At 66.3% G+C, this 56905-nt stretch carries 49 protein-coding genes (1 of these 49 cut by a window edge); 23 read left to right on the forward strand and 26 right to left on the reverse strand.

The genetic code is table 11. From position 1 onward, the window contains the following. From ACTJI2_RS14900 to ACTJI2_RS14955, 12 genes are all read right to left on the reverse strand, one after another. On the reverse strand, window positions 1–1623 hold a 1623-nt coding region (locus ACTJI2_RS14900; protein ID WP_440841607.1), incomplete at its 3' end, for a putative porin. 64 nt (window positions 1624–1687) lie between these two features. Continuing rightward, entirely contained in the window at window positions 1688–2377 is a 690-nt protein-coding gene (locus ACTJI2_RS14905) for a TonB C-terminal domain-containing protein (RefSeq protein WP_203323832.1), read from the reverse strand. A gap of 4 nt (window positions 2378–2381) precedes the next feature. Continuing rightward, window positions 2382–2792, reverse strand: coding sequence for an ExbD/TolR family protein (locus ACTJI2_RS14910; protein ID WP_183645121.1), 411 nt, complete (start codon window positions 2790–2792; stop codon window positions 2382–2384). Window positions 2793–2802: 10 nt separating this feature from the next. Continuing rightward, entirely contained in the window at window positions 2803–4611 is a 1809-nt protein-coding gene (locus ACTJI2_RS14915) for a DUF2341 domain-containing protein (RefSeq protein ID WP_440841225.1), read from the reverse strand. A 29-nt stretch (window positions 4612–4640) separates the two neighbouring features. Continuing rightward, complete coding sequence (locus ACTJI2_RS14920) at window positions 4641–6212, reverse strand: ShlB/FhaC/HecB family hemolysin secretion/activation protein (RefSeq protein ID WP_440842648.1); 1572 nt, start codon at window positions 6210–6212, stop codon at window positions 4641–4643. A gap of 360 nt (window positions 6213–6572) precedes the next feature. Further along, window positions 6573–7082, reverse strand: a complete 510-nt coding sequence (locus ACTJI2_RS14925; RefSeq protein WP_192199648.1) for a hypothetical protein — start codon at window positions 7080–7082, stop codon at window positions 6573–6575. A 104-nt stretch (window positions 7083–7186) separates the two neighbouring features. Continuing rightward, entirely contained in the window at window positions 7187–8482 is a 1296-nt protein-coding gene (locus tag ACTJI2_RS14930) for a PstS family phosphate ABC transporter substrate-binding protein (protein ID WP_183645090.1), read from the reverse strand. A gap of 167 nt (window positions 8483–8649) precedes the next feature. Then, window positions 8650–8985 carry a hypothetical protein gene (locus ACTJI2_RS14935; RefSeq protein ID WP_183645087.1) on the reverse strand — a complete coding sequence of 112 codons (336 nt, stop codon included), beginning with the start codon at window positions 8983–8985 and terminating at the stop codon, window positions 8650–8652. A gap of 186 nt (window positions 8986–9171) precedes the next feature. After that, window positions 9172–21453, reverse strand: coding sequence for a filamentous haemagglutinin family protein (locus tag ACTJI2_RS14940; protein WP_440842580.1), 12282 nt, complete (start codon window positions 21451–21453; stop codon window positions 9172–9174). A 155-nt stretch (window positions 21454–21608) separates the two neighbouring features. After that, complete coding sequence (locus tag ACTJI2_RS14945) at window positions 21609–22595, reverse strand: FecR family protein (protein ID WP_440842581.1); 987 nt, start codon at window positions 22593–22595, stop codon at window positions 21609–21611. A 139-nt stretch (window positions 22596–22734) separates the two neighbouring features. Continuing rightward, window positions 22735–23241 (reverse strand): RNA polymerase sigma factor, encoded by a 507-nt coding sequence (locus ACTJI2_RS14950; RefSeq protein WP_440842582.1) that lies wholly within the window; start codon window positions 23239–23241, stop codon window positions 22735–22737. After that, a complete protein-coding gene (locus tag ACTJI2_RS14955) occupies window positions 23238–23903 on the reverse strand; it encodes a secretin and TonB N-terminal domain-containing protein (RefSeq protein ID WP_440842583.1) in 666 nt (221 codons plus the stop codon). Before ACTJI2_RS14955 ends, ACTJI2_RS14950 begins: the two co-directional genes overlap by 4 nt. Window positions 23904–24167: 264 nt before the next feature. On the opposite strand from ACTJI2_RS14955, the gene ACTJI2_RS14960 reads away from it, so the two are divergent. Together ACTJI2_RS14960 and ACTJI2_RS14965 are read left to right on the forward strand one after the other, a co-directional pair. Beyond that, window positions 24168–24299, forward strand: a complete 132-nt coding sequence (locus ACTJI2_RS14960; protein ID WP_440842584.1) for a hypothetical protein — start codon at window positions 24168–24170, stop codon at window positions 24297–24299. Between the two features lie 19 nt (window positions 24300–24318). After that, a complete protein-coding gene (locus ACTJI2_RS14965; protein WP_440842585.1) occupies window positions 24319–24720 on the forward strand; it encodes a hypothetical protein in 402 nt (133 codons plus the stop codon). Window positions 24721–24754: 34 nt separating this feature from the next. Here ACTJI2_RS14965 and ACTJI2_RS14970 read toward each other — a convergent pair whose 3' ends face one another. From ACTJI2_RS14970 to ACTJI2_RS14985, 4 genes are all read right to left on the reverse strand, one after another. After that, on the reverse strand, window positions 24755–25165 hold the full coding sequence (locus ACTJI2_RS14970) for a CBS domain-containing protein (RefSeq protein ID WP_183645069.1): 411 nt from the start codon (window positions 25163–25165) through the stop codon (window positions 24755–24757). A gap of 288 nt (window positions 25166–25453) precedes the next feature. Further along, the gene (locus ACTJI2_RS14975; protein WP_440842586.1) at window positions 25454–26083 is read right to left on the reverse strand and encodes an FMN-dependent NADH-azoreductase; all 630 of its coding nucleotides are present in this window, start codon (window positions 26081–26083) and stop codon (window positions 25454–25456) included. 505 nt (window positions 26084–26588) lie between these two features. After that, on the reverse strand, window positions 26589–27329 hold the full coding sequence (locus tag ACTJI2_RS14980) for an anti-sigma factor family protein (protein ID WP_440842587.1): 741 nt from the start codon (window positions 27327–27329) through the stop codon (window positions 26589–26591). After that, window positions 27326–27835: an RNA polymerase sigma factor gene (locus ACTJI2_RS14985; RefSeq protein ID WP_183645060.1), complete on the reverse strand. Its 510-nt coding sequence runs from the start codon at window positions 27833–27835 to the stop codon at window positions 27326–27328. The genes ACTJI2_RS14980 and ACTJI2_RS14985 overlap by 4 nt, the downstream gene beginning before the upstream one ends. A 137-nt stretch (window positions 27836–27972) precedes the next feature. On the opposite strand from ACTJI2_RS14985, the gene ACTJI2_RS14990 reads away from it, so the two are divergent. Further along, window positions 27973–29070: a catalase family peroxidase gene (locus ACTJI2_RS14990; RefSeq protein ID WP_440842588.1), complete on the forward strand. Its 1098-nt coding sequence runs from the start codon at window positions 27973–27975 to the stop codon at window positions 29068–29070. Continuing rightward, complete coding sequence (locus ACTJI2_RS14995) at window positions 29067–29630, forward strand: cytochrome b (protein ID WP_440842589.1); 564 nt, start codon at window positions 29067–29069, stop codon at window positions 29628–29630. Before ACTJI2_RS14990 ends, ACTJI2_RS14995 begins: the two co-directional genes overlap by 4 nt. A gap of 36 nt (window positions 29631–29666) precedes the next feature. On the opposite strand, the gene ACTJI2_RS15000 is transcribed toward ACTJI2_RS14995, so the two are convergent. Continuing rightward, on the reverse strand, window positions 29667–30077 hold the full coding sequence (locus ACTJI2_RS15000; protein WP_440842590.1) for a hypothetical protein: 411 nt from the start codon (window positions 30075–30077) through the stop codon (window positions 29667–29669). Between the two features lie 111 nt (window positions 30078–30188). Continuing rightward, a complete protein-coding gene (locus ACTJI2_RS15005; RefSeq protein ID WP_440842591.1) occupies window positions 30189–31031 on the reverse strand; it encodes an N-acyl homoserine lactonase family protein in 843 nt (280 codons plus the stop codon). A 273-nt stretch (window positions 31032–31304) separates the two neighbouring features. Between ACTJI2_RS15005 and ACTJI2_RS15010 the strand changes: the two genes are divergently transcribed. The 4 genes from ACTJI2_RS15010 (at window position 31305) to ACTJI2_RS15025 (ending at window position 33209) form a co-directional block, all read left to right on the forward strand. Further along, on the forward strand, window positions 31305–32045 hold the full coding sequence (locus ACTJI2_RS15010; RefSeq protein WP_440842592.1) for an RNA polymerase sigma factor: 741 nt from the start codon (window positions 31305–31307) through the stop codon (window positions 32043–32045). A gap of 12 nt (window positions 32046–32057) precedes the next feature. Continuing rightward, on the forward strand, window positions 32058–32402 hold the full coding sequence (locus ACTJI2_RS15015) for a hypothetical protein (protein WP_440842593.1): 345 nt from the start codon (window positions 32058–32060) through the stop codon (window positions 32400–32402). Further along, window positions 32399–32872, forward strand: coding sequence for a DUF2231 domain-containing protein (locus ACTJI2_RS15020; RefSeq protein WP_440842594.1), 474 nt, complete (start codon window positions 32399–32401; stop codon window positions 32870–32872). The genes ACTJI2_RS15015 and ACTJI2_RS15020 overlap by 4 nt, the downstream gene beginning before the upstream one ends. 73 nt (window positions 32873–32945) lie before the next feature. After that, a complete protein-coding gene (locus ACTJI2_RS15025; protein ID WP_440842595.1) occupies window positions 32946–33209 on the forward strand; it encodes a DUF6522 family protein in 264 nt (87 codons plus the stop codon). A gap of 45 nt (window positions 33210–33254) precedes the next feature. Here the strand turns inward: ACTJI2_RS15025 and ACTJI2_RS15030 are convergent, their stop codons facing one another. Next, window positions 33255–36359, reverse strand: coding sequence for a TonB-dependent receptor (locus ACTJI2_RS15030; RefSeq protein ID WP_440842596.1), 3105 nt, complete (start codon window positions 36357–36359; stop codon window positions 33255–33257). A gap of 478 nt (window positions 36360–36837) precedes the next feature. Here ACTJI2_RS15030 and ACTJI2_RS15035 point away from each other — a divergent pair, with 478 nt between their 5' ends. Then, window positions 36838–37707, forward strand: a complete 870-nt coding sequence (locus ACTJI2_RS15035; protein ID WP_192199201.1) for a helix-turn-helix transcriptional regulator — start codon at window positions 36838–36840, stop codon at window positions 37705–37707. Between the two features lie 43 nt (window positions 37708–37750). Continuing rightward, on the forward strand, window positions 37751–38254 hold the full coding sequence (locus tag ACTJI2_RS15040; protein WP_440842597.1) for a hypothetical protein: 504 nt from the start codon (window positions 37751–37753) through the stop codon (window positions 38252–38254). A 24-nt stretch (window positions 38255–38278) separates the two neighbouring features. Here ACTJI2_RS15040 and ACTJI2_RS15045 read toward each other — a convergent pair whose 3' ends face one another. Continuing rightward, a complete protein-coding gene (locus ACTJI2_RS15045) occupies window positions 38279–38770 on the reverse strand; it encodes a hypothetical protein (protein WP_192199199.1) in 492 nt (163 codons plus the stop codon). 102 nt (window positions 38771–38872) lie between these two features. Here ACTJI2_RS15045 and pdxR point away from each other — a divergent pair, with 102 nt between their 5' ends. Then, window positions 38873–40324, forward strand: coding sequence for a MocR-like pyridoxine biosynthesis transcription factor PdxR (gene pdxR / locus ACTJI2_RS15050; RefSeq protein WP_440842598.1), 1452 nt, complete (start codon window positions 38873–38875; stop codon window positions 40322–40324). Between the two features lie 24 nt (window positions 40325–40348). Here the strand turns inward: pdxR and ACTJI2_RS15055 are convergent, their stop codons facing one another. Further along, a complete protein-coding gene (locus ACTJI2_RS15055; RefSeq protein WP_440842599.1) occupies window positions 40349–41014 on the reverse strand; it encodes a CPBP family intramembrane glutamic endopeptidase in 666 nt (221 codons plus the stop codon). 548 nt (window positions 41015–41562) lie between these two features. Here ACTJI2_RS15055 and ACTJI2_RS15060 point away from each other — a divergent pair. The 6 genes from ACTJI2_RS15060 (at window position 41563) to ACTJI2_RS15085 (ending at window position 49414) form a co-directional block, all read left to right on the forward strand. After that, window positions 41563–42678: a fimbrial protein gene (locus ACTJI2_RS15060; RefSeq protein ID WP_318288458.1), complete on the forward strand. Its 1116-nt coding sequence runs from the start codon at window positions 41563–41565 to the stop codon at window positions 42676–42678. Between the two features lie 386 nt (window positions 42679–43064). Continuing rightward, on the forward strand, window positions 43065–44237 hold the full coding sequence (locus ACTJI2_RS15065) for an MFS transporter (RefSeq protein ID WP_440842600.1): 1173 nt from the start codon (window positions 43065–43067) through the stop codon (window positions 44235–44237). 148 nt (window positions 44238–44385) lie between these two features. After that, window positions 44386–45642 carry an HlyD family secretion protein gene (locus ACTJI2_RS15070; protein WP_440842601.1) on the forward strand — a complete coding sequence of 419 codons (1257 nt, stop codon included), beginning with the start codon at window positions 44386–44388 and terminating at the stop codon, window positions 45640–45642. Window positions 45643–45732: 90 nt separating this feature from the next. Beyond that, on the forward strand, window positions 45733–46071 hold the full coding sequence (locus ACTJI2_RS15075; protein ID WP_440842602.1) for a hypothetical protein: 339 nt from the start codon (window positions 45733–45735) through the stop codon (window positions 46069–46071). 71 nt (window positions 46072–46142) lie between these two features. Continuing rightward, the gene (locus ACTJI2_RS15080; protein ID WP_440842603.1) at window positions 46143–47297 is read left to right on the forward strand and encodes a hypothetical protein; all 1155 of its coding nucleotides are present in this window, start codon (window positions 46143–46145) and stop codon (window positions 47295–47297) included. Between the two features lie 50 nt (window positions 47298–47347). Then, window positions 47348–49414 (forward strand): peptidase domain-containing ABC transporter, encoded by a 2067-nt coding sequence (locus tag ACTJI2_RS15085; protein WP_440842604.1) that lies wholly within the window; start codon window positions 47348–47350, stop codon window positions 49412–49414. Between the two features lie 317 nt (window positions 49415–49731). Here ACTJI2_RS15085 and ACTJI2_RS15090 read toward each other — a convergent pair whose 3' ends face one another. After that, window positions 49732–49869 (reverse strand): class IIb bacteriocin, lactobin A/cerein 7B family, encoded by a 138-nt coding sequence (locus tag ACTJI2_RS15090; protein ID WP_440842605.1) that lies wholly within the window; start codon window positions 49867–49869, stop codon window positions 49732–49734. 14 nt (window positions 49870–49883) lie between these two features. Continuing rightward, complete coding sequence (locus ACTJI2_RS15095; RefSeq protein ID WP_440842606.1) at window positions 49884–50048, reverse strand: hypothetical protein; 165 nt, start codon at window positions 50046–50048, stop codon at window positions 49884–49886. 372 nt (window positions 50049–50420) lie between these two features. On the opposite strand from ACTJI2_RS15095, the gene ACTJI2_RS15100 reads away from it, so the two are divergent. Next, window positions 50421–50597 (forward strand): hypothetical protein, encoded by a 177-nt coding sequence (locus ACTJI2_RS15100; protein ID WP_440842607.1) that lies wholly within the window; start codon window positions 50421–50423, stop codon window positions 50595–50597. A 55-nt stretch (window positions 50598–50652) separates the two neighbouring features. Beyond that, window positions 50653–51087: a hypothetical protein gene (locus ACTJI2_RS15105; RefSeq protein WP_440842608.1), complete on the forward strand. Its 435-nt coding sequence runs from the start codon at window positions 50653–50655 to the stop codon at window positions 51085–51087. Between the two features lie 266 nt (window positions 51088–51353). Here the strand turns inward: ACTJI2_RS15105 and ACTJI2_RS15110 are convergent, their stop codons facing one another. After that, a complete protein-coding gene (locus ACTJI2_RS15110) occupies window positions 51354–51902 on the reverse strand; it encodes a hypothetical protein (protein WP_440842609.1) in 549 nt (182 codons plus the stop codon). A 92-nt stretch (window positions 51903–51994) separates the two neighbouring features. Then, window positions 51995–52921, reverse strand: coding sequence for a hypothetical protein (locus ACTJI2_RS15115; protein WP_440842610.1), 927 nt, complete (start codon window positions 52919–52921; stop codon window positions 51995–51997). 451 nt (window positions 52922–53372) lie between these two features. Here ACTJI2_RS15115 and ACTJI2_RS15120 point away from each other — a divergent pair, with 451 nt between their 5' ends. Together ACTJI2_RS15120 and ACTJI2_RS15125 are read left to right on the forward strand one after the other, a co-directional pair. Continuing rightward, a complete protein-coding gene (locus ACTJI2_RS15120) occupies window positions 53373–53636 on the forward strand; it encodes an XAC0095 family protein (RefSeq protein ID WP_249889596.1) in 264 nt (87 codons plus the stop codon). Between the two features lie 130 nt (window positions 53637–53766). Then, window positions 53767–54189, forward strand: a complete 423-nt coding sequence (locus ACTJI2_RS15125) for a VOC family protein (protein ID WP_440842611.1) — start codon at window positions 53767–53769, stop codon at window positions 54187–54189. A 136-nt stretch (window positions 54190–54325) separates the two neighbouring features. Here ACTJI2_RS15125 and ACTJI2_RS15130 read toward each other — a convergent pair whose 3' ends face one another. After that, window positions 54326–55171, reverse strand: coding sequence for an amidohydrolase family protein (locus tag ACTJI2_RS15130; protein ID WP_440842612.1), 846 nt, complete (start codon window positions 55169–55171; stop codon window positions 54326–54328). A 293-nt stretch (window positions 55172–55464) separates the two neighbouring features. Here ACTJI2_RS15130 and ACTJI2_RS15135 point away from each other — a divergent pair, with 293 nt between their 5' ends. Then, entirely contained in the window at window positions 55465–55899 is a 435-nt protein-coding gene (locus ACTJI2_RS15135) for a GNAT family N-acetyltransferase (protein ID WP_440842613.1), read from the forward strand. A gap of 566 nt (window positions 55900–56465) precedes the next feature. After that, window positions 56466–56905, forward strand: the start of a protein-coding gene (locus tag ACTJI2_RS15140; protein WP_440842614.1) for a ParB N-terminal domain-containing protein. Its footprint extends 673 nt past the window's final position; only the first 440 of its 1113 coding nucleotides appear in the window; its start codon is at window positions 56466–56468; its stop codon lies off the right edge, out of view.

Consider the following 56905-nt stretch of genomic DNA (forward strand, 5'->3'; position numbering starts at 1 on the left):
CCAGACCTTGCGGTCGAAGGCGTAGGAGGCGCCCAGGTAGTAGCCCTTGGCGTTGGTGCCGCCGAGATGGAAATTGGAGTCGTTGAACCCGTCCGGCAGCGCGTCCGGGTCGATGCGCTTGTAGCCCAGCCAGGCGTTCCAGTCGCCGGCCTGGGCCAGGGCCAGGTCGCCGAAGGTGGCCTGGACCAGGTAGGCGGTGTCGCCGCTGTCCAGGTCGGCCACGGTGGGGGTGGCCCCGGCCGGGGTGGCCAGGTTGGTGACCAGCCCGCCGTGGGCGCGGGTCCACATCCGCTGCGGGTCATAGGCGGTGTTCTTGACCCCGTGGGCCTCCAGGCGCAGGCGGGTGCCGGCCAGGGCCGGGGTCTCCCAACTCAGGTTCACGTCCACCAACCTGAAATTGGCCGCCAGGCCCACGTACTGCGGCAGCGGGGTGTTGGCCGGGTCCAGCGGGTCCAGGGCGATGTTGCGCAGGAGCATGAGGGTGTTGCCCTTCTGCATGAACGCCGGGCGGGTGCCGTCGGTGCTGCAGACCTGGGCGCCGGCGTACAGCGCGCAGGGGGCCGAGTACTCGCCGGAGATGTTGCGGAACTGGTAGTAGGCCAGCGCCGCGCGCAGGGTCTGGTCCTCCCCGAAACGCCAGTTGGCGCCCACCTGCAGGCCGTTGAGCCACTTGTCGCGGCTGGCCTGCTTGTCCTGACTGGTGGCCGGGAAGTTGTCGGCCGAGTATTCCAGCGGGCTCAGGCCCAGGGTGGCGAACAGGTCCAGGCCCTGGCCCACGGCCCGTTCGTACTTGACCGCCAGGCCGTCGAAGTTGAGGTCGTTGGAGAACAGGATGTCGGTGGACCAGTAGGGGTTGGCGAAGCGTCCGCCGGTGAACTCCAGGCCCGGCAGCGGCGACCAGGCCAGCCAGGCCTGGTCCAGCCAGGCGTCCTTCTTGGCCAGGCCGCCGCCCAGGGTCTGGGTGGTGGAGACCGGGCCGTCGTCGTTGCCGGTGGCCAGGCGCACGCCGGCGCGGGTGTGTTCGCCCAGTTGGGCCAGCACGCCCAGGCGGGCGCGGATGCGCCAGGAGTTGTTGCGGTCCTGGCGGGTGTTGCGCAGCGGCGGCAGGTCCAGGTGGGTGTTGGGGTTGATGTCGTAGCCATCGCCGGCGTTGATGCGGGCCCAGTCGGTCTCGATGGTGCTGTTGCGTTCGGAGAACAGGCGCGACTCGTTGCGCACGCGCACATCGCCGGTGACCTGCACGCGCTGGGTCCACTCCGGCACCGCGTCCGGGGCGGCCCAGCGTTCGGCCTTGGCCTGGGCCAGCACTTCGGCCTTGACCTCCTCGCGGATGCCTTCGCGCACGGACTCGGGGATGTAGGGCACGCGCACCTCGCCCGGTTCCAGGGCCGGGCCGGCGGCGCTGGCGGCCGGGCGGGCGGCGGCCTCGCGGCGGGCTTCCTCCAGCAGGGCCTGGCCCACCTGGGGGGTGAGCGCGCCGCTGTCGATGAGGCCGCGGATGAGCTTGACCAGGGTGCTCTCGGCAGCCGGGGCCTCCTGGGCCTGGGCGGCGGTGGACAGGACCAGGGCCAGGCCGATGCCGGCGGCCAGGTGGCGCAGGCGGGAAAGGGGAAGACGGGTCATGGGCAACTCACAAGGCAGGAAAAAGGGGCGGGAAAAGGGGGCAGTGGTCGGGATGGGGGGCGGGTCAGCCGGCGGGCCGGCGGCCCTGCACCAGCACCCGGGCCGGGAAGGTCAGCGAGGCCGGCGGGCGTTCGTCCACCCGGCCCAGGGCGCGCACGGCCTCCAGCACGGCCTGGTCGGCGTCGGGGTTGCCGCTGCCGCGGGCCAGTTCGACCCGGCTCAGTTCCCCGCCGGGGCCGAGCCAGACGTGCAGGGTCAGCTGGAAGGCCAGCGGGCGCAGGCGTTCGTCGCGGGCGATGGCCTGCTGCAGGACGTAGCCCAGGTAGCGGCCGTAGGAGGCGTTGCCGGCGCCGCCGGCGCCGACCCCGCTCATGCCGCCGCCGCGACCGGACTGGATGCCGAAATTGTCGGTGCCGGCCTGGGCGTCGGCGTTCATGGTCACCGGGTCGGCGGTGTCCGGGGTGGGCGCCTCCTCGGCCGGCTTGGGCACGTCCTCCAGCGGCTCGGGCTCGGGCATGACCTCTTCCGGTTCCACTTCCGGTTCGGGTTCGGGCTCGGGTTCGGGCGGCGGCGGGGGCGGCGGCGGCAGGGTCAGCACCGGCACGGCGGCCACCGGCCGGCGGGTGCTGGCCGGGTCCTTGAGCAGCAGGTAGCCGACCAGGCCCACCAGCAGCGCGGCCAGCAGCAGCGCCCCGAGCAGGGCCGGCCAGCCCGCGCGCAGGCCGCGGCCGGGACGGGGGTCGGGCGCAGTCATGGCCTCACCCCTGCGCCTTGCCGGTGACCAGGCCGACCTGGGTCAGCTCGATGCGCCGCAGCAGGTCCAGCACTTCCACCACCCGGGCGTACTGCACCTGGGCATCGCCGCGCACGATGACCGGGAAGTCCGGGGTGATGGCCTGTTCGGTGCGCAGGCGCTGTTCCAGCTCGGCCAGGCTCACCGGGTAGGCGTCCAGGAAAATCTGCCCGGCGTTGTCGACCGTGATGGCCTTGGTCTGCGGCTTCTCCAGGGCCTGGCTGCTGCTGGCCTTGGGCAGGTTGACTTCAATGCCGGGGATGGTGGCGTTGCTGGTCAAAATGAAAATGACCAGCACCACCAGCAGCACGTCCACGAAGGGGGTGACGTTGATGCCCTTCTCGCGTTTTTTGACACCCAATCGCTTGGCGGCCATGGCGCGGTCCTCAGGCCCGCACCGAGTGCAGCACCGACGGCACCGGACCGGCGGCGTCGAACTCCTCGGCCAGGCGGGCGCTGAACTCGTCCACGAACACGGCCATGTCCGCGCCGATGGCCTCGGCGCGGGCGGCCAGCCAGTTGTAGCCAAACAGGGCCGGGATGGCCACGCCCAGGCCGGCGGCCGTGCACAGCAGCGCCGCGGCCATGCCCGGGGCCACCGAGTTGATGTCCACCGCCCCGGCCATGGCCGCCACCGCGAACACCAGCATGATGCCGATGACGGTGCCGAACAGGCCCACGTAGGGGGCGCCTTCAATGGTGGTGGACAGCCAGTTCATGCGCCGGCTCATGCGCTCGCCTTCGCGGATGACCTCGGCGTCCATGGCCGCGCGGATGGCCGCCAGCGCGGCCGCGCTCAGGCCGTGGGCGTGGGCCTGGCGGCCCTTGAGTTCGTCCATGGCGATGGCGTACAGCCGCCACAGGCTGGCGTGCTCGCGGATATCCGCGTCCAGGGTGCCCTGGCGGGCGCGTTCCTGCAGGCTGGCCGCCGGCAGGCCGGCCACCTGCTGGTACTGCACGGCGAAGGCCGCGTTGGCCCGGCTGACCCGCCCGAAATACCGCCCCTTGGCCAGCATGATGGCCCAGGACAGCAGCAGCATCAGCCCCAACACGATGACCACCACCCAGGCGTCCACCGGCATGGACTTCAAAATGAACCCGAAATGGCTCACCCCGGCGTTCTGTTCGTCCTCGCCCAGGCGCACCAGCCGCGCGGCCGGGCCCTGCGAGGCCACCTCGGCCAGCAGCGCGGCCGCCGGCCGGGCCACCTTGGACAGGCGCACCTCGTCCAGCGCGCCGGTGAACGGCGCGGCGGCCACCGCCCCGGCCGGGGCCGGGGTGCCTTCGCCGCCGACCCAGGCCGGACCGGCCAGCGCCGGCAGTGGGGTCTCCACCCGCGCCACTTCCCGCCCGCCCACGTACAGCACCACCGCCCCGGCGTCGGCGGTGAAGGCCAGATGGCTCCACTGCCCGCTCGGCAATGCGGCCACCGGCGCGCTGCGCGCCTGGTCCACCTGCACGAACGGCACCCCGTTGTCCACGCCCAGCCACAGCAGGTGCTCCCCGTCCCGGCGCAGGTACACGCTCTGGCCCGGACCGGCCGCCTCGGGCTTGACCCAGGCCGAGAAGCTCATCGTCCCGCCGGCCGGCACTGCCAGCGAGGCCGAGGCCGGCAGCTGGAAGGGCGCGGTGCCCAGTTGCGCGCCGCGGCCGATGAGGGCCGCCTCCAGCGCGGTCAACGGGCCGCTGGCGTGGTTGCCGTAGGCGGTGGTGTCCTGGACCTGGGCGGTGGTGCCGGCGAAGTGGTAGACGGCGGTGTAGTCCGGGTCGAACACCAGCTGGCCGTTGCCCGCGGCCGGGGCCTGCGGGTTGCCGTAGTACATCCACAGGGTCTGCGCCGCGCCCGGGGTCACCGCCGGCACGTCGACCCAGACCAGGGCCATGGCCGCGGCCGCGTCGTAGCGCTCGACCTGGTGGTTGAGCACGGTGTGCCCGTCGGCGGCGATGAAGCGCAGGTCCTGGCCGCCCTCGCCCACCCCGTCGAAGGCGAAGTTGCCCGCGTGCAGGCGCACCAGCACCGGCAGCCGGCCCGGGCCGGTGGCCAGGCCCGCGCCCTGCGGGCCGGCGTCCACCGTCAGCGGCTTGCGGTACTTCCAGTCGGCCTGCCACCAGGCCGGACCGGGTTCCTGGGCCCGGGCGCTGGCCTGCAGCGACAGGCCCAGCAGCATCAACAACAGGAGAAGGACGCGTTGCATGGAAAAATCTCCAGAAAAAGAAATGAGGGTCAGTAGCTGGCGCCGACGCTGACGTGCAGCCGGTCCGCGCCGCGGGTGGTGGTGGGCCCGTCCAGCAGGCTGTGGCCGTAGTCCAGGCGCACGTCGAAGTGCTCGCCCACCCGGAAGCTGGTGCCGACCCCCAGCGACGCCAGCGAGGCCTCGGCCTCCTGTTCGGGCAGTGGCCGGCGCAGGCCCAGCCAGGCCCCGTCCAGGTAGCCGTGGAAGCGCCACTCGCGCAGGCCCCAGCGGGTCAGCGGCGCGCTGCGCCACTCCAGGGTGAACATCGCCCCGTAGTCGCCGATGGCCTCGGCCGAGCGGTAGCCGCGGGTGGTGTACATGCCGCCGGCGGCGAACTGCTCGCCGGACACCAGCGGCTGGTCGGTCAGCTGCGCCGACACCCGCGCGTACCACTGCGCCCCGCTGGCGAGGCTGTAGGTGTCGCTGACATCGGCCTTGAGCACGAAGAAGCTGGCATCGGCATAGGCGCGCTTCCAGTCGAACGCGTCCGCCCCGCTGCCGTAGCCCAGCACGCTGCGCGCGCCGAACACCGCCTGCAGGCCCAGCGCGAACTGGTGCCGCTCGCCCTGGCGGAACCCGCTGTAGGCCAGGGTCACCGGCGCGTACTTCAGCGGCGCGAAGTCGCTGGCCATCCCGGTCAGGGCCACCGCCTCGTCCATGTCCTTGAAGTCCACCCCCAGCGTCCACTGGTGCCACCAGGCCCCGGCCTGCGGCAGGGTGTGGCTGAGCTTGAGGCCCACCGCGTGGCCCTTGCCGGTGACCTGGGTGGTGCCGCTGGAGACCACGTTGCTGTCGGAGCGGTAGCCGGCCACTTCCAGCTGCCAGTCCGGCCCGCCCAGCGGCAGCCGGTAGGACCCGGACCACACGCTGGCCTCGTCCACGTCCTCCGGGGCGGCGAACCAGGTCAGCGAGGCGCTGTGCTCGCGCTGCCACAAATTGTCGTGGCCCACGCTCAGGATGCTGCGCAGCGGGGTGGTGTCCACGCTGTGGTCGTTGTTGACCGTCAGGCTGGCCCGCCACGGCGCGGTGTCTTCCACCTTCAGGTCCACGTCCATGGTCCCCTCCGTGGCGCCGGGCTTGACCAGCGGCACCACCTGCCGGCGCGCGGTGCGGTTGAGCGCGGCCAGCTGGTCCTGGGCGCGGGTGAAGTCCGGCACCTGCCCGGTGGCCAGCGCCGGCACCGCCGCGCGCAACCGTGCCGGGTCGTGGTGCCGGGCCCCGACCACGTTCACCGTCCCGACCCGGGTCTGGGTCACCTGCAGCACCACCACCCCGCCGCTGACCTGCTGCTCGGGCAGGTCCACGTACACGGACTGGTAGCCGCGCTGCTGGTAGGCCGCCTGCAGCGCATCGCGCGCGGCCTCCACGTCGGCCAGCGTCCGCCCCGGGCCCAGGTACGGCATCACCGCCTGCTCAATCTCCCGCGCCGCCAGCACGCTGTTGCCGCGCACCCGGTACTCCTGGATGCTCACCCGCTGAACCGCTCCGCCCGGCGCGCTCGGCGCCTCCGGTGCCTCGGCTGCGGGCGGGGCGTCCTGCGCCTGCGCGGTGGTGCCCACCATCAGCACGCATACGATCCGCGCGAGCGCGGATGCTGCTCTTGATCCATCCATCGATTTGTTCACCCGAAGCGAAATGGCCTTGGTGGATGCGACGACGCGCATTCCACTCGTCTCTGTTTTCTAGACGCATGCAGCCGTGGGGATCCGCAAACATTTTTATGACAGTGCTGTCATATTCGGCCGCGATCGCGCGAGGGCGTCAGCCGTGCGAAAACCCGCCATGCGCGCTCCCGCGAGAAGCACGCAAAAAAGCCCCGGGCGGCGGATACCGGCCGGGGCCACACGGACATGTTTCATCCCGATGCGCGCGCCGGGATCCCGATTGCCTCCCGTACGCCGCACGAATCCCTGTTTTCCGTATCAGCCTTCGCAGAAGCAGGTGGCGGAGGCAGCGGTCCATCCCTTGGCCGGAGCACCCACCGCCACGGTGCAGCTCGCCTGCTCGGCGACCGACGTCGGCAGCTGGAAGCTCTGCTTCTGCGCCATGCAGGAACGCACCTTGCCCGGATCCTTGCTGATCGCCTCGCAGCTGGCGAGGATCGCTTCGGTACCGTCGCTGGCGGCGGCATAGTTCTCCGTGGCGATCACGCCCTCGGCATGACTGCTGTAGCCGACGCCGAACACTTCGGCCGACTTGGCGTTGGCACCACACTGATAAGTGGTGCTGCAGATGCGGAAGTCGCCCTGGGTGGCGTTGCCCCACGCCTTGCCCACCACGGTGACCGCGCCCGGGTAGTGGGTGATGGTGCCGCAATGTTCCGGATCATCACTCTGCTGCGCGAACACCTGTCCTGCGACCAGGCAGGCGGCCAGCGCCAACAACACCATCGTGGCTCTCCGGATCGCACTCTTTACGCTGTTGGTATGCATGTGTTGGTTCCTCGATGCTGTTCCGCTCATGGAAGCGGCGGGGATATTTCCCCGCCGCCGGTGTGGAAGGACGCCGGCGTACCAGCGTCTTTCGATTGCGTGGATCAGAGGACGCAGGTGGTGATCGTGTTCTGGACCGAGCTGCGGTAGGTGGCGCTGCCATCCAGGTAGGCGAAACCGGCCGGCGGAGCGGGACGGTTGGCCTGGGTCGCCAGGAAGTAGCCCAGCAGATCGCGCAGCGCGGTGGTGCTGGTGCCGTTGGTGTTGCGATAGCCGGCCAGGTAGGTGTACGCCAGGATCGGATAGGTCACGCCGGCCGGGATCGTGCTCGGGCTGATCAGGCGCAGGCAGGCCGGGTTCGCCATGCCGGTCACCGCGACCGGCGCGTTGCTGGCATTGAGCACCTGGCCGGACAGCGGCGCCGAGATGCTGATGGACGCCGGCAGCGCGGCCGGGCTGGCGCTGTTGACGGTCGGGAACTCGGCGCCCTGCGCATCCACTTCCGGATAATCGGCGTAACCGATCGACGCGGCGGTGGAAACGACGGAGGTCACCACGCCCGGGTTGCCGGACACGGCCGCCGAGGCGGCATACAACGGCGCCGCCGAACCAGCCGCCGGAACCGCCGCGGCAAAGCTCTGGTTGGGCTTGAAGTAACCGGCGGGGATGCTGAACTTGCCATTGCAGGCGGTCGCCAGATAGCTGGTGAAGGCGAAGCTGGTGCCGCTGCCGTCCGCGCGGTACACGACGCGGATCGCCGCGGTGGAACCAGAGCCCGGGATGCTCGACCAGTTGGTCACGCGCGCCGAGAAGATCTGGCACACCTGCTCGGTGGTGAGGTTGGTGAAGCCCAGGGCCGAGTGGTTCGGCAGCGCGATGGCGCCGGCCAGCGTCGGGATCTGCCACAGCTCGCGCGCCGCGCGCGGGCCGCCGTTGAAGCTGGTCACGTCAGCCTGGCTGATCGGCGAATCGGTACCGATGTAGTTCGGCGCGGCGGCGGTGCCGCTGAAACCGGCCGGGCTGGTGCCGGACTGGTAGTTGCCGCACTCGCCGTTGGCGTTGATCACCGAACCCACGCCAATCAGCACGGTCTTGCCGGTGCCGCTACCGGTCTGGCAGTAGGAAATCTTGTTGCCGGTACCCGAGGCGAAACGGGCGAACAGGGTGTCCGGCGGCGTCAGGGTGGCGATCGGCGTGGTGGCCACCGTGTTGGTGGTGTTGCGCGACAGGCGCGCGCGAACCGGGACGGTGGTCAGGAAGTTGTCACCCACATAGGACTGCACCGGGAAGGTGGCGCCGCCGCCAAACAGATCGGCAGCACCGGCGGAGCCGGCAACGGTCATCGCGGCGAAGGCGACGACGGCCAGCGGACGCACACGCAGGAACTTGGAACGACGCATAACGAGAACTCCTTTTGAGAAGGATCACCATGGCGAGGAAGGAAACAACCGCGCATCGAATCGTGCGCGGTTGCCTGTCCGCCCGTGACCACGGGCGGCAGGTTCAAGCCTGCGCCCGCATTGTTCCCGCGCGAAGAAACTACGGTGTCGTTCCGGTGAACCCACCGTCACCGTTTCGCAATGTTTCCCGTCTTCTGCATCGCTTCCGGATGCACGCGCGCCAGATGGCGCAGCATCCGCTCGCGGGTGATCTCCGCGTTGGCCGACGTGTACGACTCGATCGCCTCCTTGACGTCCGCTTCGTCGTATCCGCTCATCTCCAGGATCGCGGAGATGAGCTCATTGAATACCTCGACCGTGGCACGGTCGTGCCAGACCTTGGCGGGAATGAAGTAACCAATCGGCATGCCGCCGTGCGATACCACCATGGGCTGCCTGGCGTGGAGCATGTGCTGCTCGAGCCGCTTGCGGAACTCGTAAACGCTCACGAATGCGTCACTCATGATTCCCCCTGTGCGTGCCTGTCCATCTGCATGTGCCTCCTCTGCCATGAAGTCCGATGCACCGCGTCTCGCTGCGATGCGCCCGCGGACACCGGGTGGTGTTGTCCGCATCTTGTCCGCGTTCCGGCGGATTTCCCCTGCACGGTCCGGCGGGCATCGTCCCTGACGCCCATGCAGGACTGATCGCTAGGGCTGATCCAGCCGGCTGCGCTCGGCGGTGTTCAGGCGTGCGCGCTGCGCCTCGCCCAGCGCGCCGTTGCCGAGCACCTGGAACGCATTGCCGGGGTCGTAGCCGGTTTGCGTCACCGCGCCGGGAGAAACCCGGGGCGACGGTGCGCTGCTGCCGGGACTGTCGCCGAAGCCGAGCACCTGCACGCTGATGATCGAGGGACGCGACTGCTGCGCCTGCCGGCGCACGGTGTCCTGCGCGGCCTGCACCGCATTGGTCGCCGCCGCGCTGGCGGTGCTGAGCGCCGCCACGTTCACCGCCGCGGCGGTCTGCAATCCGGTCGCCTTGCCCTGCACCTGGATGTTGTCGGCGTTCACCACCCGCAGCGCGGCCAGGTTGACGTTGCCGGACACGCGGATGCCGGCTTCACCCGCGTCGATGGTACCCAGCGGCGCGATCAGATCGATGTCGCCCGGCGCCACTTCCGGAATCGGATTCAGGGTCGCGATGCCCGCGCCGGAACTGGGCACCTGCGGCGACAGGCTGACGTTGCCGAGGTCGTCGTAAACCACGCGGGGTGGCGTGTACACCACGGTGGTCTTGGCGCCGCGACCGGCGTTGATGTCGCCGCGCGCCGACCACAGGGTGATGCCGCCGCCGAAGGTGGTGAACACGCGTGACAGGCCCAGCAGCACGCTGTCGCGGGTGAACGCCTCGATGTCGCCGTTGCCCTGGGTCAACAGGCCGGTGGTGGGCGGCGGCGCGACGCCGTCCACGCCCAGGGTCAACCCGCCTCCGGGCGCCAGTACCTGGATGCCACCACCGAAATCGGTATGCGCGCCGGCGCCTTCGCTGAAAACGATCGAGCCCTGGTAGCTGCCCGGATCATCCCCTTCGGCCATGCCCGGCAGGAAGCTGGCAATCGCATCACGGCCACGCAGGTAGCTCTGGAAACGACGGCTGTCAGGGTTGTTGTATTCACGTCCGGCCAGGCGCAGTTCCTCGAAGTAGACCTGGCGCAGGAAGATGCCACGCTGCTCCACCGGCAGTGCCTGGAACCAGGCCAGCGCGGCGCCGGTGTCGCCCTCGTAGGCAAAGCGCTCGCGCAGCCACTCGACCAGTTCGCGTTCGTAGGTGCGGACCACCTTGTCAGGCTGGTCCGCCAACGGCCGTGCCGGGTCGGCCAGGTTGGCCGGATCCAGATAGCGCGCGGCGAAGCCTTCGAGGTCCGGACCCTTCGCCCCCATTCCCGCCGACAGCACGATGCCCGCGCCCGGCCGATCGTCACCGGCGACCACCGGGCCCAGGCTGCGGAACACGCCGAGATTCAGATCCGGCAGATTGGAGACGGGATCGTCGACGGACGTCTGATAGATATTGCGTCCAGCCGCGACGTCCAGCAGGCCCGGTCCGGCGATGCGGAAACTGGTGTTGAGGATGTCGCGTCCCGCGCGCACCAGCGACACGTCGTTGGCATCGTTGTTGAGCAGCACATGGCTGCCGGCCAGGATGTCCCGCCCGGCCTGCAGTTGCACGGGCCCGGCCGCAAGGTAGTAGGTGCGGGTTCCATACAGATCCCGGTATATGCGACCAATGTCGGCGTCGATGTCACCGGTCAGCGCGTAGATCCGGAAGGATGGCGCTTGGCTTTCATGCAGATCACTGGCCGTGTCCGGCGCGAATGCAAACAACCGCCCGCCTGTCTGCCAGTTGTAGGCCGCGCTGCCCTCCATCAGCTCCACGTCCGCCACCTCCGCGCCAAGGTTGCTGGAGGTGACCCCCGCCACGCCCGAGCCCAGCTCTTCGAGTGCGCCTCGCACCCACAAGGGCCTTTCCGGCGTCGCAATACTGTCCATGGACGCGCTCGACATCGCCGCCGTGCCGATGACATGTTCATCCGCCAGCAGTTCCAGACGGCCCTCACGCGATGGCGCCAGCAACAGATTTTCCAGCACGATCGAGCCAGCGGCCGCTGTCGCGCCGAAGCGGCCAGCGTCGTATTGAGTCGTGCCGCCGCCCAGCATGCTCGACTGGAACTGGAGCAGATTGCCACCGGCGGTGAACAGATCCAGGCCACTGCGATTGGTCCACAGGCTGAAAGAGCTTATGGCACTGTCGGTTCCCGCTTCCGCGCCCGGAACCCGGGTAGCCCCGCCATTGAGTGCCACGCGGCCGAAATCGACGCCCGTCGCCACTTGCATGCCACCCAGGGTTTTCACCTGCATCAGACCGTCGCCGACGGCAAGGACCAGCGACGAATAGCCGAAGTAGGCCGACGGCATCTGCACATCTACCGCTCGGGGATCGCCAGGCCGGTTGACGCCATAGCCATTCACCAACGACTGTCCGATCGAACCGGCCTGCAGGCGGGTGTCTCCGCGGAGATTCGCCACCAGCCCGGCGGTCCGTCCGAAGCCCCCGACCGTGCTCGGATCGAGCAGCCCGGTGTTGACACGACCACCGGCACTCACACTGAGATTGCCGCCTCCCGATTGCATCTGGTTGCCCTGCGCGTCGAAACGGCCGCTGCCGCCCACCACGATGGCCAGCGCCTCGTTGCTGGTCCATATCTGGGCGGGATTCTGGCTCACGCTTGCCCCCATGTCCCCGCCCGCGCTTACCCGGACGTTGCCGCCACCGAGCGTGCCGATTCCGGAGAATCCGGCGAACTCCAGCATGAACGTTGTCGGGTTGTAGACATACTGGCCGAAGTTGATTCCCCATGCGGTCGACTGGCCCAGTTCCTCCCCACCCTGGCGCCACAGCCAGCTGCCGATACCGGTACCGCTGTTCTGCCCGTACTCGGTAAAACCGCGCACGTCGCCCTGTGCGGACAGCTGCAGATCGCCACCATCGGTGGTGAAGTACATCCGGCGTGCGGCCAGGGTGGCCTCATAGGCTTCGTTGCCGAAGCCCAGCACGGTGCCGTCGGCCTGTCGCGCACGCTCCTGATCCCAGGCTTCCGCACCGGCGACCTGGGTACCGGCGGTGTACACGCCGAACAGGGATTTCTGCACGTAGTCGCCGCCGGCAAGCACCTCCAGATCGCCGGTACCGGTGCGGATGACCGAAAGCGCGGACTGCTGGCGCAACGGGCCGACCTTGCCCGGTCCGTCGAGGATGATGTCGCCACGTCCGCCCAATTGCGAGGCGGCGGCCAGCGTGCGGCTGTCGGCCGCGGCGAGATCGGCGCCACCGACCAGCCACATCGACCAGGACTGCATGCCGGCTTCCAGCATCGGCGCCGCCGCCCAGTTGCGGCGCTCGACCTGTTCCTGCAACGCGATGTCGGCATTGACCGGATCGACCGCGGTCAGGCGGGTACCGGCGCCGAGGGTGATGGTGCCGTAGAGCATGCCGGGAATCTGATCACCCGGCCCGTAATACGCCCCCAATCCGTCGGTGACCCAGCCCGATTCCACGACAGGCAGGTCCGCTCCGGTCATGGCGCCAGGAAACAGGAACCAGAAATCACCGAAGTCGGGATTGAACGGCGCTTCGAAGCTGATCTCGCCCTCCGTCGCCTGCCCGCCGGCCAGCAGCATCCGCAGTCGCGAGAAACCATCGTCGTCCGGGGTGACCGGCGGTGGCGCGAAACCATCGCTGATGCTGCCGTTGACCCGCAGATCGCCGCCGGCACGCAGCACGACCACGCCAGGCTCGCCGCTGCCGCGCAACGCGGGATCCGCATCCGGCCCGTAGCGGTAGCCGGAGAAATCGATATCGCCGGTGACCGTCAGATCACCCTCGGAGGTCCCGCTGCGGATTTCCACGCCGGGACGCAGGTGGAACGCATCTCCATGGCTGGACAGGCCCTGCAGGCGCGCCGCCAGCGCTTCGTTGCCGAGCGCCGCATCGATGAACGCCACGCTGTCGGCATGGATGGCGTCCAGGCGCGCCTGGTCCACCGTGCCGTCCTCGGCGACGTATCCGCGGAACGCATTGACCGCGATGCTCGCCGCGCCACGGATGTCCACGCCGCTCGCGGCATCCACCGCCACGTCGTCGGCGCCCAGCCGCGGCGCGTTGATATCCAGTTGTCCGCGGGCGATGCCGTCCGGCGTGCTCAGGTCAATCCGCGCGCCGTCCTCCAGCGACACCCGGCCCGCCGCGCTGGTGAGTTCGACATGACCCCGGTTGGACGCATCGATCACCGCGCCGCGGCCATCCAGTTGCAACCGCGTGCCATGCGCATCGAGCATCGCCGTCGATGCCAGCACCAGGTCATCGCGCGCGGCCAGGCGGATGTCGCCCGGCTGCGCGCCGCTGGCGTCGATGCGTCCGTTCACGGTCAGGCTGCCGCCATTGGCGGCAATCGATACCTGGCGGGCGCGCACCTCGTCGCCAATCACCAGATCGCCGGTACCGATCGAGAAGCCACGGGCCTCGAAGAACCCGCCCGTGTTGAGGCGCGCGTTCAGGCCGGCGAAATCCGGCAGCACGTGCGCACGCACATCGATCCCGCCGCTCAGGTGGGCATCATCGCTGCCGCCGAGCAGGTGGCCATCCAGCGCCACCCGGCCTTCCGCGCCGGTGGCGGTGATACGGATCGTGCCGGCGTCGTTGCCCTGCGCGGACACGTCGATCCGCGAACCGGCGGCCTGGGTGATCGCGCCGTTCTCCGCCTCCATCACCAGATCGCCGCCCCAGCTGTGCCGCTGCGCGTCGAAGAAGTTCAGCGTGCGGCCCGCCAGATCCAGCATGGAGCGTTCGCCCAGCGCGATGCCGTCCTCCGCTTCCAGCACCAGCCGGCCGCTGGGCAGCGCCACCGCGGTATCGACGTTGACGCGCTGGCCGGACAGGCGCACTTCCGCGCCCAGTTCGTTGAAGTCCGCGCGATCGTAGGCCGGCGCACCGTCCGGCGCGTCCACGGTCAGCGCGCCACCCGCGCGATAGGCCATGAACGAGCCCGCCGCGCCGGTCAACACCGGCGTGGACAGATGCAGGTCGCCGCCGGCGTAGCTGTCGGCATCGGTACCGCTGGCGTACACCGACAGCGTGCCGCGATGGTTGGCGGTGATGCGTTCTGTGGCGCGCAGATCCACGCCGGCGAAACCCAGTGCCAGCCGATCCAGTTCAACCTGGTCCTGGCCGCGCGCATAGGGCGCATAGCCGAATTCGATGCGCTCGGCCTCGATGCTCAGCCGGCCCGCACCGGTACCCGCACCGCCGGCCAGCACCGCACCGGGCGCCGCACTGGCGTAAGGGCTCGCCGGCGTGCCCAGGCCCGAGGCCAGGCCATTCCAGACCACGGTGCCGGCGGCGATCCGCGCGGTTTCGTCCGCCTCGCCCCAGCCATACAGCGCCGGTGTTTCCAGCCACAATTGGGTATCCGCGTCGCCACTGGCGCGGCCGAGATCGAAATCGACCTCGCCGAACAGATTGATCGAATTGCCCGCGCTCAACGACACCCGTTCCACCGCCTGTTGGCCAGCCGACGGATGTATCAGGCGCTCCAGCAGCGTCTGCGAAAGCCGCACGCCATCTCCGATCGCGCCGGCTTCCTCCGCCCGCGCGAAGGCGGCATCGGTGCCGATGTGCAGGCTCGGCGCGGTGAGCGCGAAGTAGCGCGCGTTGTATTCCGCATCGCCCAGCGCCAGTTCGCCGTTGGTGGAGAACGCCAGCGTGCCCGGCGACCGCAGCACCGCGCCGTCGCCGATGCGGATGGCGTTGGGGTTGATGCCCGCGTCCGCGCTGGCGCCCGTCGGCGGGGTGAAGCGCACGTCGCCGGCGGACACCGCCAGCACCGCGCCGCCGATGGCCTGTTCGCCATTGGCGCTGTCGGAAAACACGTAGCCACGGCTGGAATCCAGCAACAGGCCGTCGGTGGCGCGCGCTTCCAGCGTCGCGCCGCCTTCCACCAGCACCTGCTCGCCACTGGTGAGGAAAACCTGATCCGCGCGCAGTTGCGCGCCATCGCGTACCGCCACCGTGCCCTTGCCGCTCTCGAACACCACGCGGGGACCGAGCGCGAAACTGCCCTGGCTGGGAGCTGCCGTGGCTTCGACCAGCGAGAACGTGCCGCCCACGGTCAGGATGCCGGCCTGGATGCCGGCCAGATCCTCGCTGTCGACAGAAGAAAAACCCTCGGTCGCGGCCTGGCTGGCTTGCTTGATTTCCAGCGCGCCGAGCGAGGTAAGGAACAGGTTGCCGTCCGCGCCATCATCTTCGCCGGCCATCAGCACCTGGCCCTTGAAATCCATCGCCTCGCCGACGGCGCGGGCGAAGTCCAGGTGCAGGCTCTGCGCGTCGCGCTCCAGGCGCGGGCGGCGCGTGCCGAAACGCGCGGCCTCGGCGATGGCGAAATCGGCGTAGCTGGTTTCGTTGTACTGCGAGAACCGGCGCACCGTTTCGCCGGACATCAGCGTCACCGTGGTCGGCAGGACATCGCGGATGTCCGTGTTGGCGATGCCCAGGTAGGCGCTGGCGCGGAAGGTTCCGCCCGGCATCGTCACCGCGGCGGCTTCGCGGCTCGCGCCTCCGGCCAGTTCCACCCGGAACGCGCCCGGCAACAGCGCATAGGTCGAGGGCATCAACGTGTAGGTGCCGGCCGGCAGTCCGCCGACCGCTTCGGTCAAAGTGATCTGCTGGCCGACCCGCGGCGCACCCGCGCCGGCGTCGGGCGAGACCGGCGCATACTGGCCCGGCACCGATGGCACGATGGCGTACACCTCGGCATCGGGATCGCTGAAGCCGTTCGCCGGATTGGCATTGGCCAGCGGCGTGCGCAGGATGTCGACCGATCCGCCGCGACCGGTGAAGAAGCCGGCGCCGGTCAGTTCGCCACCTCCGGACACATCGATGACCGAACCGGCCTCCGCGGTGAGCGTCACCTGCCCCATCAGCACGCCGCGCTCGATCGCATCGACCGTCCCGCGGCTGGCGCTGTCACTGCCGTCCCCATCCAGGGCGGCGAGGTCATCGAACTCCACCACCTGGCCGTTGTAGAGGTAGCGCAGTCCATCCGCCGTGCCGCCGTAGGGCATGCGCAGGCCGGCCGCGCTGGTGGAGGTCAGGCTGCCCTCGCGCAGCAGGACATGGAACTGCTGGTCGACCAGGAAGGTATCGGGATCCGGTGTCCCGCCGAACACGATGCGGCCCAGCGGTGCGCGCACCACGCCCCCCTGATCGATGTTGGCCGCACGCAGGGCGAGCGATCCGAATACCGAAAAGGGCGCTTCGGGCGTATCGCCCAGGCCACGGATGGTCAGCGTGCGCTCGGGATCGAAGTGCTTGCCGGTGTTGTCGAAACTGACGCCGGCCGCCACCTCCGCATTGGCATGGGTCGTCGGATAGATCTGCCGCGCGGTCAGGTTCAGATCGCCGCCCGTATACAGCAGGCCATCGCCGAAACGCAGATCGCCCTGGCTGACCAGGTTGACCTGATCGAAACCGAAGCGATCCACGGCCTCCGGCGTCCAGCTGTTCGGTGCGGTTTCCAGGAAGACCTGGCCGGCGCCGCCGAACTGCACCGCATCCCGCACATCGATCAGGTTCGCCTGGATGGTCAGCGCCGCGTCATTGCGCGATCCCGGAGAATAGTCGCGATACGCACTGCCGATCGTGTTGACCAGCCCCGGCTTGGGAACATCCGGTGCCGTCACCGGGATGTCGACCTTGCCCACCAGCAGCACATGCGGCGCCGACAGCGTCACCCGTGCCTCGGGCGTGTCTTCGGCCACCGACAACAACCCGCGGCGCAGCGCCAGGCGCTGGCTGAGCGCCAGGTCGACATCGCCCTCGAAGGAGATCACGTCGCGGCTCCACAGATCCAGCGTGCCGAACCCGCCGGCTTCGATCTGTTCGGCGCTGATGCGCGCCCCCAGGTAATCCCCGGGTGCGAACGCATCGCCCGCCACCGCGTCGTCGGCCAGCCCGCTGCGCACCCGCGTCTGGCTCACGGTCAGCGTTCGTACCCCTTCGTGCCCGTTGCCTTCGCGGTTTTCCAGAATGAGGTTCAGTTGACCGCCGGCCGCGCCCGCGCCGCCGGCGGACGCGCGCAACTCGCCATCGTTCAGGATGCCGGCCTGCGATCCCAACTGGATCAGGCCGCCATCGCCGGCCAGCGTGATCGGACGTGCGAGGACCGGCAGTCCTTCCGCCAGATCCACCGTGGCGGCCGCGCCGGAAGCATCGAGCCGCGCGCCCTCGCGGATCACCACCATCGCGCGCGAGGTGTCGGGGACGTCCTTCACGTCGATGCCGTATTCCTCCAGACCGATGCGGATGGCGCCGCCATCCTGGGCCAGGCCGTAGCGACGGCCCGCCGCGTCACGCGCGGTCCAGGCACGGCCCGCGGCATCGAGCAGGGCGTTCTCGCCGACCCACAGCGACACGCCGGTTCCGCCCGCCGCCAACTTGTCGACCACGCCGATGGGCGCGCTCAGCAGTGAGATCTCCCCGCCGGGCGCTGTAATGGCGCCGTCCATCACCAATTGACGCGCGGCCGCCAGGCGCACGCGATGGCCGGGATCGACGCGGATATGCGCGCCTTCGCCGACCTCCAGCGAAGCGCCGTGCAGCGACAGATCCGCGCCGGCACGCAGGCGCAGCCTGCCCGCGGCCGGGTCTTCCGCCACCACCGGCGGCGTCCATGCCTCCAGCACCGCGGACAACGCGCTGCCCGAGGAACGAAGGAATGCGTCGGTCGTCGGGCGCAGCAGCGGCATCTCCGTGGCCAGTTCCGTGCCTTCCGACACCACCAGCCCCGCGCGGCTGCCGATGCGATAGTCGGCAAAACCGCTGCGCAGCAATCCGGCGTCGAGCTTCAGCGCGGGGTCGAAAGTGATCGCCTGGTCGAACCAGGTACCGCGCGGCAGCAGTTGCCCCGCCGGCACGGTCACCGCGACCGGCGCGATCTCGCCGGCCTGCATGGTCAGCACATAGGGAAACACCGCGAATCCCTGCGGGAACACCGACGAAGGAAACACCGTGCCCGCCGGAATCGTCGTGTTGGCGAGGAACTGCATACGCGTGCCGGCCGGCAGCACGGTGCCGCCGGTCAGCCAGTTGCCGTCCACGTTCACCCATACGTTCTCGGGTACTGTCCACTCGCCGGCCAGCACCACTTCCGGTTGCGTGCCGGTATCCACCGTCACCGCCGGCAACGGCCGATCCGGAATCACCGTGGTCACCGATGTGGAGGCATCGACCGGCAGGCGTCCGCCGATCCCGATCGTCACCGCTTCACCCAGCACCACATCGGCCGGCAGGCGCGTGCCCGGTTCCAGCACGCCGCTTCCCAGCACCGCATCCGTACCGAACACCACCGGCGTGGGCGCCTGCAGGGTCAGGGTGCCGCCGCCAGACACGCCGGCCGCCAGGATCTCGCCATCCAGCCGCAGTTCGCGCCCCGGCCGATCCAGCGCGCCGTTGGGAATGGTCGCGACGCGATCGTCATTGGCGATCAGGCTCAGATCGCCGCCACGACCGCCGCTCAGTTTGCCGTCGCCATGCAGGGCCGCGCCCGAACGCAGATCGACCCGGCTGTCCTGTTCCAGACGCACGGATCCTTCCACCATGCGCACCGACAGGTCGCCGCCGTCGATATGCGCCAGCGAGACCGCGCCGGCGCCGTCGAGCAGGCCGTTGTGCCAGGTGCCCGACAGATCCAGGGTCGCGCCGGCACCGAGGGTGAAGTCCGCGCTGCCGTCCTCGCGCAGGAGGAAGGTGGATGCTGGCTCGGCAAGCGTGGCCACCTCCACCACGTTGTCGGCCTTCACGCTGCCGCTGCGGGCGGTGACATCGGCGTTGATGGCGATTTCGGCCGCCGACAGATCCAGCACGCCGCCGTCGGCCAGCGACAGATCGGCATCGATATGGATGGCATCGGCGCTGGTGAGGGTCAGCCCACCCAGGCCGCTGCGGTTCAACCGGTCCGCGTCCAGCAGCACGGTGCCGATGCGGTCCTCCGGCAACGCGGCGTCCGGTTCGCCCGTCGCGACATCGTCGAAGTCGCCGATCACCACCCGGCTGGCATGCGGCGCATCGAACCCACGCGCATTGACCCGCCCGATGATCAGTTCGCCGGAACGCGCCACCGCGCTCTGCGCCTGCCGGTAGCCGTCCACGGCGTCGCGCGCGCGCGTCTGCCGCTCGCCCTCGAACACCTTGGCCTCGATGTCGCCCTCGAGCACGACGGTGGGCGCGTCCACGATCAGGCGGCCGGCGTCGCGGCCGACGGTGTAGCCGTTCTCCAGCCGCTGGCGCGGCGCGATGATCGGATTGAGGTAGGCATCCTGCACGCCCCAGCGCTCGTGATCCACCTCGTAGCCCTGGTAGACGCCGGCGTAGATCAACTCCGTCGGCGCATCCTGCAGCGTGTGCAGGCGGCCGTCGCCGTCGCGAAGCCAGGTCTGCTGGACGTAGCCGGTCTGCACGTCCAGCGCGCCGCCGGACAGGTTGATCTGCGATCCGGCGCGGGTGACCACCTCCTTGCCGCCCAGGGTGATCGTGCCGCCCTGCGCGGCCCACTCGCCGATGCCGTGGCCCTGGTTGTTGAGCCAGCCGCTGACCTCCAGCAGGCCGCCGGCGGCGTACCAGCGATCCGAGGCATAGCCGCCGGTGCCGGCCGGTACCAGCACCAGATCGCGGCGATCGACCCAGATCGTGCTGTTCTGCAGCTTGCCGCCATCGCGGTTGTGCGGCGAGTCGCGCAGTTCGTTGCCCTGCACGTTGACCTGCACGGTGTTGCTTTCCATCGCCACCTTCACGCCAACCGCGCCGGACACGTCCAGTCGCGCGCCCGCATCGGCCTGGGCACGATTGCCGGCGGTGACCGCGATCTGGCCGCCGGTGGCGAGCGTCAGCGAATCGCCCTCGAAGTTCACGTCGCCGCCGGAGACGATCTCCACCCGCGACTGATCGCGACGATCCGAAAGCCGCGAATAGTTGTCGAACGCGCCGGGGTCGGTCTGCATCCGCAGCGCGTCCAGCTTTTCCGATTCGGCGATCAGCGCATCGCGCTGGCTGTCCAGCGCCGTGGTCTTGCCATCGTCCTCCAGCAGCACCGCGGTCAGCGCGCCTTCGCCCAGCGTCACCGAGCCTTCCGCGTCGCCCGCCGAATTGAGCAGGTGCACGGTGCCGCGCGCGTTGACGGTGGTGGTCGCGACCGCGACGCCCTCCTGGCGCACCTCGTGGCCGGCCAGGGTGACATCGCCTTCGCGCGCCTGGATGAGGCCGGTATTGACGACCCGGCCCGTTTGGGTGGAGGCCGCGTCGCGCAGGGCGGCGACTTCGTTGCCGCGCGTGGTCGATGCCTGGTTGCCTTCGGTGCCGGCGCCCTTGCGGATGACGAAACTGTCACCGGCGGCGAGTTGTGTCTGCCCCTTGCGGGTGAGGATCTGCCCGGCGTTGTCGACCTCGCCCCCCAGCAGCAGCACGTAGCCACCGCCCTGGGTGACCGATTGCGGTTCGCGGGTGCGAATCAGCGCACCGGCCTCGACCTTCACCGCGCCGCCGGCATCGGTGAAACTCGGCGCGCCGTTGGCGCCATACAGCCCGTTGCCGAGGAACTGCGTATCGCTCATGTGCGCGGCCGCCGCGACCAGGTTGCGCACGTTGACCTGCGAACTGCCGTCGAACACCACGCCATTGCGATTGAGCACCAGCACCGTGCCGGCGCCTTCGATCTGTCCCTGGATCTGCGAAGGCCGCGCCAGCGGATCGTTCACCCGGTTGAGCACCGCCCAGTCGGCCTGCTGGTCGTACTTCACCGTGGTGTTGCGGCCGACGTTGAAGGTTTCCCAGTTGAGGATCGCCTTGCTGCCGGTCTGTTCGATGGTGACGGTGGTCTTTCCGTCGGCCACCTGCTGGGTGGGATCCTTGGCGTTGTGCCAGCCGCGGGTCAGCGCGTCCTCGTCGATCTTCAGGCCGCCCTCGCCCAGGCCATCGGGCACGTCGGATGGGCGCGCCAGCGCGGCCTGCCGCGCCTGCTGCTGCAAGGCCTGGCGCAGCGCGATGGCCTGCGCGGCGACGCCCAGGTTGTTGATCGACTGCTGCAGGCGGTCACGCGCGGCCTGGGATTGCTGCTGCGGTCCGGTCGGACGCAGCGGCGCGGGCGCGCCGTTGGGCAAGCGGCCGGTGGAACCCACCGCGCCCTGCACCGCGGCCTTGTTGGCGAACCAGGCGGAACTGAACGCCTGTTGCGCCAGGGCGGCATCCATGCCACCGCCGGCAAGCAGGAACAGGCCGATCGCGCGCGAAAGCGGATGCGTACGGAACGCGGGACGTGAAGGGGCAATCGCTTGCTTGGGCACTGCGGGACGCTCCGTGGAGAGGGGGACGATGGCGTGTGCCATCGATGGCTTTCCTTCTTCACGACGCTCGTTGTCGGACGAACCCGCAAAGCTCCGATGCGTCCGACGTGCACGCGAGGATGAACGTCAAGGTTCCTGAATGCGCCTGCCGGCGCGTCAGCGCGAACGGAGCGGCGTGGCGCTCGGCGCAGCCCGACTCAACCGAGCAGGACGATATCGCCGGGCAGCGTGGTCACGCGGGCCGAGAAGGCCTGCTGGATCTGCGTGATCGCCAGATCCATCCGGGTGATCGGGAAGCGCCCGCTGACCGACCGTCCTTCCAGCGCCTTGTCCATCAGCATCACCCGGCCGCGACGGTAGCGGTTGATCTCGCTGATCGCGTCCGGCAACGGCGTGTTGCGGAATACGATGACGCCGTCCCGCCAGGCCGATACCTGTTCCGGCTCGATCGCGCGCACCGCCTGCAGTCCGTCTTCGCCATAGTCCACCTGGTAGCGCGCGGCCAGCGTGCGCTGCTGGTCGCCCAGTTGCACCGCCACCCTGCCGCGCAGGCAGGTGACACAGGTGCGCTCGCCGACGCGGCGCACTTCCAGCCTGGCCGGCAGCTCCGCGGTGATCCTTCCGGCACCGGACGAAATCCGGAACAGTCCGCCGGTCGCGGTCATCGCATCGATCGCCGCCTCGCCCGCCAGCAGCGTCATCCCGTCGATCCTGCCGTCCTGGCGCTGCACCTCGATGCTGGTCTGCGTGTTCATCGCCAGCACCACGTCCTCGCGCAGGCGCACCGTGCGCTGTTCACCGGTAGCGGTGCGGTAATCCGCGCCCCACTCCGATATCGGCGTCCAGCCGCCGAGCAGCGGGTGTTCCGCCAGCAACGCCACGCCGGCCACCGACGCCGCCGCGGCCATGCCGCCGAGGAAGGCGCGCCGGTTCATGCGTGGTCCCGTCGGCCGCGCGGCGTTGGCCGCCGCCTGCGCGATCAGGCGCTCGCCGGCCGGCCCGAAATCGCGCCACAACCGCTTGGCATCCTCGAACGCGGCCCGGTGCATCGGTCCTTGCGCACGCCAGCGTTGCAATGCGCGCGCGTCCTCGTCGGTTGCCCGGCCCGACGCCAGCAATCGCACCCAGGCATCCGCCTCATGCCGCAGCCGCTTTTTCGATTTGTCGTCGTTCGTGAATGTCATGCCGCGCTTTGCCCGCACCCGGCGGACCGCCCTGGCCGGGATGGCCAACGGTGCCTGTCAGACAATAGACCGATTTGGATGGCCAATCCCGCATGGCGGGCCTTCCCGGCGTGATCCGGGGCGCTTCCCGCTGCGCGCGTCAACGGCCCAGCCGGGCCGCGCAGTAGGCCTGGGCTTTCTGCAGTTCCAGTTCGACCAGGCGCAGGGAAATGCCCATCCGGCGCGCCACTTCCGGCTGGGTCAGCTGCTGCACGCGCACCGCCAGCAGAATGTTGCGGCGTCGTTCCGGGAGTTCCCGCATCACCCGGACCAGGGCTTCCAGTTCGGCCTGCGAGGCCGCCGCCTCGGCCGGACCGGGCGTCGGGTCGGCCAGTTCCAGCAAGTCGTCCACCTCGCGCGCACTGAGCTGCCGGTTGGCGGAGCGATGCAGGTCGATCGATGCGTTCACCGCCATCCGGAAAACGTAGTGCCAGGGATCGGACACGGTGTCGGCCACCCGCCGCGTGGACAGGCGCACCCAGGTTTCCTGCAGCGCGTCGCTGGCCACTTCGTCCGATCCCAGACGTTGCACCAGCCGCCGCTTGAGTTCGTGATAACGCAGCACCAGGAACTGCTGCAGGCCCGCCGCCGCCTCCACCGCGCTCATGGCCGTGTCCCGGGCGCCGGACAGGCCCACCCGTAGCCGGCCGCGCGCGGCAGCACCAGCAGGGTGAACGGCTGCGCCACCTGCGCCGGCACCGGTGCTCCCAGCGCCAGACCGTCCATCGCCTCGCGCACCGCCGCATCGACCGCCGTGTCGCCGGTGGATTCCAGCAGGCGGGAACGCGCGACGGTGCCGTCGGCGGCGAACCACAGTTGCAGGGCAAGACGATGCCGCCCTTCGGCCAGTTCGCTTCGACGGCAGAACGCTTCGCCCAGGCGATGCTGGATTTCGCCGTAGTACCAGGCCGGATCGCGCGCGGGCATCGCCGGGGCTTCCGGATCGCGCGTCAGCACCAGCGCGCCCTGTCCCACCTGGCGCGTCCGCAGGCCGCTGCCCTGCAGGATCCGCGCAAGCGCGTCGGCCGCGCCCAAACGCCCGCGCACGCCGGCGGAAACCACGCCGGCGGTCAGGCTGCTGTCGTAAATGACCGATTGGCCGGTCGCATCGCCGAAGGCCTCGATGGCGCGATCCAATGGCTGTGGACCGATGTCGAAATCGAAGTCGCCGCCCGCGCAGGACGACGCTGACCGTTCGGGAACCGGTTCTTCCTTCACGTCGCAGGGCGCAACGCGTCCTTGCGCCAACGAAGCCGTAGCCGCAGCCATCGCCAGTACTCCCGAAAGGATCAGGGCAGGCGCAAGGGTCACCTTTCCGGTGCGTTTGACCTTCTCTGGACCCAAGGTTCGATACCTGCCTCGGGCCATCCTAGGTAACCAATATGACGCTTTGGTGTCCGCTCCCCGGAGCGGTGCGGAAGCGTCAAATTCCCCCGCGCCGGGCGGCCGAAGGTCGCGCATGCGCCGCATTAACGCGGGAGGAGCTAACCTGAACCCGCACTCGGTCCCCCCTGCCGTGTCCCCGGAGCCTCCGTGCAGCTTCCGTTACAGGAACTGCCCGTGGCCCACCGCTCTCTTCGCGCGACCCGTTTTTTCGTCCTCAGCCTGTTCGCCCTGATCTCGCTGCTTGCCTTGGTGCTGGGCGCCTGGTGGTGCATGCAGTGATCCAGAACGCGCGCCCGAGATGAATGACGACGATTTCCATTTTCCCCCCGTCCGCGGGGACCAGCTGGGCCAAGCCCTGGCGATCTTCCAGTCCGCCCTGCATGCGCCGCTGGACGGCGCCGGCGTGGGTGTACACGTGGAAGAAGCCAGCGACCGTCTCGCCGATGAAGTGGAAAGCTGGGATCTCGACTTCGATCAACGCAATTCGCTGATCCTGCGCGTACTGGCGTTCAACGAACTGCTCGGCCGCGCCGCGCGGGATGATCGTTTCGGCGCGCATGTGGAAACCGTGGGCGGCGCCTACAACGTCAGCGACGATTTCATGCGCGCCGCGGCCCGGGCCGAACTTGCACCGTCCGGCCCGGATCAGGAAGGCCTCGCCTTCAACCTGGAAAGCGTGCTGCGCGGCCTGCGCCATTGACAGCCCGCTTGCCCGGCTTGCTTCCAGGCAGGCCTCAATGCGGCGTCGCCACACCGCGCCCCATCGTCTGCGCGGCCGAACGCTTGGAATGCATCATGTTGGCCAGCGACACGATGCCGACCAGCCGCTTGTGGTCGTCCACCACCGGCAACCGGCGCATCTCCAGGTCGGCCATGTTGGTGGCGACCGATTCGACCTGATCGCCGGCGCGGCAATACATCACCTCCTCGGACATCACATCGCGCACGGTCTTGCCGGCGACGTCGTTGTCGGTGAGGCCGCGCACCACGATGTCGCGATCGGTGATCATGCCAATCAGGCGATCGTTCTCGTGCACCGGCAGGCTGCCGACATCGCGGCTGCGCATGAGCTCGGCGGCATCCAGCAGGGATTGCTCCGGACGGATGGTGGCCACGTCGCGGGTCATGATCTCTTCGATGATCATCGGATCTCTCCTATCGTTGCGGACCTGACCACCGTAGGCAGCACACGGTTACAAGAACATGAGGCATGGGGCGCCCTCAGGTCACGGGATTTTCATGGCGCCCGGCGCAGCGTTGCTGTGCGCGGCAGCGCGCCGCGTATCACGGAGCCTTCCATGAAAACGAACCCACTGTCCCGCCCGCTGGCCGGGCGCGAAGATCCCGCACCGCAACCCGATCCCCGCCGCGACCGCGAGCCGGCGGAGGAAGAAGAGGAATAATCTGTGGCCGAACGCCCGCTTGCGCCCGGTTCATGACCGGGCGGCAAGCGCCCTTGCCCGGGCGGTGGCGTCCTCGCGTATCCGCGTCAGGTTATCCGGATCCGTCAACGTGGGCGCCAGCGCCGCTTCGCCGGCCACTTCGATGCCGAGAAAGCGCAGCCACTGGCGCATGTAGGGCTTCTGGAAGTCCTGGTACTGGGGCGTGGCGCCTTCCGAGAAATCACCGGCGCTGGAGTACATCAGGAAGGCGCGCTTGCCGGACAGCAGCGGCTGGTAGCCTTCGTCGCGCGACCAGCGCCAGTTCTGCCCCGGCAGGGTCACGATGTCGATGTAGTGCTTGAGCCGGTAGGGCAGGCCGTAATTCCACATCGGCAGGCTGAACACGTACACGTCGGCGCGATTGAACTGCTGCGAGACGCGCACCGCGCGGTCCCACTGTGCCTCTTGCTCGGCCGTGGCGTCCTGCGCGCGCAGCACCGCGAACTTGGCGGCGATCATCGACGCGTCGAACTCGGGGAGTTCGAGGTTCCAGACATCCGCCGTCTCGTGCGTGTCCGCGGGATGCGCCTGCCGCCAGGCATCGAGGAAGGCGTCGGCAAGGGCGAGCGAACGGGAATCCTCGCCGCCGGGCGAGGCACTGACGTGGAGCACGTGGGCCATGGGAGCATCCTTTTGCGGCTCGCCGCACCGAGTGGGGAGCGGCATTCTTGGGAGCCCGCTTGCCACCGCACAAGTACGCACTTCGAGGTGCCTACCCACTTCTGCGGGGGGATGAAGAGCATGCGGCATCCAGGACCACGCGGCTTTTTCCTCCCCCTTTTTTAAAAAGGGGGATTGAGGGGGATTTGCTCTTGGCGTAAAAAGCAAATCCCCCGTCACCCGCTTCGCGGCTGCCCGCCCCCTTCTCCGAAGGGGGCTGAAGAGCCAGTGCCCTCCACAACGATGCAGTTTTTTTACCTCCCCCTTTGAAAAAGGGGGACCGAGGGGGATTCGCTCTTGGCGCAAAAAGCAAATCCCCCGTCACCCGCTTCGCGGCTGCCCGCCCCCTTCTCCGAAGGGGGCTGAAGAGCATGCGATCTCCACGACCACGCAGTTTTTTACCTCCCCCTTTTTTAAAGGGGGATTGAGGGGGATTTGCCTTTGACGCAGGCCCCCAACCCAAACTTCACCCACCCCGCAACAACGGCGCAATCTCGCGCATCCGCAACTGCGTGGCCGGCCCCACCAGCGCGAACGCGGTGTCGCCTTCGGCCCAGTACTGCGCCAGCAGGCGGCCGTCGCGGCGCTCGCCGGTGACGTTGCGCGGTGTGCGTGGACGCAGGTACAGGCCGATGCGCGCACCGTCCCCATCTTCGTAGACCAGCATCGCCGCGGCGCCTTCCGACGTGGACAGCAACCGGCCTGCACGCAGGCGGAAGCCCTGCGTACGCAAATCCGGCACTTCGCCGGCCGGGCCAAAATGCGTGCTCAGCCATCCCTGCAATGCATCCGGTGCGATCTCGCCCGTCATCGCATCGCCATCGCCGGCAAACAGGCGATACGCCGCCACCGCATCGGCCATCGGCAACTGTTCGCTGGCCAGCCGCGCATCGCGCCACTGCCAGCCCGCCATGCCACCCACGCCCAACGCCAGCAGGCAACTGGCGGCCATGCCCAGCCGCGCGCGTCGCTGGCGGCGCAGACCGGCACGCAACCGATGCGGCTGGAGCGCCGGTGGAACCGATGCCTCCAGATCGCGCGCCCAGCCTGCGCGCAGCGTCTCGGCATCGCGCTTCCACGCATCGATTCTGGCCTCCTGCCCGGGATGCTCGCGCAGCCATTGCCGCACCGCCTCGCGCCGTTCCGGCGCCAGCCGCCCATCGATATAGGCGTGCAGTTCCTCTTCGCTGGGAGACCATCGATTCATTTGAGTACCCTCAGGGTGCGCGCCGCCGGCGCGTCTTCATCAGTCAGCGTGCGCAGCCTTTCGCGCGCACGTGACAGCCGCGACATCACCGTGCCCACCGGCAGGCCGAGCATGTCCGCCGCCTCGCGATAGCTGAAACCTTCCACGCTGACCAGCAGCAACAATGCACGGTGATCCGGTGGCAGGCGCGCGAACGCGGCCAGCACCGACCGTCCCTCGTGGATGCGTTCGGGCGAAGGCGCCATCTCGACCGGCTCGGCGCCAAACAGCTCCAGCGCCCGCTGCCAGCGCCGCGCGCGCCGATGCTCGGTGACGAACTGGCGGTAGACGATCGCGAACAGCCATGCCTGCAACGCCTCCTCGTCCCGGCGCGAATCCCAGCGCCGCAACGCCCTTTCCAGCGCCGCCTGCACGATGTCGTCCGCGCCATCGCCGGCCAGCGAGCGCGCGAAGCGCCGCAGCCGGGGCAGGAGCGCACTCAGGCGCGGGTCGTCGGAAGCATCCATCGTCATCGTTTCGGAACGGGTCGTGGGGTAAGACGCACCCGAGGCCCGGATTATTCCATCCGTCTCCGGAAAAAGATTCGGGAATAAATCCGCCGCCAGCGGCGTCTGATCCCCAGTCCCGCCACCAGGAGCCCGCCGTGCAAAGTCCTTCCCCGCCGCCTCCCCGGGCCAATGCCCGTCGTTGGTGGCCGCTGCTGGCCATCGGCGCGATCGCCGCGGCGTTGGCCGCCGCGTTCGCCTGGACCGCCGGCTGGCTGGGCGGCGCCTCCCGCCTGACCGCGTCCGCGATGACCAACGCCATCGAAGCCGGCGGCCCGTCGCATCCCGGCTTCCGCCGCGCCCACGCCAAAGGTGTGTGCGTGACCGGTGTGTTCCGCAGTTCCGGCCAGGCCGCCGCGCTGTCGTCGGCGCGGGTGTTCCGCCAGGCGGAGACGCCGGTGCTGGGCCGCATGTCGATCGGCGGCGGCGATCCGCACGGCGCCGACGCGCAGGCGCGCGTGCGCAGCATGGCGCTGCTGCTGCGCACCGACGACGGCCAGCAATGGCGCACCGCGATGAACAGCTTCCCGTTCTTCGTGGTCGCCACACCGGAAGGCTTTCACGCGCAGACGCTTGCCTCGCGGCCGGACCCGGCCACCGGCAAACCGGATCCCGCGCGCATGGCCGCCTTCGCCGAACGCTATCCGGAAGCGCGCAAGTTCCAGGCCTGGGCCAAGTCGGCGCCGTGGTCGAACAGCTGGGGCAACACCCAGTACAACGGCGTCAATGCTTTCCGCTTCATCGCCGAAGACGGCAGTGAACACGCGGTGCGCTGGTCGATGCGCCCGCATCTTCCGTTCGCGCCATTGAGTCCGGAACAGCGCAAGCAGGCCGATGCCGATTTCCTCGCCGAGGACCTCTCCCGACGACTCGCGCAAGGACCGCTGCAATGGGATCTCGTGCTGACGCTCGCCGGACCGGGCGACCCGGTGAACGATCCCTCGCAGCCCTGGCCCGAAAACCGGCGTCAGGTCGTCGCCGGCACCCTCTCGTTGACCGGCGCGGAACCGCAGGCCACCGGCGCCTGCCGCGACATCAACTACGACCCGCTGATCCTGCCGACCGGCATCCGCGGCTCGGACGATCCGATCCTGGCGGCGCGCTCGGCGGTGTATTCGCAATCGTTCAATCGCCGCGAACGCGAAATCGGCCGTGGTCATGCGCCCGAAGCCGCCGGCAAGGGAGGTACCCGATGAACCGTCCCGCTTCCTTCGACCGCGTCGCGCGCCTCCTGCACTGGACCATGGCGCTGATGATCCTGGCGATGCTGTTCATCGGCGTGGCGATGGTCGCCTCGGTTTCGCAGCGGCCCTGGCTGATCGCGCTGCACCGTCCGCTCGGCGCGGCGATCCTGCTCCTGGCGATCTGGCGATTGATCCACCGCCTGCGTCACCGCCCGCCGCCGCTGCCGGCGGATCTGCCGCGCTGGCAGGCCATGGCCGCACTCGCCTCGCACTGGCTGCTGTACGCACTGATGCTGGCGATGCCTCTGGTCGGTTGGGCCATGCTGTCGGCGGGCAATTATCCGATCGTGCTGTTCGGCGGCGTGCAGTTGCCGCCGTTGCTGGCGCCGGATCCCGCCGTCTATGCCTGGCTGCGCGATGCGCACGGCTGGGGCGCCCGCCTGCTGTTCGCCACCGTCCTGCTGCACCTGTCGGCCGCGCTGTATCACGCCTGGGTGCGGCGCGACGGCGTGTTCGCGAGCATGGCGGGAACGCGCGAACAAGCTCCGGCCGAACCGGACGGCGACAGGTGATGCAACCTCATGGAGGCGGCGAAACGCCGCCTCCCCTCAGGGCCGGACCTTCTTCCATTCCTCGAATTCGACCCGCTTTCCGTCCTTCCACCGCTCCAATCGCCAGACGTCGCCTTCCACGCGATAGCGGAACGAGTACACGCCACTGTCCTCCGCAGGAAAGGAGCGCTGCATCAGCGTTTCGGTGTACTGGCCCTCTTCAGCCGCGTACCGGCCGGCCCCACCCGCCCAGAACTTGTCACCGGACTGCATGGTGAAGGAAAACCGGCCATCGGCCAGCACCTTCTGCCCGTTGAACTTCATCTTCGCATAGCTCTTCGTCTGCCCGTCCGCGGTGACGTACTCGCCGCCCTGGAGTTCCCAGGCGCCTTCGAGGGACTTGTCGGCGGCGTGCGCGGGGGTGATGGCGAGCAGGATGGTCAAGGCGAGGAAGAGTTTCAGCCGCATGTTCCTTCCAAGGATTGGTTCGAAGAGAGCGCAAGCTTACGGCGTATTCGTGTCCCGAGACTTCAGGGACCTTCCGCGACGCCGTCGCCCCGGCGGCACAGAGTCACGCCCCTACTCCGCCGCCTCCGGAAACGCCGGCAATTTCCCAACATCCGCTTCCTCGTGCTGGATGATCAGCGTCGCCTTGAGGTTCCTAGCAAGACTGGTGAAGCGATCCATCGAAGCCAGCGACTGCGCGCGATCGGTATTGAACGAGGGCACGCCACGGGTATCGAGGTTCTCGTGCAAATGCACCACATCGCCGGACAGCAGCACCGGGCCACGCCTGGGCAGGTTCACCAGCAGGCCGTGGTGGCCCGGCGTGTGTCCGGGCAGATCCAGCATCACCACGCTGCCGTCGCCGAACACATCCAGATCCCCGCGCACCTTCTCCACCTTCGCGTCCTTGCCCAGCCACGGCGCGAACCGCCTGGTCCGCTCCTCATGGCCCGGCGTGCCCAATACCGCGTAGTCGCCCGCGCCGATCAGCAGCGTGGCCTGCGGAAACTCCGCCGCCTGGCCGATGTGATCGAAGTGGTAGTGGCTGATGCCCACCTTCGAGATCTGCGCCGGCTTCACGTCGATCTGCGCCAGCTGGTCCACCACGGTTCTTGCCAGCGCGGTGGAATCCTCCTTGCCCTGCGTCAACGGCTTGCCCAGATACTCGCGCGACAAGCCGGTATCCCACAGCAGGTAGTCGTTGCCGTGGCGGATCAGGTAGCAGCTGCCGACGAACAGCTTGCTCTGTCCCACGTAGGCGCGGGTATCGGACATCTCGTCCAGGTTGTAGGTCCACAGCTGCCCGCAATCCAGCCGCCACAGGCGCAGCTCGACCGGAGTCGAAGGTTCGGCGGCAGACAGAGGCAACGACAACGCGAACAGCGCGAAAGCGAACCGGCGGAGACGTGCGTTCACGAGGCCTCTCGGGCAGGGAGTGCGATGGCGCGCAGTATGCCTTGGCATGGGGGATTTCCGTCGCAGCCCCGGGTCAGGTGCCGGTGGAAGATGTACTGTAGCGACGCCGCTGCCGTACCGGCTCTTTCGGTGGGCAGAACGCCTCTCCGCGACCCGACCTCCCTCCACACTCCCGTCCGGTCCCTGGGCGCAGAATGCCGCTGGCTTCCTGGCACCCGTGCCGCGGGAACCTCGCCGCCCCTGCCGCATCCGATGGGTAAGAGAGGAGATCGCATGAACCCCGTTCATATGCCGCTGGCCGAGGACTATGCCGTCATGGACGATGCCGCCCTGGTCGCCCTGGTCCAGCGTGGCGACCGCGACGCGTTCCGCCAGGTCATGCAACGCTGCAACCAGCGCCTGTTCCGGGTCGCGCGCGGCGTGGTCAACGACGACGACGAAGCCGAGGACGTGGTCCAGGAGGCCTACGTGCACGCCTACGAGAAGATTGAGGGTTTCCGTGGCGAGGCTTCGCTGCTCACTTGGCTGACCCGCATCGTGCTCAACGCCGCCTATGGACGCCTACGCCAGCGCCGCGCGACGGTGGGCGTGGAACAGATCGAGGCCGCGCAGCACGACGAGCGGGTGGTGGCATTCCCTTCCCGCTTTGGCCACGAGGATCCCGCCGCGGCCGCCACCCGCGCGCAGATCCGCGTCCTGGTCGAGCGCGCCATCGACGGGCTGCCCGAACCATTCCGCATCGTGTTCGTCCTGCGCGAAATCGAGGAGTGCACGGTGGAGGAAACCGCCGCCGCGCTCGACCTGCGCGAGGAAACCGTGAAGACCCGGCTGCATCGCGCCCGCCGGCAACTGCGGGCGGCCCTGCGCGACACCCTGGCGACAACCCTCACCGATGCCTTTCCCTTCCTCGGTTCCCGCTGCGAACGCATGACCGACGAAGTGCTGAGGCGGCTGGATCCATCGCCAATCGAACTTTCCCGCTCCCACCTGCCCGATAGCCCGCCCGCCATCTGAAGGGAGGACACCATGTTGACCACCGCCTTGATCGTCTTCGCCATCGCCGCCATGGGCGGCCTGTTCCTGGCCAGCCGCGTGCTGCGCGGGCATCTCGCCCCATGGGCGATCTCCATCCTGCACGCCCTGCTCGGCGCCAGCGGATTGATCCTGCTGATTCTCACCGTGGTCCAGGGCGACGCCTCCGCACGGGTCACCGCCGCCCTGGCCATCCTCATCCTCGCCGCGCTCGGCGGCTTTTTCCTGGCCTCGCTCCACCTGCGCGGCCGGGTTGCACCCAAGGCGGTGGTGTTCGTGCACGCCGGCGTCGCCGTCGCTGGTTTCCTCACCCTGTTGAGTGCCGTGCTGGCGGTATGAAACATCCGCTGCATCCCGCGCTGGTGCACTTCCCCATCGCCTGTTGGACATTGGCCACGCTCGCCGATGTCGGCGGCCGGTGGTGGGGCGAGCCGGCCTGGCAGTTCGCCGGCGGCCTGCTGCTGGTCGGCGCGATCAGCGCGCTCGCCACGATGGCGGCCGGATTCGTCGAACTGATGAAGATTCCCAACGACAGCCCCGCCCTGCGCGTGGCCAACCGCCATCTGCTGATGGCGCTGATCGCCTGGAGCAGCTACACCGCCAGTCTGATGCTGCGTTTGCACGGCAAGACCCTGCACCCGCCCGACACGCTCGCACTGGCCCTGAGCATGATCGGTTTCCTGGCCCTGTGCGTGACCGGATGGCTGGGCGGCAGCCTGGTCTACACGCATGGCGTGGGCGTGCAACGCGAGGGAAGCGATGAATCGCATGCGCGCGGACTCCCGCCATCGCACCACAAGCCCGGCTAGCCGCCGGCCTTGATGCAGGTCAAGACCCGCCACCTCGTCTCCGGGCGACAATGCGTCTCGCCCGGAGCCGACCATGACCACCCTGCCCCTGTCTTTCCAGCCCATCCGCAACAACACGACCATCGAAGTGGACGCCACGGCGGTGGCGCGCGAACTGGGCCTGGACGTGGCGGTGTTCCGCCAATTGATGGACGCCGAAAAGATCACCGTGCTGTGCGAGCGCGGCACCGGCGAGGACGAGGGCACCTGGCGGGTCAGCTTCTATCACGCAGGCCATCGCGCCCGCTTCGTGGTGGATGCGCAGGGCCGGATTCTCGACACGCCCGCGGCGTCCTGAGAAGCACGGCCGTCCGAAGACGGCCATGCCCTGATCTTCGCCTGATCAGAAGTCGTACTGCACCATGAAGCGCACCGAGCGCGGAGTCTGGAACGAGAGCGGCAACAGATAGGTGTCCACCGGGATGCCGGTGGATCCGTCCTCGGCGCTCTCGCTGACCGAGGTGACCTTCTGCTCGTTGAACACGTTGAAAACGTCCACCTTGAACTGCAATCCCTTCGCCCATGCCGGCGCGTAGCGCAGATTGAGGTCCAGCTGGCGCGTCCACGGCAGGCGTCCCTTGGTGCCGCGCGGAAACGCCTGCACCGGATTGGCCGGGTTGCCGTCCGGTCCCAGCGCCTGGCCGGCCTCGGTGGTGCCGCAACGCATGAACGACGAACCGTAGGGATGGAAGCCGGTCCTGCTCGGCCACGGCGCGTACACGCCGAAGCAGTTGAGCGGCCGTCCGGATTGCACCACCAGATTGGCGCCGATCGACCATTCCTCGTTGAACTCGTAGTTGCCGAACAGTTTCAGGCTGTGGCGGCGGTCGTTGGGCAGGTAACCGTAGGTATCCGTGGTCAGCTCGATGTAGTCGAAGTCCTGGGTGGTGTTGGTGTTCGCCTGGCCGATGTCGGACTTCACCCCGCCTTCGGTGTTGCCGCGGCTGCGGCCATACGTGTACGAACCCTGGAAGAAGAAGTTGTCCCAGCTTCCATCCATGAACAGCTCGATGGCGCTGTACGACCGCTTCGCCTCCGGTGATAGACGCGAGCCTTCCACCCGCACGGGGGTGAGGTTGCCGTCGCCGTACAGATCGGTCAGGAACACCGCGTCCTTGCCCGGATTGAAGATGCGGCAATACGGGAATCCTGCGCCCGGCAGCGCCGCGGCGCGACCCTGCGCGTCGAGCCAGCCATCTTCTTCGTCCAGATGGAAACCGGCCGATTCCAGGATGGCGGTGTAGTCGCAGTTGTCGTCGATGGCCGCCTTCAGCTTGCGGTAGATGCCACGCACGCCAAGATTCAGGTGCTCGGTCAGTGCCGCCTGGAAGCCGAGGATGAACTCGTCCTGGTACATCGGGTCCAGGTCCTTGGCCGCGATGGTCCGCGGATTCTTCGGTTCGCCGAACTCGCCGTTGATGTAGGTCAGGTCGCCTTCCGGCGTCAATCCGACGGGCGCGCCGGTGATCGGATCGACATCGGTGAAGCGGAACTCCTGGCGGGTGAACACCGAGGCCGAGGCGCCGCGCGTGGCGACGTCGGCGGTCAGCGGCAGCGCATAGCGGCCGGCGTTGCCGAAGATCTTCAGGGTGGAATCGCCGTTGACGTCCCAGGAGAAGCCCAGGCGCGGTCCCAGCTGGTTGCTTACCTTCACGAAGCTGTTGCCAAAACCGTCGCGGTTGTCGAAGGTGTCCCAGCGCAGGCCCAGGTAGGCGATGAAGGTGTCCGTGACGTTCCAACTATCCTGGAGGTAGAAAGCGCGCTGCTTGATTTCATTGGACGAGCCCTGGTTGACGATCTGCTCGCGCACGACGTCGTATTCGTCGCCCGTCTCCGGCTGCCCATCCGTGCCGTTGTTGGTCGCATATCGCCAGGTCCGGCCGCCTTCGATCGACGTGCCGGCCACGGACTCGTAGTTGTCGATGTCGATGCCGAACTGCAGGCGGTGGGTCGCCAGCTGCCATTCCGCATCCACCCGGAACTGGTGGCGGGTGTCCTCGTTGTTGGCGCCCTGGATCGCGCCGCCGGTGATGTTGCAGGTGCTGACGTAGGGCAGGCCGCCGTTGGTCAGATCGCGGCGGTACTGCGGGCGCGCGTCCACGATCAACGGGCAGCCGCTGGCAGGCTGGTCGAGGTTGCCGCCGTAGCGCACATCCCGTCCGTCGGCGGTGCGCAGATGCTGGGCGCGCGAGGACTTGCCCAGGCCGGCCAGCGCCGACAGGGTGAAGTTGTCGGTCAGGTAGCCGGTGTACTTGAGGATGTAGTTGTCGCCGCCGGCCTCCTGGAAGTTGGTGCCGATCAGCGCCTGCCGATCCAGCCGGCCCACGGTATTTCCGAACACTGCGGTCTCGACTTCCCGCTTGTCCGAAATGCCGGTGAATTCCAGCAGGTGGCTGTCGGTGATCTGCCAGTCCAGCTTGACCACCCAGTTCGGCGTCTTGGTGACCGCGCTGGTATTGGTGCTGGCCACCACACTGTTCCAGGTATCGGCTTCCTCGCGCTCGTACTGGATCAGGCCGTAGGCGAACAGGCGATCCTGGATCAGCGCGCCGCTGGCCCAGACCGAGGCGGTGGCCTGCCATTCCTTGTCGCGCGAATTGTCTTCCTGCACCCGTCCCAGGCTGCCAGGCACCAGCGGATTGGAATAGTGGACGTTCTCGGTTTCCTCGCGCAGCGACTTGGGTTCGTAAAAGATGTTGGCGCCGGCATGGAACTCGTTGCTGCCGCGCTTGGTGATCTGGTTGAGCACGCCGCCGAGCGAACGACCGAACTCAGCGCCGTAGCCGCCGGTCTTGACCTGCTGTTCGGCAATCGCCTCGAACGGCACCTGGGTGAAGTTCAGTCCGCGAAAGGTGTTGGTGATGTTGAAGCCGTTGACGTAGTACTGGTTCTCGGCCACCGACGAACCGCCGAACGAGGCCAGGTTGCCGAACGCCGCATCGCCTCGCACCGTGCCCGGTGCCAGCAGCGCCACGCTGGTGGCATCGCGCGCCACCGGGATCCGCGCGATCTGTTCGGCGGTCAGGATAGTGGTGGACTCCACCGAGGACACGTCGATCGGATTGACCGCGCTGGACCCGACCACGGTGACCGCATCCAGCGTGGTCGCGCTTCCGCCGCCGCTGGCGACGAGATCGGCGGTGGTCGCCGTGCCCACGCTGACGCTGACCGTGCGGCTGGCGCCGCCGGCGGTGGTCACCGTGTACTGGCCGGTCGGCAAGGCCGAGAAGCGGTAGCTGCCGTCGCCGCCCACGGTCACGCTGCGACTGAAGCCGGTTGCCGGATTGGTGATGGTGACGGTTTCACCGGCGGTGGCGCGTCCGGTGATGGCGCCGGACGTATTCGATTGCGCATGCACGCCGCCGACGAAGCACACGCCCAGCGCGGTGCTCAGGGCAGTGCGTTTCAGTCCCCGGTAAAAGCGGTGCATGTTTCGGTTGATGCTCATGGTTCGCACTCTCTGGTTCTCCTGCAGATCAAGGATCACGACCACGCGCCGGGCGCGTGATGCGGCGAATCAGGTGCCGGTCTCCCCCACGCCTGACGCGAGGAGGCTAACGATTCGTTTACTTTCGGGATGTGCGGAAATTGAGTTTTGTGCCGCGTCCGTGGCCGGATGAGTCCGGTTCGGATCCGTTCGCTTTCGCGCACGTGCGCAACCGGCGCATACGATTTGCGCGACGACGGCACAACGCGCGTCGATGCAGGGCCGCAGTATTCAGGCCGCCGGAACCCCGCTCTCTCTGCTCCGGCCTGAAGGCCACGACCGCGATTCGTGGCCTTCTTTTTTCCCGCGCTTCGCGAGAAAGGGATTGGCCTCCTCGCCGGACGCGCGATTGGCTCTCGGTGAAGCACGCGCCAGCTCCTAGGGTGTGGCCGTTGCCGGCGGGCATCCCCGCATGCGCCGGCACGGAGAGAGAATCGCCATGTTCGAACTCGTCCCGCACCGGCTGCGCCAGTTCGGCCAGCTGGATCTGCATCGCGAAACCGCGCACGGATTGCACGTCGTGCTGGCCCAGGGACGGGGCAGCGGACTCATCGTGCCCGCGCAATGGATGAGCCTGTGCTGGGCCATGCGCGGCGATCTCCGCCTGCAATCCGGTGAACTGGAATGGCACCTCGGCGCGGGCCACGGCCAGGCCTGGGGCGATGGCGTGCTTCGCTGTCGCAGCGCCCGGCCGCAGGCGTGGCTGGTCGTTGCCGGCGCGCGCCAGGCGTGGCCGGGGATGCCGCAACGACATGCCGAGGCCGGGCCGCTGCTGCCTTGGCAGGCGTGCATGCCGCGCGGCCTGGCCCACGGATTGATCGCGCTGGCCGCCCCGGCCCGCGACCGTCCACGTGAACCGGCGCAGGATGCCGCCTCCGTCGTGATGGAGAACATCGCGCACTGGCAATCGGATCTGCACGGCCTGCTTGCGCGCTGCGCGGGACGCACGCAGCCGCTGCGCCACCAGACCATGACCCGGCTGTTGCGTGTCCGCCATGCCATCCATTGCGACCCCGGCCAGCGCCTGGATCTGGACGCGCTTGCCCGGCTGGCCAACTACTCGCCCTGCCACCTGCTGCGCATGCATCGCCGGGTATTCGGCGAAACGCCCTTCGAATACGCGTCGCGCCTGCGGGACCGGCGCGCGCTGGAACTCATCCGCGGCACCGATCTGTCCATCCTCGACATCTCGCTGCGGCTGGGCTATGAAAACCAGAGCGCGTTCTGTCGTGCGTTCAAGACCACGTTTGGCGTCACGCCCACGGGCATCCGCCGGCACGCTCTGTCGCGGGCTTCGCGGGCCGCCTGAAAGAAGCGACCCGTTCATACCATCCATCACAAGGGGAATTGCGATGCACCGCGAAGATTCACGCGTCTCGGGCTGGCCGCGCGTCGGCCTCGGCGCCCTGGTGGCGGGCATGGTCGATCTGGTTTTCGCGATGGGGTTCTGGTGGATCAGCCATGGCGTGCCGCCAATGCGCATCCTGCAATCCATCGCCGCCGGCTGGTATGGCGAAGCCAGTTTCACCGGCGGGGTGCAGACCGCCGGTGTCGGCGCGGTGTCCCACTTCGCGATCATGTTCCTGTTTGTCGCCGCCTACCGGCAAATGGCCACGCGCGTGACGCTGCTGCGGCAGCGTCCATTCGCGATGGGCGCGGTCTACGGACTCTTCCTGTATCTGTTGATGAACTTCGTCGTGCTGCCGCTGTCGGCCGCCGGCATGGCGAGCTTCAAGGACGCCGGCTGGGTCGCCGCCAGCGTCGCGATACACGCGCTGATCGGCGTGCTGTGCGCACGCTATGCGCTCGCGCCAGGCGCGCCCGGCGATGCCGGACTGGCGCACGGCCGGGCCTGAACCCGGGCGCGCCGCGCACCGCCGTCAGCGCGCCTGGATGCGCGCCAGCAGCGCGGCGGGAATGCCGACCAACAACACGTACGCCGCCACGCAGACCGCATGCCACTGCCACGCGTGGGTGGCGGGCGTGGCCGCGCTGAAGTGCGGCACGAACACCAGGAAGATCAACCCGTACATCGACGCGCCATACACCGCGCCCGCGCCGAACGGATGGCGTAACAGCACCGGCAAGCGCCGCGCCAGCAACCGGTAGGCGCCCATCACGCCCGACAGCACGCCCGCGTACAGCACCGCGCCGAGCGCGACCGTGCCCTCGCCGCCGGTGAAGGCCGCCGGCCCCAGCAGCCACGCGGCAATCGACTGGAAGATGCGGTCCGGCGCGACTCCGCGCGCGCCCCAGTAGGCCGCCGCCACCGCCAGATCCAGCATCGCCGCGGCGGTGCCACCCATGACCGACCAGAACACCGCCGGCGGGACCGGCGGCAGCGGGTGGAACGCCTCGCTTCGACTGGCCATCACGGCCTCCCGATTGCCAATTTGGCCCTATCTGAAACAATGCGAATGGCTCCATCAAGGGCCAATCCACCCGGATCTAATAGGGCCATTGGGAGGAACCGGATGCTCACGCAACTGCAACTCGATGGAAATGGCCCCCTGCACGCGCAGCTGACCCGCGCGCTCAAGCAGGCGCTGGCGACCGGCCAGTTGCGCCAGGGCAGCCGGCTGCCACCGACCCGCTTCATGTCCCAGCAGATGGGTGTATCGCGCAACACCGTGCTGGCGGCCTACGAGCAATTGCGCATCGAAGGCTACATCGATGGCCGGGTGGGTTCGGGCAGCTACGTGACCCTGCCCGCGCGGCCCGCGCCCGCGCCGGTGGAAACACCGCCGCTGCCGCCGCAGACCCGCTTCACCGCGCGCGCGCGCCAGGCCCACGATCAGGACAACCTGCCCGGCAAGCGCGTGCCCGGCGTGCGCTTCTCGTTCCAGTACGGCGCGCCCTACACGCACCCGGCCGTGACCACCGCCTGGGCACGCGAACTCGGCCATGCCGCCCTGTACACCTCGCCCGGCTATCCGTGGGCGCAGGGCCTGCCGGAACTGCGCCAGGCCATCTGCGAATACGTGCTGCGGCGCGGCGTGGAAGCGCGCCCCGAGGACGTGGTGATCGTCGCCGGCACCCAGCAGGCGGTGTCGCTGTGCGCGCGCGTGCTGTTCGACCCCGGCGATCCGGTCGCCATCGAGGAGCCGCAGTACTACGCCGCCCGGGTGATCCTGCAGGCCTACGGCGCGCAGCTGCAGCCGGTGCCGGTGGACGACCAGGGCCTGATCGTCGAGGCCCTGCCCAAGACCGCGCCGCGCGTCATCTACACCACGCCCTCCCACCAGTTTCCGCAGGGCGGCACCCTGCCGCCGGAACGGCGCGCCGCGCTGCTGGAGTACGCCGCGCGCAATGAGTGCTGGATCATCGAGGACGACTACGATGGCGAAATCCGCTACGACGCCCGCTCCCTGCCTTCGCTCAAGTCGCAGGACGAGCACGGCCGGGTGATCTATGTCGGCACGTTTTCCAAGACCCTGTTCCCGTCGCTGCGGCTGGGCTACCTGGTGGTGCCGCGCGGCTTGAGGCGGGACTTCATTTCCGCCAAATGGATGGAGGACTTCGGCGCCTCCGCCATCGATCAGGCCGCGCTAGCCGGCTTCATGACCTCCGGCGCCTGCGACCGCCACCTGCGCCGCTCGCTCATCGCGCTGCGCGAACGCCGCGACGCCTTGTTGAACGGCCTGCACCGGATGAACGAAGGCCGGTTGAGCTTCGTGGACTCGCAGGCCGGCATGCACATCCCGGTCTGGCTCAACCAGCGTGATCGCGAACAGGGCCGCCAGTTCGTCGACCGCGCCCGCCGCATGGGCCTGGGCCTGTACTCCATCGCCCCCTACTACCTCGACCCACCGGATCGCGCTGGCCTGATCCTCGGCTACGCCGGCCTGCCGGTCGGCGACATCGAACAGGCGCTGGAAGTGCTGCGGCAGTGCCTGGACGCGGAGTATGGGCCGCGCAGGCACTGAAAGGGGTCGCGTCGGCGGTTTGCGTCAGTACCCCATCCCGAACCCCAGCAACGCCACCAGATCCATCAACCCGTGAGCGATGATCACCGGCCAGAGGCGGCCCTTGCGGGCGAACCACCAACCCAGGATCAGGCCGACCACCGCCACGCCCAGCGCGCCGATGGCGCCCTGGTACAGATGGTAGGACACGCGGATGGCGACGCTGGCGTTCACCGCGAACGCGACGCTGCGGGTGCGCTGCAAGGCGCGTATCACGTAGCCGCAGACAAAAACTTCCTCGAAGATCGGATTGACGATCGACACCGCCACGATGGCCGCCATCGACAACGGTGCGCCTTCCATCCGCTCCCACAGCGTCCCCATGCCACCCGCTATCAGGGCCAGGCCCGTCATCAACAACGACGCGGCGATGATGCATGCGAGAAACAGCGCGCACCCCACGCCCACATCCTGCCAGGTGAATCCCAGCCCCAGCGCTTCCGGCCGCCAGCCACGCCACCACAGCAGCGGCGCCAGCAGTGAAAACAGCACGAGTTCGGTCAGGATCAACCCGATCATGCTGGCATCGCTGAACGCCAGATCGTCCGAGGGGTGCGCGAACCAGGCCGCCCACACGCTGCCGGCAATGAAGTAACCGAAGGCCACGATCACTACCACCCAGAATTCGATCCGTCGAGACAATGCCGTCATGTGTCCTTTTTTCCTTTCTGGCGATGCGGCTCCCCTCCGGGCGCGGCGGCGCGTACTCCCCAATCCGCCGGCGGACGCGGCTCGATGATACCCGAGGAACCGGATACGGCTGACAGTTGCGGGCGATTCAGTCACAAGGCAAGGGTGGACGGATCGAGGAGAAACGCGAACTGAATTCGCGCGAAAGTCAATCAGAAAGACGGACGAAATCGATGTGCTGTCAAACCCACAAATGTGGGAAGTGAAACTTTGAAACTTGAATCGTAAAAGTTAGTTGCCCTAATTTTCGTGGGCGTGACAGGCTTTGGCACTCTGAACCTCGGAATGCAGGCTCATGGAATAGAACCGCGCCACGTGCTGTTGCTCGGTTTCATCATCATCGGTTGACCGTCTCGCATGCCCACTCGCTCGATGCGGATGCCGATATCCGGAACCTTTCCGATTCGACGGGATCCGGTTTTTCCTTCATCGCCGTCCGCGAAGAGGGCAGTGAGTACACGCCGCCCACACGGCCCGATTCGTCAGAAAAGTGATTGAACATGCCTTCCATGAAGACGACTGCACGATCCCCCGGCAAGCACGCCACAACTTCGACCCCTGCCTCGCGCATGGCGACGTCCTTCCCGCGGAAAGCCGCCGCGTGCCTGTCGCTGCTTCTGATCGGAAGCGCGTGGACCGGCGCGGCGCATGCCCTTTGCGGCCGGCCCCACAACGGGATGACCTATCCCGACTCGACGCCCATCGCCCCTTTGCCAACCACCATCAAGCTGGACCACGTCGGCATTGGCCAGCCCATGACGAAGGACCCCATCACCGTCCCCCTGGCCCTCACCATTAGCATCGTCCCCAACTGGTCATGGTGCGGAAACGACGGTCAGTACGGCCTGACGACGCCTAAAACCACCTTGCAACCCTCGAACATACCTGGCGTGTACGAGACGGGCATTCCCGGCGTGGGCGTAAGAATCAAGCTCGCCAGCGATAGCAACAATGGCTTTTGGTCCTCCGCCGCTCCTTTCGAACGGTCAACTCCCAACACGGGCGGGACGTTGTTCGCTCCCACAAAGGCCGTGTTCGAATTCGTCCGTACCGCCATGGGCGTAGGCAAGGGTTCCTTCTCCTTCGACTACGAGACCCAGTTCTTCATCGATACCAACTACACCACGCCCAAGCGCCCACATTATCGGATCGTGGGTACGTCCTTGCGGACGTCACTGGAACAGGACACCTACTTCACCAGTTGCCACACCCCCCGCACCGTCACCGACGTCAACATGGGGCGGGCAGTAGTTGCCGAAATCAAACTGGGCCAGGCCAAGGAACATGCGTTTTCCCTTGACGTCCAATGCGAAGGCATGAACCCTGCGACCAAGCCCCCCGTCAAAGTCTATTTCGAGGGAAACGCCGTTCGGGACGGCCTGCTGAATCTGGATGGCGGTGGCGCAGCCAATGCCGCCAAAGGCGTCGGCATCGCGGTGACCAATGACAAAGGGAAGGATGTGCCTTTCACGAAGGGAGGCGCGTTGCCGCTGACGTGGCAATCGAGCGAACCCAACCTTGAACGGTACCGCTTCTCGGGAAAGGCGCGCTACGTGGCCACCACCGGCGAGATGACCGCCGGAAAAGCCGACGCCACCCTCACGTACGTACTGCAATACGAGTGACCATCGGGGTGGCGCGGCGCCCGAAAGCGGTAGTCCTGCACGCCCCGGTGCGCGCGTGCATGCCCGAGAGGGACCGCCTCGCTCTCAACCGTCCTGCCGATGCACGGGAACCGATCACCGCCGGTTTCCGCGAAACCGTTGAAGGTATATAGTCACGCCCGGCCCCGCTTTGCGCGGCTCTGACGTTCCCCGCCACGCGGTTCCGCGTGCCGCCATCCTCCCGCTCCGACCTTCGTGCCAACGTGGCTCCATTGCCTGCGTTGTGGCCACGATGTTGTCCGCGTCGCCGCGTTCTCTTCTTTCTCCCTGAATCGTCTCACCTGTCACACGACGGGCGCGGCGGCGACGCCGTGCGTCTTCATTCCCCTTACTGCAAGGAGGGCTTCATGCCTTCACGATTCCTGTTGCCCACACTGGCGCTGGCGGTGTTTTTTGTCGGCGCGTCCGAGTTCATGTTGTCCGCGATGCTGGCGCCGCTGGCGCGTGTGTTCGCGGTTTCGCCCGCGCGGGCGGCGTGGCTGGTGTCCAGCTACGCGCTGGCCTATGCGCTGGCCGCGCCCGTATTCGGGTATCTGTCCGACCGGATGGATCGGCGGCGATGGTTGCTGCTGTCGCTGCTGTTGCTGGCGGCGGATCATCTGGCGTTGACGCTTGCGCCAAATTTCGAAGTCGCGCTGGGCTTGCGGATGCTGGGCGGACTGGCATCGGCGGCGCTCATTCCCACCGCCTTCGCGCTGGTGGCCGATACCGTGCCCGCGTCACGACAATCGGCCGCAATGGGCGCGGTGATGGCCGGGATGACCTTCGGCCTTGTCGCCGGTCCCGCGCTGGCCGGCGTGCTCTCGGAAACATGGGGCTGGCGCATGCCTTTCTGGACGATGGCGGCCGGATGCGTATTGACCTTCGGTGTGGCGTGCGGCGCGGTGACGTCCACGCCACCCGCGCGCGCCTTCGCCGGGTCGGGCGCCGTCCGCTGGCTTGCCCAAGGCAGGCTGGTACACCTGCTGCTGGCCAAGGGGCTCTGGAACGGCGCCGCCGTCGCCGGCTTCCTGCTGGCGGGTGAAGTGCTCCGCCACCGGCATGGCCTGGGAACCGCCACCGTCGGCCTGTCGGTCTCCGTCTTCGGCGGTGGCCTGTTTCTCGGCAATCTGGGTATTGGCGCGGTACGCCGCCTGCTTTCAGGGGACGAGGCGGTATTGATGGCCGCGTTGTGGCTGCTCCCGCTGGCGATGGGCGCCTTCATGGCCGCACCACTGACGCTCCCGGCCGCACTCGCCTGTCTGAGTTTGTGGGGATTCGCCCTCGGCCTGGCCGCCCCCGCCAGCACCGCCCTGCTCGCCCACCGCAGCGGCCCCGACAAGGGTCAGGTACTGGCCGTCTCGGAAAGCCTCAACAATGGGGTGCTGCTGATTGTCTTGCCGATTGCAGCTGCGCAGTTGGAGGCTTCGGGCGCAGTGCGGGCGATGCTGGTTCTCGGCGCTCCCTTGCTCGCTGCGCTTGGTTTGTTGTTGGCGAAGAGAAGAAGCGTGTCTCGGCGACGCATTGATGGCCACATGTGAGCGTTCGGCAAGAGGGCACAGCGACGCGATCGCAGCAAGATTCATAGTGTGAGAACGCGAACTTTGAACGTAAAACCTCCAAAGTTAGTCGACTTGGATGCGGTAACCGGATAACTGTTTCGCAACGACGTCCCCGGTGGTCCGCACCATGTCGCAGGATCTTTTTCGCAAGGAAGTGCTGGAGGCAAGACGCACGGGTTGGCTGGGCAGCATCTCCCTCACCCAACCCCTACGCCTGTGGGTGCTGACCGCGTTTGCCAGCACCGCGGCGCTGGCGATTGTCTTGTTTCTTGTTTTCGGCACGTATACCCGCCGCTCACGGGTGGTGGGACAGTTGGTGCCGGTGCAGGGCATGGCGACCGTCCTTGCGCCGGCCACCGGCATCGTCTCGCGTGTCGACATTCCCGAAGGCGGTCACGCCCGGGCGGGCGAGACGATCGCCGTGGTGACCATGCCACGCGCCACAGTCGCCGACGGTGACACCCTGGCCGCTCTGGAAGCGCGGCTGCAACGACGAACGAAGGGTCTGCATACAACCCGTTCGGCCCAGCAGGAGCAATTGGATGCTCAGGCCTCGGGCCTTTCCGGACAACGGGCCGACGCCCGGCGGGAGCTGAAACAGATTCAGATCGAGATCGCCACCCGGCAGGCACAGATCCGAATCGCACGGGAAACCCTGGATCGCCTGCGGGGATTGGAAGAGGATCGTTACGTCAGCCTGTTGCAGATCAAGCAACAGGAAACCACGGTACTGGCCCTCACGGGGGAAATGCAGGCGCTCCAGCGCCAACTCATCACGGCGCGCCGCCTAATCACCCAGCTCGACCAGGCCATACGCGAACTCCCCGGACAACGCCTGGGCAGCGAAGCGGCCTTCCAGCGGGACCTCGCCCTGCTGGAACAGGAAGGTCTCGAAACGCAGGCTCGCAGCGAACTGGCTGTCACTGCTCCCGTCGCCGGGGTGGTCGCCGCCCAATTGTTCAAGCCAGGTCAGGCCGTACAGGCCAACCAGCCACTGATGAACGTGCTGCCGGGCGACGGCCGGCTGGAAGCGGAGCTATGGGTGCCCAGTCGCGCCATCGGCTTCATCGAACCCGGCGATGTCGTATTGCTGCGTTACCAGGCCTATCCCTACCAGAAGTTCGGCCAGCATCGGGGCAGCGTCAGTCGTATCAGCCGGAGTGCGGTCAACGGCGAGGCAGGCGGAACAAGTGATTCCACCAACGAACCGCTCTACCGAATCAGCGTTGCGCTCGACAGGCAGTCGGTTACCGCCTACGGGAAAGCAGAGCCTCTCAAGCCGGGAATGCTGCTGGATGCCGATGTTCTGGGAGAGAAGCGCAGCCTGATCGAATGGGTGCTTGAGCCGATTTATTCGATTCGGGGGACGGTGCTGGCCCATTGACAGCCCTGCTTTGGGGCAAGCATCCGCCCACGTTTCTTGAAATTGCCGGGTGTGTTCCCGGATTCACGCGGAAGGTAAAGGAGTCTATTCATGAGAACACTGACAGCGAAAGAACTGACGGTTGTATCGGGCGGACGGAACGGCGGTGACATTCCGCCGCACGTGCAGCGAGAACTGGAATATGCGTACAGGGATGCCAGGAGTAATGGCTTAAGCCACGACCAGGCAATGAACGCCTGCCAACGTCTTGGCGAAGGCTTGAGCGTCGTCACCGGAAAAACAGGCGAATCATTGGCGGAAGCAACCAGCCAGTTCTGCAAGATTGCGGCGAAAACATGGATCTCAGCGCTGGACAGGTCTCCCGCCGCTATTTGCGAGCAACTGACGGAAGGGAGGTGGGACTCCCGGGGACGAACCTGCATCCAGTGAAGTAAAACTCCGTTGCCCATGTATTCATGGGCAACGGAGCTCAAAAAGCATCGAAACAACAATAGCCTCGCATGAAAATACTCGCCCGCATCTTCCTGGCCTTCTTCGGATTAACGCCCCTGCTTGTCTATGCGAAAGACGCTCCGTTCATGTCTCCCGGGAAGGACGAAATCTCCTTCCTGGAAAAATGCAAGGAACTGACGTCTTCCTGCTTTTACTCTCGAATACTGCTTAAGGAAGACAACGCAACGATCCGGGTCAGCCTCAATATAATCTCGCCAGATGACATACGGCTCGTAGATGGAACCGATCGCAACTCCTTTAGCCTTCCTTATTTGTGCGATCGAACACGTGTACTTAGCATTTCAGCCGACATCTATTCTCCAACTGACAGGCAGAGTCGCCAGGCTTCCGTATCAGCAGGCGAGCCAGATACTTCTATCTGTTACCACGAAATAGACAAATCCATCACCACCTCAGCATCGCAAAAAAGAGAACTACTGGTCGTACGCCAAGTAACAGAAACATCGCCCATCTTTGATGGCGTTCTTGGAACGTTCCACATGGAAGGCGGCGCAATAAACCGACACATCATCACCGCCGCAGAGGGCTCCCCCATCTATCTAGACTCGCCAAAAATGATGGATGGCAGCATCCACCGAGGCAGAATCAATGGCTCCACCATCCTGGATGATGATCGCCGCTGGACCGAAGAAAGCAGTTACACGTTTTACTCGACCATAGAAAGCTGGTCTCAGTTCGCAAGGCACTACGAAATACACCAGAGTGCGCTACTTACCAATAGAAATCCCGTTAGAAGCAATATCACTCTTGACGAAATAGATGAAATTGCGAGAGGACTGAGAAGCCAATTCCCATACCTGGTCACTGCTGACAACTTGGGAATCCACCCCAGGAACTCTCCCGGCCAGATAACAACGCTTGGCGTCGCCGATTGCAAAGATTATGTGACGTTACTGAGAGACATGCTCGACGCACGAGGAATCCCTTCAACCACCATCATCACGAGCCTCAAGTCAACGCCACCGAGAAGCTTGGTGGTGCCTGATCCAATCTGGGCGAACCACGTCATTGTTTATATCCCCGAGTTTGATGCCTATTTCGACTTGGCGGCGGAAGAAGACTCCCTGGTCGATCAGACCTTCGCTGTCTACGGAAAGCTAGGCTTTCGGACCGACACGGGAGCCCCGGTGATCATCCGTTAGGACATGGCAATCAGTCTTTCGCTATCCGGATTCGCTCTTGTCCTGGGCACATGAAACCCATCATTCAATCCGAAGCCGCCGAGTGCGGGCTGGCCTGTCTGGCCATGATCCTGGCGCACCACGGCCGCCATATCGACCTGGCTACCCTTCGTGGCCAGAACGGCATGTCGCTGAAGGGAGCGACGCTCCAGCAACTGATTGACGTGGCGGGACGGCAAGGCCTCCTGGCGCGCCCGCTAAGGCTGGAGCTGGCAGAAATTGACCAGCTCCAATTGCCGTGCGTCCTGCACTGGGATCTCAATCATTTCGTCGTACTGACCGAGGTCAGTGGCAAGTCGCTTACGGTCATGGATCCTGCGTCAGGCCTGCGCAAGCTGGCTGTGAGCGAGGTGTCGAACCGATTCACCGGCGTCGCCCTGGAGTTGCGACCCGGGATGGACTTCAAGGAGGAAAAGCCGAAGCCGTCCGTCTCATTCCGCCAGTTGGCCGGTTCCATCGGAGGGCTCAAGCGCTCGTTGCTGCATATCCTCCTGCTCTCACTGGCGCTCCAGGTTTTTACCCTGATATCCCCGCTGCTCACCCAGGGGGTCATCGACCACGTCCTGGTCAGCGCCGATACCGACCTTCTCACCGTCCTGATCGTCGCCTTCTCATTGCTCCTTGTCTTGCAGACCGCCATTGGCCTGATGCGTACCTGGGCCGGAATCCATCTGTCGATGCACCTGGGCCTGCAATGGAACGGCAACGTGCTGGCGCACCTTCTCCGCCTTCCGGTCGAGTTCTTCGAGAAGCGCCACCTAGGTGACATCACGTCCAGGATGGGGTCAGTGGGCACCATCCAGAACATGATCACCTCCAGCGCGGTGGGAGTGGTCCTGGATGGCATCATGACGGTCACTACACTGGTGGTGATGCTGATGTACAGCCCTCGCCTGATGCTGGTCAGCGCGATTGCACTCCTGCTCTACTTTGGCGTTCGCCTGGCCACCTATCGATGGTTCCGGCAGGCCAACGAAGAGAAGCTCGTGCTTTCCGCAAGGCTTGAGACCCATCTCCTGGAGACCCTGCGAGGTGTCAGCACCATAAAACTCATGGGGCATGAGCGCCAACGCCACGCCGCCTGGATGAACCATGCGGTGGACACGCAGAACCAGGCAGTCCGTATCGCCAAGATGGACATGATCTACGAGACCACGAGCGGCCTTATCTTCGGGGTCGAGAACATCATCGTACTGGCCATCGGTGCGCACCTGGTACTTGGCAATACCTTCTCGATAGGCATGCTGGTGGCATACCTGTCCTACAAAGGACAGTTCAGCAGCCGCATCATCAGCCTCATCGACACATTCATCGGGTTCAAGCTGCTTCGGCTGCATGGCGAGCGGTTGGCGGATATCGTCCTTACCCCGCCCGAGGATATCCACAGGCAGGAAAGCCCTCCTCCCACGGACTCCTGCGTCGTGGTGGATGGCCTGTCTTTCCGCTACGCCGAAGGCGAGCCCTGGGTCATCGACAACTGCAGCTTCGTTGTCGAGCCGGGTGAATCGGTCGCCATCATCGGACCCTCCGGCTGCGGCAAGACGACCTTGGTGAAACTGATGCTAGGCCTGTTGAAACCACACTCGGGCAGCATCCGCATCGGGGGTCTGGATCTGCATCAGGTTGGTCCGCACAGTGTGCGTCCGATGATCGGCACGGTGATGCAGGATGACCAACTGTTCGCCGGGAGCGTCGCCGAAAACATCAGCTTCTTCGACCCGGACCACGATCCGGCGCGGATAGAAGCCGCGGCCCGGCTGGCGGCGGTGCACGAGGAAATTGTCGCCATGCCCATGGGTTATCACAGCCTTATCGGCGACATGGGCAGCTCGCTATCCGGTGGCCAGAAGCAACGCCTCATCCTCGCCAGGGCGCTGTACCGGAGGCCCAGGCTCCTGTTTCTCGACGAGGCTACCAGCCATCTGGACGTGACAAGAGAGCAACTGGTCAATGCAGCCATCCAGCAACTGGATCTGACCAGAATCATCGTGGCGCACAGACCCGAGACCATCAACAGCGCCGATCGGGTACTTACAATGGCGAACGGACGGATTGTTAGCGGGCACACACGATCTTGAGCGAAGTTGAAAGCGCGAACAGTTCATGCCCGCGCTCTGCTGTATTTTCTTGGACCGTCCGCTCTAGGACTCCGGGTCGCTGTTATTGGGCGTCACCCACCCATGACACTTTTGATGCCCTCGACGAACCCCAGAATAGCGACTTTGCACCTCGCATATACCCAATCCAACAGAACAAGGGCAACGAATATCCTGAACATGTTGTCCTCAAAGAGACGATTGATCCAATGCCTGAATCCACTCGTCGCATCCGGCAAGGCCATATAAGCTCTCCCACAGAATGAGGCAGCGAGCTCTTTGAACTCGCTGCCAATTGGCTACATCTCAGACTTGACACCTTCGACAAATCCCTTCGCGAAATCGGTCACGGCGTCATAGACAGCGATCCCGATCAGGATTTGGGCAATAACCCCACCTGATACCTGCTCGCACTCAAAGGCTGTTAGTTCTTTCATTGGAAACTCCTTCATCAGGCTCCCTGGGACATCGCACCCAGCATTGGGTTATCCAGAGAGTCGATATGCTGTTGCACTTTCGCCCCCATCGCAGCCAGTTTTCCCAGCACGTATCCCACATCTCCCCAGAACGCACCACCACAAACCTGTTCCAACTCCTGATGGCTCAGCTCGCGCATGATTCAATCTCCTTTGCTCGGTTACGCCTCATTTGACGAGGCATTTTGGCGGGAGCGCTACGGCCATGCCCCCGCGAAGGTAACCATGCATCCTACTCGGCGCACAGTTCAATCGGATGCAGAGTAGGAATTAGTCGAATACAAACGTGATGCGACTAGGGTTCGACATGGATAGAAGTGCTATCCGCCAACTTTCGTGACCTTTCACTGAGCTACCTTTCCAGGTACTTCTCCCCACCTTATCGCCCCACGATGCTTCCGTGAGACCGCGAACTTTGAGCGAATAGCACTCAAAGTTAGTCGACGCTTGGTCGACCGCATGACAGGCTCGGGACTCCCGGTCGAACGACCATTGAAAGGAGGAAACCGAGCATGCGTGAGCTTTCATCCAGCGAAATCGAAGCGGTAAGCGGAGGCGTACGAGCTATCCTCATCGGAGCCGTTTTGAGGGAAGCCGCCAGATTGCTCGCCAAAGCAGTCCTCTCGGAAAAGCATTCCGGTGGGGATGCTTGCGACTACTACAACAACATGCCGGCAGGCATGCAGTAATCCCTGCCCGGCGACGAAATGTCGCCGGGCTATCTTCTTGTCATCGGTGAACTCGATGCTCCTTCGCTGCCTTCTGTTGGCATGCGTGAGCTTTGCCGGCGCTTACCTGGTGGGGTCGGGATTGGATCGCGTGCTGGAGGGCCCGTATCCGCCACTCGACATGGGCCCGGATGCGTTCGCCATGGTCCTCACAATCGCGGGGATTGTCGTGTTTTCGCCGGTGGCGGAAGCGGTTCTGCTGGCATGGCTGTTCAAGAAGATATCCAGGCGCCTTGCGCCGCGCTGGTCGGCCGTGTGTGCGGGGACATTGCTGGCGGCCGCGCACAGCCTGTTCTACTGGCCCTGGGGGCTGGTGGTGTGGTTCCCCTCGCTGGTCTTTGCCATCCCGCTCTTGCGCTCATCCCGGCTATCCAGAGCAAACACGGTGGCTTCGGCGCTCATCCACATGTTTCACAACGCCATGGCTGTCGCCTGGATACTGATGGCGTGAATGAGGAACACGCAGTGAAATATGTCATCCCTTTGCTCGCCGCGCTTGCCGTATGCGCCGTCACGGCCGTCGTTGGTGCGCTGCTCGTTCAAAGCCCCCTGCTCCGTGCGCTGGTGACAGGCGTGGGTGCTCTGGTTGCGGTCTTCGTCTATCGGGTTACTTCACCCAGGTCTGGGAGGTGAAGAACCGGCGCTTACCTCGGGCGCTTTCACGACTATTGGTGGCTCACAATGAACCTCATAGATGAACAAGAACGCCGATAGATGTTAGTCCCTGGCAATCCTCCCTGGCCCAGGGCACTGTCGGAAGCGCGGTCTATCTTTGATTTTTCCGCTCTGGACTTCGGCCATGGCGGAATGGTTGTACGGGATAGCGTACGCATCGCCCTCTGGAAGCAGCACTATCTGAAGTGTCGGGCGCGGTTCGCTTCCGTAGTAAGTGTCCGTGTCTACCCCGTAGGAAGAGATATCCAGAACAAAGCATCGACGACCCCTTCCGGATTTTATCTTCAGCAGGCTATGACCCGCCTTATCCAGCTCGAACACATGCTCGTAGGTCCGGATGGTGACCGCTTCCGAGCTTCGAACGCTTATGGCTCCGTCCGTGGACTGGACCTGAATGTCCTCGCCCAGGAAATTGGTCACGACGTACCGCTCTTCCGGCGGACAACCCGTTAGCAGAAGCACGACGAAAGCCAGAAGCACTCGTGGCAGAAAGCGACGAACCTGAAAAAGGCCCGACCGTTGGGCACACAGCATCAACCGCCCGCTGGAGGCGTCGGTGTTCGGAATCGTCCTCGTGGCTTCCAGTTCCATCACCGCCCATCCCTTCGCGAGCATCCCGCCCCATATTAGCGCCCTGCGCCGTTTCCGTGAGAGCACGAACTTTTGGTACGGGCTCACGCACACTAAAAATCCGAAGCGGCACCCGGTCGCGACAACACCTTGCGCAGCGCCTCGGCGCGGCCACCTTCCGGCCAGCCCACGACCTGATCGACAAGACGTCCGTCCTTGAACACATGGAAGATCGGCGTGGCCCAGTTGTCCACCATCGGCCAGTTCCGCTTGCCGTAGGCGATGCCGAACCGGAACTCCGGATAGTCGGCGGTCAGTTGCCTGAGTACCGCGCCGTGGATGGCGCTGTCGGCCGGCATGACCCAAAGCGCGTGCCGCCCCAACAGCGCGGCAAGTACCTTGTCCCGATGTATCTCCCGGAGTGCCCGATGCGAGGGATTGCAGTAGGCGCCGGTGGTCACGATGACCTGGAACTCCGGGTCGATCGTCGGGTTGTCCAGCAGCAGGCCCTCACCATTCGCCTCCGGGCGAAACCATGCCGGTCTGTCCATATCCAGCGTCGATGCGTGCGTGATGGGCGGAATGGGGCTGACGTCGCGCAAGCCGGCGCGCGTCGCCAGGGCGCGCGCGTCATCCAGTCGTCGAGTCCTGACGTAGGCTTCATACATCTGCGCGTGTAACCCGGGCGAAGCGAGATGGCGCCGCTCCAGTTCGGTCAGCGCGCGCTCCATCAGGTCAAGATAAGCGGCGTTACCGGTATAAAACACCGCAACCTGGGATGCACGGAACAGCAGCCGCAAACCGTCTTCGGTCTCATCCACCAGTGTCTGCCACCGATCTGACTCGGTTTTCAACAGCGTCTCGTACGCTGTGGCGACCTGGCTGGAAAACAGGACGGTCCCGCTGCTGGTCTCGCCGGTTTCCATCTCATGGATATACGCATTGAAGCGCTCTACGCCCAGGGATTCTCGCGACGATTGCGCCTGCGAGTCTTCCAGGCCCGACCACGCGAGGCACATCGCCAACACCATGTTCTTCATCACGATCCCGACTCCATGCTAGCCGTGGCAAGGGCACCCGCAGGCGGACGCCCCACAACGAAGTCAACAGTTCGATATGCAAATCGTACTTGAGTTTTCCGCACATGTGCCCGGCTCCACGCAGAGATAGCAGCATCAAAGATCTCTTCGTGAGAGCATGATCTTTGAACGTAAAACGCTCAAAGTTAGTCGACACCGCACGGCACGCTCGGCAGACTCTGGCCTCAGGAGTCCAGAAAAACTCCGTACAGCGGTACCACCTCCGTCATTCCGGTGGTTTTTCTTTTGCATCATCACTGGATGACAACCGGCGACTTCGCGTCTTCGCCGGGAGGGGGCGAATACAACACCCGAAAGGGAAATCAGCCCGACCGACTGTACGCGGTTTTCTGCCTCCCGGCTCCCGGCCGTAATCCCGCGTGCCGGGTTTCCATCAAGGAAAGGAGATCCAATGAGTAATCCCCGTATGGTCTATCTGTTGGAAGAAGAGACACAGCTGAACATGATCCAGCTGCGTGACCACCTCAAGATGCTGTCCACCCTGGCCAATCCGCGCTTCCGCTCGGATGAAACCCTCTGCCTGCCGATTTCCCTGCAGGCCCTGAGCGACTGCTTCGCCTACATGGCCCAGGACGTCAGCGACATGCTGTCCGCCCTGCGCTACCACTACGGCGAACCCGAGGAAGCGGCGGAAGAAGCCGTCAGCATCGCGTAACAAAAACGCGGGCAGCCGGCGCCCGCGTTCTGTGCCTCCACGCACTAGCCCCCAAGCAAGCGCTCATGCACCGATGGACGATCTATCATCCATCGGACGTCCGGCTTTCGTCCGGAAGCTGGAGCAGCCCATGTCCATTCGCGGTATCAACCACGTGACTCTTGTCGTGCGCGACATGGACCGGACCGTTCGCCTGTTGGTCCAGGCCCTGGGCGCCCGCGAGGAATACCGGAGCCGGGAACGGGAGTATTCGAAGTATCCGGAGACGTTCCTCCGCATAGGTGATCTATGGCTGGTCGTCATGGAGGACGCGGACACCCGGCGCGCCCGGTCCTACGACCACATTGCCCTCAGTATCGACCTGGAGGCCATTCCCGAAGTCACCCGCCACCTGATTGATGCGGGAGCGGAGGTGGTGCCCTCACGCCCCCGGATAGACGCGGAAAGCGCTTCCGTCTACTTCTACGACTTCGACAATCATCTGTTTGAACTCCACGCCGGCGACATTGCGCAGAGGCTGCGCCACTACGCCGCCGCAAAGCAGGGTGCCTAGCCGCAAGCGAACGGCCGGCGCGGCCTGCTTTCATCGCGGCCCCCTCCGGTTCGGGCGTTGCCCGCCGCCGGAGGGGCGAAGAGAGAGCCTATCGCCCCTGACCCGCCTGCTACGTCCACTGCTGCCGGCCTGCGGCTCAGTTGCGCCGTTCCAGCAAGGCGCGGGCATTCTGGTAGCGCACCTTGGCCAGCTCCTGCTCGTCCAGGCCCAAACGGTTGAGCGCGTCGGCGTTCTGCTCAAGCGAGAACTGCGGATAGTCGGACCCCAGCAGGATATGGTCGATGCCGACATTGCGCATGGTCCACACGAACTCCTGCTCCACCGGTGAATCCGCCACCAGCGCCACGATGGCCGAGACGTCGAAATAGATGTTGTCGCCCAGCAGGCCCTCGGCGGTGCGCGCCGCCTTGAGCGTGTTCCAGAAGCGGAAGTTCATCCCGCCCATGTGCGCGAAGATGATCTTCGTGCCCGGCGCGTGCAGCGCCAGATTGAACATCTTCTCGCTGTCACCCGGCAGGATGTTGGCGTTGTCGATCAGCACGATGACGCCGAGTTCGCCGGCACGCTGGACCAGGGCCAGCACTCGCGGGTCATCGGCCTCGAACTTCTGGGTGTGCGGATGAATCTTGAGGATGCGGGCGCCCCGCTTGGCCACCCGCGCCAGCTCGTCCAGCGCCGCCTGGCCATCGTAGGGATGCACGGTCACCACCGCCGTCATCCGGGGATGCCTGGCCGCCAGGGCCAGGATGCCGTCGTTACCGGCGCGGATGGCCGCCGTGTCCCCGGCCAGCGCCTGGTTGGGGCCGCCAAACCACATCCCGGCGAAATCAGCCGGCCCCAGCTTCTGCGCTTTCAACTGCGCCTCGTAGGCCTGGAGCGACTTCTCGCCGTCCCAGAGGTGGACGTGCGAATCGAACAGCGTGGATTGCGCGGCGGCGGCCGGCGCGAGGGCGGCCAGGACCAACGCCAGGACGGCGCGCATGCGGTATGCCCGTGCGGCGACGGAGGTCTGAGCAGAATGACGTCGGGTGCCTCTGAACCTCATTGCGCTTCTCCAGAGTGTTTGACGCGGCAAGCACTTCATGTGGGCGACGCCACGACCGCGGATCGCCGATGGTATGGCTGCACGCGGTCGGGCTGAATAGGTCATAGGTTGGGAGCCAATCCGTCCATGGCCGGGATGACTACCGTGGGCCGGTTGGCACTGATTGACGGCCTTGCGGTGCCTGCCCAGAATCGCGACATCCCAGTCGTGTATCGCCAACACCCACGTCGATGACCCTTCATATCGAGCATGCCGTTTCGGACGAACAGATTGCCGCGACGTTCGACGTCATGCGCCAACTGCGGCCCCAGATCGAAAGAGTCAACTACGTCTCCCTCATCCGGGATCTGATGGCCAGCGACAATCTCAAGCTGCTGGCGCTTACGGACGACAATGTGGTGCGGGCCGTGGCCAGCTACCGCATCATGAACATGATCTATTGCGGTCGCCTGCTCTATATCGACGACCTCGTAACGGATGAGCGCGTCCGCTCCAAAGGCTACGGATCAAGAATCCTCGCCAAACTACGCGCCGAGGCCGAAGCCCTGGACTGCACCGAGATTCAACTGATCTCCCGAACCATCCGCGAACAGGCCCATCGCTTCTATTTCCGCGAAGGGTTTGGAATTGAGTGTTTTCAGTTCAGGATGCGGTTGAAGGAATAGGTGGATTGAGGTTCGGTCGGGGGCTGAGCGAGCCGCCTTGGCTAGTCCGCGCTTCCGCTCGGACGAAACCCCTTATCTGCCGGTTTTCATACAGGGACTGACGGCTGCTTCGCCTATATGCCCTAGGACATCAGCGAAATGACGTCCGCCCTGCGCCGTCACTACGGCGAACCCGAAGCAGACGCCGCGAACGACATGTAAAAAGAACGCGGGTAGCCAGCGCGCGCGTTCTTTTCAAAGTATTTTTTCCATCGTGCACCAATGGGACTAGCTTAGCCAACGGTCTCTAGTCCCTAGCTCTGAGATCCAAAAGGTGACAATTGCGGCGGCCCCCGCCGTCGCGCGCCCCCTCTTACTACGCAAGCTTTTAGGCGGATAACCAGTGTGGGTGTGGCAAGCGGAAGATAAGAAAAAGGGGGCGATGGTGGCCTTTTCCACCATTTCCGCAAATAGTAGTGGCGGAGTACCCCACTGCAATGGTAAACAGTGCGCCAAGGAGCAACTGTTACCGCAGGGAAAGGCGGAGTTGCGCTCCTCGTGTAGCTGCTAACTGGAGGGTGCTAACCTTGACCGCCATAAAAGAAGTACCGATCGACCAACTCTTGTTGGACCCTGACAATCCCCGACTGCCGGAGGACCTGCATGGCTCTCCCCAGAAGCAATTGATCCAGCATATTGCACGTCATGAGGCGGTCGAAGATCTCATGGAAGCCATTGGCCGAAATGGGTTCTTCCCCGGGGAGCCGCTGGTTGTCTATCGCTCTTCGAGCGATCCCAAGGGAAAACTTCGGGTCATTGAAGGTAATCGGCGCCTTACTTCCGTCAAACTCTTGCGCAACCCTGGGCTCTATCCCCAGCGGCCCTCGTTGCGCGAAATCGCGGATCGTTCGCCCTCGCAGAACATCCCTGACAAGTTACCTGTTATCGAGGTAGCTTCGCGTGATAGTGCCCTGCCTTATTTGGGTTCGCGCCATATCGTCGGCGTCAAGGCTTGGGAGCCTTTGCC

Origin of the sequence: Pseudoxanthomonas sp. 22568, from assembly GCF_052044485.1 — a bacterium.
GTDB classification, from domain to species: Bacteria; Pseudomonadota; Gammaproteobacteria; order Xanthomonadales; family Xanthomonadaceae; genus Pseudoxanthomonas_A; species Pseudoxanthomonas_A beigongshangi.

Bases quoted from the DNA above. Each gene is read 5' to 3' on its own strand.
- ACTJI2_RS14905 (WP_203323832.1), bottom strand. From the start codon at position 2,377: ATGACTGCGCCCGACCCCCGTCCCGGCCGCGGCCTGCGCGCGGGCTGG.
- ACTJI2_RS14910 (WP_183645121.1), bottom strand. From the start codon at position 2,792: ATGGCCGCCAAGCGATTGGGTGTCAAAAAACGCGAGAAGGGCATCAAC.
- ACTJI2_RS14915 (WP_440841225.1), bottom strand. From the start codon at position 4,611: ATGCAACGCGTCCTTCTCCTGTTGTTGATGCTGCTGGGCCTGTCGCTG.
- ACTJI2_RS14920 (WP_440842648.1), bottom strand. From the start codon at position 6,212: ATGGTGGGCACCACCGCGCAGGCGCAGGACGCCCCGCCCGCAGCCGAG.
- ACTJI2_RS14925 (WP_192199648.1), bottom strand. From the start codon at position 7,082: ATGCATACCAACAGCGTAAAGAGTGCGATCCGGAGAGCCACGATGGTG.
- ACTJI2_RS14930 (WP_183645090.1), bottom strand. From the start codon at position 8,482: ATGCGTCGTTCCAAGTTCCTGCGTGTGCGTCCGCTGGCCGTCGTCGCC.
- ACTJI2_RS14935 (WP_183645087.1), bottom strand. From the start codon at position 8,985: ATGAGTGACGCATTCGTGAGCGTTTACGAGTTCCGCAAGCGGCTCGAG.
- ACTJI2_RS14940 (WP_440842580.1), bottom strand. From the start codon at position 21,453: ATGGCACACGCCATCGTCCCCCTCTCCACGGAGCGTCCCGCAGTGCCC.
- ACTJI2_RS14945 (WP_440842581.1), bottom strand. From the start codon at position 22,595: ATGACATTCACGAACGACGACAAATCGAAAAAGCGGCTGCGGCATGAG.
- ACTJI2_RS14950 (WP_440842582.1), bottom strand. From the start codon at position 23,241: ATGAGCGCGGTGGAGGCGGCGGCGGGCCTGCAGCAGTTCCTGGTGCTG.
- ACTJI2_RS14955 (WP_440842583.1), bottom strand. From the start codon at position 23,903: ATGGCTGCGGCTACGGCTTCGTTGGCGCAAGGACGCGTTGCGCCCTGC.
- ACTJI2_RS14965 (WP_440842585.1), top strand. From the start codon at position 24,319: ATGAATGACGACGATTTCCATTTTCCCCCCGTCCGCGGGGACCAGCTG.
- ACTJI2_RS14970 (WP_183645069.1), bottom strand. From the start codon at position 25,165: ATGATCATCGAAGAGATCATGACCCGCGACGTGGCCACCATCCGTCCG.
- ACTJI2_RS14975 (WP_440842586.1), bottom strand. From the start codon at position 26,083: ATGGCCCACGTGCTCCACGTCAGTGCCTCGCCCGGCGGCGAGGATTCC.
- ACTJI2_RS14980 (WP_440842587.1), bottom strand. From the start codon at position 27,329: ATGAATCGATGGTCTCCCAGCGAAGAGGAACTGCACGCCTATATCGAT.
- ACTJI2_RS14985 (WP_183645060.1), bottom strand. From the start codon at position 27,835: ATGGATGCTTCCGACGACCCGCGCCTGAGTGCGCTCCTGCCCCGGCTG.
- ACTJI2_RS14995 (WP_440842589.1), top strand. From the start codon at position 29,067: ATGAACCGTCCCGCTTCCTTCGACCGCGTCGCGCGCCTCCTGCACTGG.
- ACTJI2_RS15000 (WP_440842590.1), bottom strand. From the start codon at position 30,077: ATGCGGCTGAAACTCTTCCTCGCCTTGACCATCCTGCTCGCCATCACC.
- ACTJI2_RS15010 (WP_440842592.1), top strand. From the start codon at position 31,305: ATGAACCCCGTTCATATGCCGCTGGCCGAGGACTATGCCGTCATGGAC.
- ACTJI2_RS15015 (WP_440842593.1), top strand. From the start codon at position 32,058: ATGTTGACCACCGCCTTGATCGTCTTCGCCATCGCCGCCATGGGCGGC.
- ACTJI2_RS15020 (WP_440842594.1), top strand. From the start codon at position 32,399: ATGAAACATCCGCTGCATCCCGCGCTGGTGCACTTCCCCATCGCCTGT.
- ACTJI2_RS15025 (WP_440842595.1), top strand. From the start codon at position 32,946: ATGACCACCCTGCCCCTGTCTTTCCAGCCCATCCGCAACAACACGACC.
- ACTJI2_RS15030 (WP_440842596.1), bottom strand. From the start codon at position 36,359: ATGAGCATCAACCGAAACATGCACCGCTTTTACCGGGGACTGAAACGC.
- ACTJI2_RS15035 (WP_192199201.1), top strand. From the start codon at position 36,838: ATGTTCGAACTCGTCCCGCACCGGCTGCGCCAGTTCGGCCAGCTGGAT.
- ACTJI2_RS15040 (WP_440842597.1), top strand. From the start codon at position 37,751: ATGCACCGCGAAGATTCACGCGTCTCGGGCTGGCCGCGCGTCGGCCTC.
- ACTJI2_RS15045 (WP_192199199.1), bottom strand. From the start codon at position 38,770: ATGGCCAGTCGAAGCGAGGCGTTCCACCCGCTGCCGCCGGTCCCGCCG.
- pdxR (WP_440842598.1), top strand. From the start codon at position 38,873: ATGCTCACGCAACTGCAACTCGATGGAAATGGCCCCCTGCACGCGCAG.
- ACTJI2_RS15055 (WP_440842599.1), bottom strand. From the start codon at position 41,014: ATGACGGCATTGTCTCGACGGATCGAATTCTGGGTGGTAGTGATCGTG.
- ACTJI2_RS15060 (WP_318288458.1), top strand. From the start codon at position 41,563: ATGAAGACGACTGCACGATCCCCCGGCAAGCACGCCACAACTTCGACC.
- ACTJI2_RS15065 (WP_440842600.1), top strand. From the start codon at position 43,065: ATGCCTTCACGATTCCTGTTGCCCACACTGGCGCTGGCGGTGTTTTTT.
- ACTJI2_RS15070 (WP_440842601.1), top strand. From the start codon at position 44,386: ATGTCGCAGGATCTTTTTCGCAAGGAAGTGCTGGAGGCAAGACGCACG.
- ACTJI2_RS15075 (WP_440842602.1), top strand. From the start codon at position 45,733: ATGAGAACACTGACAGCGAAAGAACTGACGGTTGTATCGGGCGGACGG.
- ACTJI2_RS15080 (WP_440842603.1), top strand. From the start codon at position 46,143: ATGAAAATACTCGCCCGCATCTTCCTGGCCTTCTTCGGATTAACGCCC.
- ACTJI2_RS15085 (WP_440842604.1), top strand. From the start codon at position 47,348: ATGAAACCCATCATTCAATCCGAAGCCGCCGAGTGCGGGCTGGCCTGT.
- ACTJI2_RS15090 (WP_440842605.1), bottom strand. From the start codon at position 49,869: ATGAAAGAACTAACAGCCTTTGAGTGCGAGCAGGTATCAGGTGGGGTT.
- ACTJI2_RS15095 (WP_440842606.1), bottom strand. From the start codon at position 50,048: ATGCGCGAGCTGAGCCATCAGGAGTTGGAACAGGTTTGTGGTGGTGCG.
- ACTJI2_RS15100 (WP_440842607.1), top strand. From the start codon at position 50,421: ATGCGTGAGCTTTCATCCAGCGAAATCGAAGCGGTAAGCGGAGGCGTA.
- ACTJI2_RS15105 (WP_440842608.1), top strand. From the start codon at position 50,653: ATGCTCCTTCGCTGCCTTCTGTTGGCATGCGTGAGCTTTGCCGGCGCT.
- ACTJI2_RS15110 (WP_440842609.1), bottom strand. From the start codon at position 51,902: ATGGAACTGGAAGCCACGAGGACGATTCCGAACACCGACGCCTCCAGC.
- ACTJI2_RS15115 (WP_440842610.1), bottom strand. From the start codon at position 52,921: ATGAAGAACATGGTGTTGGCGATGTGCCTCGCGTGGTCGGGCCTGGAA.
- ACTJI2_RS15120 (WP_249889596.1), top strand. From the start codon at position 53,373: ATGAGTAATCCCCGTATGGTCTATCTGTTGGAAGAAGAGACACAGCTG.
- ACTJI2_RS15125 (WP_440842611.1), top strand. From the start codon at position 53,767: ATGTCCATTCGCGGTATCAACCACGTGACTCTTGTCGTGCGCGACATG.
- ACTJI2_RS15130 (WP_440842612.1), bottom strand. From the start codon at position 55,171: ATGCGCGCCGTCCTGGCGTTGGTCCTGGCCGCCCTCGCGCCGGCCGCC.
- ACTJI2_RS15135 (WP_440842613.1), top strand. From the start codon at position 55,465: ATGACCCTTCATATCGAGCATGCCGTTTCGGACGAACAGATTGCCGCG.